At 70.5% G+C, this 56,179-nt stretch carries 52 protein-coding genes (1 of these 52 cut by a window edge); 38 read left to right on the forward strand and 14 right to left on the reverse strand.

The window, feature by feature from the left end:
- Nucleotides 1–20 precede the first annotated feature (20 nt).
- The 3 genes from U874_RS0108790 to U874_RS0108800 form a co-directional block, all read right to left on the reverse strand.
- Nucleotides 21–1,040, reverse strand: a complete 1,020-nt coding sequence (locus U874_RS0108790) for a cation diffusion facilitator family transporter (RefSeq protein WP_232755897.1) — start codon at nt 1,038–1,040, stop codon at nt 21–23.
- A gap of 1 nt (nt 1,041) precedes the next feature.
- Nucleotides 1,042–3,288 (reverse strand): cation-translocating P-type ATPase, encoded by a 2,247-nt coding sequence (locus tag U874_RS0108795; protein ID WP_051582860.1) that lies wholly within the window; start codon nt 3,286–3,288, stop codon nt 1,042–1,044.
- 189 nt (nt 3,289–3,477) lie between these two features.
- Complete coding sequence (locus tag U874_RS0108800; RefSeq protein ID WP_025134172.1) at nt 3,478–3,696, reverse strand: heavy-metal-associated domain-containing protein; 219 nt, start codon at nt 3,694–3,696, stop codon at nt 3,478–3,480.
- A 162-nt stretch (nt 3,697–3,858) separates the two neighbouring features.
- On the opposite strand from U874_RS0108800, the gene U874_RS15130 reads away from it, so the two are divergent.
- The gene (locus U874_RS15130) at nt 3,859–5,118 is read left to right on the forward strand and encodes a glycosyltransferase (RefSeq protein WP_369802350.1); all 1,260 of its coding nucleotides are present in this window, start codon (nt 3,859–3,861) and stop codon (nt 5,116–5,118) included.
- Here the strand turns inward: U874_RS15130 and U874_RS0108815 are convergent.
- Nucleotides 5,085–5,843: a GntR family transcriptional regulator gene (locus U874_RS0108815; RefSeq protein WP_025134175.1), complete on the reverse strand. Its 759-nt coding sequence runs from the start codon at nt 5,841–5,843 to the stop codon at nt 5,085–5,087. The two genes, U874_RS15130 and U874_RS0108815, sit on opposite strands and share 34 nt — an antisense overlap.
- A 167-nt stretch (nt 5,844–6,010) precedes the next feature.
- Here U874_RS0108815 and iolC point away from each other — a divergent pair, with 167 nt between their 5' ends.
- The 8 genes from iolC (at nt 6,011) to U874_RS0108855 (ending at nt 15,496) form a co-directional block, all read left to right on the forward strand.
- Nucleotides 6,011–6,967 (forward strand): 5-dehydro-2-deoxygluconokinase, encoded by a 957-nt coding sequence (gene iolC / locus U874_RS0108820; protein ID WP_025134176.1) that lies wholly within the window; start codon nt 6,011–6,013, stop codon nt 6,965–6,967.
- Between the two features lies 1 nt (nt 6,968).
- Nucleotides 6,969–7,853, forward strand: coding sequence for a class I fructose-bisphosphate aldolase (locus U874_RS0108825; protein ID WP_025134177.1), 885 nt, complete (start codon nt 6,969–6,971; stop codon nt 7,851–7,853).
- A gap of 37 nt (nt 7,854–7,890) precedes the next feature.
- Nucleotides 7,891–9,405 (forward strand): CoA-acylating methylmalonate-semialdehyde dehydrogenase, encoded by a 1,515-nt coding sequence (locus tag U874_RS0108830; protein ID WP_025134178.1) that lies wholly within the window; start codon nt 7,891–7,893, stop codon nt 9,403–9,405.
- A 30-nt stretch (nt 9,406–9,435) separates the two neighbouring features.
- Entirely contained in the window at nt 9,436–10,401 is a 966-nt protein-coding gene (gene iolB / locus U874_RS0108835) for a 5-deoxy-glucuronate isomerase (RefSeq protein ID WP_025134179.1), read from the forward strand.
- On the forward strand, nt 10,398–12,323 hold the full coding sequence (gene iolD, locus U874_RS0108840; protein WP_025134180.1) for a 3D-(3,5/4)-trihydroxycyclohexane-1,2-dione acylhydrolase (decyclizing): 1,926 nt from the start codon (nt 10,398–10,400) through the stop codon (nt 12,321–12,323). Before iolB ends, iolD (U874_RS0108840) begins: the two co-directional genes overlap by 4 nt.
- 137 nt (nt 12,324–12,460) lie before the next feature.
- Nucleotides 12,461–13,387: a sugar phosphate isomerase/epimerase gene (locus U874_RS0108845; RefSeq protein WP_025134181.1), complete on the forward strand. Its 927-nt coding sequence runs from the start codon at nt 12,461–12,463 to the stop codon at nt 13,385–13,387.
- 112 nt (nt 13,388–13,499) lie between these two features.
- Entirely contained in the window at nt 13,500–14,516 is a 1,017-nt protein-coding gene (locus U874_RS0108850; RefSeq protein ID WP_025134182.1) for a Gfo/Idh/MocA family protein, read from the forward strand.
- Between the two features lie 110 nt (nt 14,517–14,626).
- Nucleotides 14,627–15,496, forward strand: coding sequence for a sugar phosphate isomerase/epimerase family protein (locus U874_RS0108855; RefSeq protein ID WP_025134183.1), 870 nt, complete (start codon nt 14,627–14,629; stop codon nt 15,494–15,496).
- Between the two features lie 33 nt (nt 15,497–15,529).
- Here the strand turns inward: U874_RS0108855 and U874_RS0108860 are convergent, their stop codons facing one another.
- Nucleotides 15,530–16,315, reverse strand: a complete 786-nt coding sequence (locus U874_RS0108860; protein WP_025134184.1) for a sulfite exporter TauE/SafE family protein — start codon at nt 16,313–16,315, stop codon at nt 15,530–15,532.
- Nucleotides 16,316–16,417: 102 nt separating this feature from the next.
- Between U874_RS0108860 and U874_RS0108865 the strand changes: the two genes are divergently transcribed.
- On the forward strand, nt 16,418–17,851 hold the full coding sequence (locus U874_RS0108865; protein ID WP_029988065.1) for a sugar porter family MFS transporter: 1,434 nt from the start codon (nt 16,418–16,420) through the stop codon (nt 17,849–17,851).
- An 82-nt stretch (nt 17,852–17,933) separates the two neighbouring features.
- Here the strand turns inward: U874_RS0108865 and U874_RS0108870 are convergent, their stop codons facing one another.
- Complete coding sequence (locus U874_RS0108870) at nt 17,934–18,941, reverse strand: sugar phosphate isomerase/epimerase (RefSeq protein WP_025134185.1); 1,008 nt, start codon at nt 18,939–18,941, stop codon at nt 17,934–17,936.
- Between the two features lie 3 nt (nt 18,942–18,944).
- On the reverse strand, nt 18,945–20,147 hold the full coding sequence (locus U874_RS0108875; protein WP_025134186.1) for a Gfo/Idh/MocA family protein: 1,203 nt from the start codon (nt 20,145–20,147) through the stop codon (nt 18,945–18,947).
- A 133-nt stretch (nt 20,148–20,280) separates the two neighbouring features.
- Here U874_RS0108875 and U874_RS0108880 point away from each other — a divergent pair, with 133 nt between their 5' ends.
- From U874_RS0108880 to U874_RS0108955, 16 genes are all read left to right on the forward strand, one after another.
- The gene (locus tag U874_RS0108880) at nt 20,281–21,264 is read left to right on the forward strand and encodes a LacI family DNA-binding transcriptional regulator (RefSeq protein WP_025134187.1); all 984 of its coding nucleotides are present in this window, start codon (nt 20,281–20,283) and stop codon (nt 21,262–21,264) included.
- 241 nt (nt 21,265–21,505) lie between these two features.
- Nucleotides 21,506–22,513: an inositol 2-dehydrogenase gene (gene iolG / locus U874_RS0108885; protein ID WP_025134188.1), complete on the forward strand. Its 1,008-nt coding sequence runs from the start codon at nt 21,506–21,508 to the stop codon at nt 22,511–22,513.
- A gap of 43 nt (nt 22,514–22,556) precedes the next feature.
- Nucleotides 22,557–23,303 (forward strand): TIM barrel protein, encoded by a 747-nt coding sequence (locus U874_RS0108890; RefSeq protein ID WP_232755899.1) that lies wholly within the window; start codon nt 22,557–22,559, stop codon nt 23,301–23,303.
- 42 nt (nt 23,304–23,345) lie between these two features.
- Nucleotides 23,346–24,386, forward strand: coding sequence for a LacI family DNA-binding transcriptional regulator (locus U874_RS0108895; protein WP_025134190.1), 1,041 nt, complete (start codon nt 23,346–23,348; stop codon nt 24,384–24,386).
- Nucleotides 24,387–24,531: 145 nt separating this feature from the next.
- Entirely contained in the window at nt 24,532–25,962 is a 1,431-nt protein-coding gene (locus U874_RS0108900; protein ID WP_025134191.1) for an aldehyde dehydrogenase family protein, read from the forward strand.
- Nucleotides 25,963–26,077: 115 nt separating this feature from the next.
- A complete protein-coding gene (gene iolD, locus U874_RS0108905) occupies nt 26,078–27,979 on the forward strand; it encodes a 3D-(3,5/4)-trihydroxycyclohexane-1,2-dione acylhydrolase (decyclizing) (RefSeq protein WP_232755900.1) in 1,902 nt (633 codons plus the stop codon).
- The gene (locus tag U874_RS0108910; RefSeq protein ID WP_051582861.1) at nt 27,976–28,785 is read left to right on the forward strand and encodes an HpcH/HpaI aldolase/citrate lyase family protein; all 810 of its coding nucleotides are present in this window, start codon (nt 27,976–27,978) and stop codon (nt 28,783–28,785) included. Before iolD (U874_RS0108905) ends, U874_RS0108910 begins: the two co-directional genes overlap by 4 nt.
- Nucleotides 28,782–29,723 (forward strand): NAD(P)-dependent oxidoreductase, encoded by a 942-nt coding sequence (locus U874_RS0108915; RefSeq protein WP_025134194.1) that lies wholly within the window; start codon nt 28,782–28,784, stop codon nt 29,721–29,723. The genes U874_RS0108910 and U874_RS0108915 overlap by 4 nt, the downstream gene beginning before the upstream one ends.
- Before the next feature lie 79 nt (nt 29,724–29,802).
- Nucleotides 29,803–30,798: a sugar ABC transporter substrate-binding protein gene (locus tag U874_RS0108920; RefSeq protein WP_025134195.1), complete on the forward strand. Its 996-nt coding sequence runs from the start codon at nt 29,803–29,805 to the stop codon at nt 30,796–30,798.
- Between the two features lie 22 nt (nt 30,799–30,820).
- A complete protein-coding gene (locus U874_RS0108925) occupies nt 30,821–31,867 on the forward strand; it encodes an ABC transporter permease (protein WP_029988071.1) in 1,047 nt (348 codons plus the stop codon).
- A complete protein-coding gene (locus U874_RS0108930; protein WP_025134199.1) occupies nt 31,864–32,775 on the forward strand; it encodes an ATP-binding cassette domain-containing protein in 912 nt (303 codons plus the stop codon). The genes U874_RS0108925 and U874_RS0108930 overlap by 4 nt, the downstream gene beginning before the upstream one ends.
- Before the next feature lie 100 nt (nt 32,776–32,875).
- A complete protein-coding gene (locus U874_RS0108935; RefSeq protein WP_025134200.1) occupies nt 32,876–34,153 on the forward strand; it encodes an MFS transporter in 1,278 nt (425 codons plus the stop codon).
- Nucleotides 34,154–34,260: 107 nt separating this feature from the next.
- Nucleotides 34,261–35,484 (forward strand): Gfo/Idh/MocA family protein, encoded by a 1,224-nt coding sequence (locus U874_RS0108940; RefSeq protein WP_025134201.1) that lies wholly within the window; start codon nt 34,261–34,263, stop codon nt 35,482–35,484.
- Between the two features lie 95 nt (nt 35,485–35,579).
- Nucleotides 35,580–36,449, forward strand: a complete 870-nt coding sequence (locus tag U874_RS0108945) for a sugar phosphate isomerase/epimerase (protein ID WP_025134202.1) — start codon at nt 35,580–35,582, stop codon at nt 36,447–36,449.
- On the forward strand, nt 36,446–37,447 hold the full coding sequence (locus tag U874_RS0108950) for a Gfo/Idh/MocA family protein (protein WP_025134203.1): 1,002 nt from the start codon (nt 36,446–36,448) through the stop codon (nt 37,445–37,447). Before U874_RS0108945 ends, U874_RS0108950 begins: the two co-directional genes overlap by 4 nt.
- A gap of 67 nt (nt 37,448–37,514) precedes the next feature.
- A complete protein-coding gene (locus U874_RS0108955) occupies nt 37,515–38,315 on the forward strand; it encodes an SDR family oxidoreductase (RefSeq protein WP_025134204.1) in 801 nt (266 codons plus the stop codon).
- A gap of 41 nt (nt 38,316–38,356) precedes the next feature.
- On the opposite strand, the gene U874_RS0108960 is transcribed toward U874_RS0108955, so the two are convergent.
- Complete coding sequence (locus tag U874_RS0108960; RefSeq protein ID WP_025134205.1) at nt 38,357–39,754, reverse strand: amidase; 1,398 nt, start codon at nt 39,752–39,754, stop codon at nt 38,357–38,359.
- 9 nt (nt 39,755–39,763) lie between these two features.
- Entirely contained in the window at nt 39,764–40,279 is a 516-nt protein-coding gene (locus U874_RS0108965) for a hypothetical protein (RefSeq protein ID WP_157834244.1), read from the reverse strand.
- A 182-nt stretch (nt 40,280–40,461) separates the two neighbouring features.
- On the opposite strand from U874_RS0108965, the gene U874_RS0108970 reads away from it, so the two are divergent.
- The 5 genes from U874_RS0108970 to U874_RS0108990 are packed head-to-tail and all read left to right on the forward strand — an operon-like array spanning nt 40,462 to nt 44,654.
- Nucleotides 40,462–41,649, forward strand: a complete 1,188-nt coding sequence (locus U874_RS0108970) for a metal ABC transporter substrate-binding protein (protein WP_025134207.1) — start codon at nt 40,462–40,464, stop codon at nt 41,647–41,649.
- On the forward strand, nt 41,646–42,431 hold the full coding sequence (locus tag U874_RS0108975; protein ID WP_025134208.1) for a metal ABC transporter ATP-binding protein: 786 nt from the start codon (nt 41,646–41,648) through the stop codon (nt 42,429–42,431). The genes U874_RS0108970 and U874_RS0108975 overlap by 4 nt, the downstream gene beginning before the upstream one ends.
- Nucleotides 42,431–43,387, forward strand: coding sequence for a metal ABC transporter permease (locus tag U874_RS0108980; RefSeq protein ID WP_025134209.1), 957 nt, complete (start codon nt 42,431–42,433; stop codon nt 43,385–43,387). Before U874_RS0108975 ends, U874_RS0108980 begins: the two co-directional genes overlap by 1 nt.
- The gene (locus U874_RS0108985; protein ID WP_025134210.1) at nt 43,384–44,232 is read left to right on the forward strand and encodes a metal ABC transporter permease; all 849 of its coding nucleotides are present in this window, start codon (nt 43,384–43,386) and stop codon (nt 44,230–44,232) included. The genes U874_RS0108980 and U874_RS0108985 overlap by 4 nt, the downstream gene beginning before the upstream one ends.
- A gap of 20 nt (nt 44,233–44,252) precedes the next feature.
- The gene (locus tag U874_RS0108990) at nt 44,253–44,654 is read left to right on the forward strand and encodes a Fur family transcriptional regulator (protein WP_025134211.1); all 402 of its coding nucleotides are present in this window, start codon (nt 44,253–44,255) and stop codon (nt 44,652–44,654) included.
- Between the two features lie 118 nt (nt 44,655–44,772).
- Here U874_RS0108990 and U874_RS0108995 read toward each other — a convergent pair whose 3' ends face one another.
- Nucleotides 44,773–48,540, reverse strand: a complete 3,768-nt coding sequence (locus tag U874_RS0108995; protein WP_025134212.1) for an efflux RND transporter permease subunit — start codon at nt 48,538–48,540, stop codon at nt 44,773–44,775.
- A gap of 172 nt (nt 48,541–48,712) precedes the next feature.
- Complete coding sequence (locus U874_RS0109000) at nt 48,713–49,525, reverse strand: SGNH/GDSL hydrolase family protein (RefSeq protein ID WP_025134213.1); 813 nt, start codon at nt 49,523–49,525, stop codon at nt 48,713–48,715.
- A 56-nt stretch (nt 49,526–49,581) separates the two neighbouring features.
- On the opposite strand from U874_RS0109000, the gene U874_RS0109005 reads away from it, so the two are divergent.
- The 6 genes from U874_RS0109005 (at nt 49,582) to U874_RS0109030 (ending at nt 53,746) form a co-directional block, all read left to right on the forward strand.
- Nucleotides 49,582–50,211, forward strand: a complete 630-nt coding sequence (locus U874_RS0109005; protein ID WP_025134214.1) for a hypothetical protein — start codon at nt 49,582–49,584, stop codon at nt 50,209–50,211.
- A gap of 193 nt (nt 50,212–50,404) precedes the next feature.
- Nucleotides 50,405–50,641, forward strand: coding sequence for a 50S ribosomal protein L28 (gene rpmB, locus U874_RS0109010; protein ID WP_025134215.1), 237 nt, complete (start codon nt 50,405–50,407; stop codon nt 50,639–50,641).
- On the forward strand, nt 50,641–50,808 hold the full coding sequence (gene rpmG / locus U874_RS0109015; protein ID WP_025134216.1) for a 50S ribosomal protein L33: 168 nt from the start codon (nt 50,641–50,643) through the stop codon (nt 50,806–50,808). The genes rpmB and rpmG overlap by 1 nt, the downstream gene beginning before the upstream one ends.
- Before the next feature lie 2 nt (nt 50,809–50,810).
- Nucleotides 50,811–51,116, forward strand: coding sequence for a 30S ribosomal protein S14 (rpsN, locus tag U874_RS0109020; RefSeq protein WP_025134217.1), 306 nt, complete (start codon nt 50,811–50,813; stop codon nt 51,114–51,116).
- Between the two features lie 227 nt (nt 51,117–51,343).
- Nucleotides 51,344–51,622, forward strand: a complete 279-nt coding sequence (locus U874_RS0109025; RefSeq protein WP_025134218.1) for an HU family DNA-binding protein — start codon at nt 51,344–51,346, stop codon at nt 51,620–51,622.
- Nucleotides 51,623–51,763: 141 nt separating this feature from the next.
- Nucleotides 51,764–53,746, forward strand: a complete 1,983-nt coding sequence (locus U874_RS0109030) for a cytochrome c oxidase assembly protein (RefSeq protein ID WP_036058049.1) — start codon at nt 51,764–51,766, stop codon at nt 53,744–53,746.
- A gap of 93 nt (nt 53,747–53,839) precedes the next feature.
- Here U874_RS0109030 and dcd read toward each other — a convergent pair whose 3' ends face one another.
- The gene (gene dcd, locus U874_RS0109035) at nt 53,840–54,445 is read right to left on the reverse strand and encodes a dCTP deaminase (RefSeq protein ID WP_025134220.1); all 606 of its coding nucleotides are present in this window, start codon (nt 54,443–54,445) and stop codon (nt 53,840–53,842) included.
- 143 nt (nt 54,446–54,588) lie between these two features.
- Between dcd and U874_RS0109040 the strand changes: the two genes are divergently transcribed.
- On the forward strand, nt 54,589–55,104 hold the full coding sequence (locus U874_RS0109040; RefSeq protein WP_025134221.1) for a VOC family protein: 516 nt from the start codon (nt 54,589–54,591) through the stop codon (nt 55,102–55,104).
- Nucleotides 55,105–55,150: 46 nt separating this feature from the next.
- On the opposite strand, the gene U874_RS0109045 is transcribed toward U874_RS0109040, so the two are convergent.
- Nucleotides 55,151–55,828, reverse strand: a complete 678-nt coding sequence (locus U874_RS0109045) for a GntR family transcriptional regulator (protein ID WP_025134222.1) — start codon at nt 55,826–55,828, stop codon at nt 55,151–55,153.
- A 91-nt stretch (nt 55,829–55,919) separates the two neighbouring features.
- On the reverse strand, nt 55,920–56,179 hold the end of the coding sequence (locus tag U874_RS0109050) for an SDR family NAD(P)-dependent oxidoreductase (protein WP_025134223.1). The gene runs 499 nt beyond the window's last position; only the last 260 of its 759 coding nucleotides appear in the window; its start codon lies beyond the right edge, outside the window; it ends in the stop codon at nt 55,920–55,922.

Consider the following 56,179-nt stretch of genomic DNA (forward strand, 5'->3'; position numbering starts at 1 on the left):
GATCCGGCACCGCCCGGGTGTTAGGGGTGCTGATCGTCCTCGCCGTGGGATTCTGGCTCGAGCTGCAGGGTGACGTGCTCGGTGTCGAAGTGCTCGTGCAGGCAGGCGCGCAGCTCGTCGAGGATGGCGTGGTAGCCGCGCTCGTTCCAGGCCGTGTCCGAGACGGTCACGTGCGCCGAGAAGGCCGGCACCCCCGAGGTGATCGTCCAGGCGTGCACGTCGTGCACTTCGGAGACCCCCGGCACCGCGAGCATGTGCTCGCGCGCCACATCGATGTCGAGATTCTTCGGGGAGGCCTCGAGGAGCACGTCGACGACGTCGCGGAGGAGACTGATCGCCCGCGGGAAGATGAGCACGGCGATGAGGATCGACGCGATCGGGTCGACCACGTTCCACCCCGTGAGCATGATCACGACGGCGGCGATCACGACGGCGACCGAGCCGAGCAGATCGCCGAGCACCTCGAGGTACGCGCCTCGCACGTTGATGCTCTCCTTCTGCCCCGACTGCAGGATGAGCAGCGACACGAGGTTCGCGATCCCGCCGACAGCCGCGGCGACGAGCATGGGCGTCGACTCGATCTCCACCTCGGAGCCGAAGCGGGAGAGCGCCTGCACGAAGATCACGACGGCGATGACGCCGAGCACGATGCCGTTCACGAGCGCCGCGAGCACCTCGACTCGGAGGTAGCCGAACGTGCGCTTGGAGGTGGCGGGCAGCCCCGCGATGAGGCTCGCGATCAGCGCGATCGTGACGCCCGTCGCGTCGGTGAGCATGTGCCCGGCGTCGGCGAGGAGGGCGAGCGAGTTCGAGACGAGCGCGCCGATCACCTGGATGACGAACACGCTGAGCGTGATCGACAGCACGATGATGAGGCGCTTGCGGTGCTTGCCCGTGGCGGTCGTCGCGCCCTGCAGGCCGTGGTCATGCCCGTGGCCGCCGCCGGCGTCGTCGTGATCGGGCCGCTCGGGGTGCCCGGCGCTGAAATCGGCGTCGCAGTCGGGGACGCGGGCCTGCTCGTCGCTCATGGTGGTGACCATATCAACCTCTCCTCGGGATGCTGCGGGCGGGGGTGCCGGTGATGCTGCGGAAGCGGCGCAGGCGCAGGCTGTTGCCCACCACGAACACGCTCGAAAACGCCATCGCGGCGCCGGCGATCATGGGGTTGAGTAAGCCGAGCGCGGCGAGCGGAATCGCGGCGACGTTGTAGGCGAACGCCCAGAACAGGTTGCCCTTGATCGTGCCCAGGGTGCGCCGGGAGAGCCGGATCGCGTCGGCAGCGCTCCGGAGATCACCGCGCACGAGCGTGATGTCCGCGGCCTCGATCGCGGCGTCCGTGCCCGTGCCCATCGCGAGCCCGAGATCGGCCTGCGCGAGCGCGGCGGCATCGTTCACGCCGTCGCCGACCATCGCGACCACGCGGCCCTCGGCCTGCAGCTGCTGGACCACGGCGACCTTGTCGCCCGGTAGCACTTCGGCGTGCACCTCGGAGATCCCCACGCTCGCGGCCACCTGCTCGGCCACGGTGCGGTTGTCGCCCGTGAGCAGGATCGGGGTGAGGCCGAGCTTCGCCAGCTCGCGGATCGCTTCGGCGCTCGTCGGCTTCACGGTGTCGGCGACGGCGATGATGCCGCGCGCGGCCCCGTCCCATGCGGCGAAGACCACTGTGTGCCCGGTGCCCTCGAGCCGCTCGCGCTCGGCGAGCAGTTCGGGTCCGGGAGCGACCCCCCAGTCGGCGAGCAGTGCGGCGCGGCCGACGATCACGGGGGTGCCGTCGACGGATCCGGTGACGCCGTGCCCCGCGGTGTTGCGGAACTCGGTGACCTCGGGGAGCGCGCCCACCTCGGCCGTCGCACCGCGGGCGATGGCCTGGGCGATGGGGTGCTCGGAGGCCGATTCGACCGCACCCACGCGGCGGAGCAGCTCGGCGCGATCGGTGCCCGCGGCGGGAACCGCCTCGGCGAGCGCCATGCGGCCGCTCGTGACCGTTCCGGTCTTGTCGAGCAGGATCGTGTCCACGCGGCGGGTGGACTCCAGGATCTCGGGCCCCTTGATGAGGATCCCGAGCTGGGCGCCGCGCCCCGTGCCGACGAGCAGCGCCGTGGGCGTCGCGAGGCCGAGCGCGCACGGGCAGGCGATGATGAGCACGGCGACGGCCGCGGTGAACGCGCTCGCGGCCCCGTGGCCGAGCGCGAGCCAGGTGATGAGCGTGCCGAGCGCGATGAGGATCACGATGGGCACGAAGATCCCGGAGACCCGGTCCGCGAGGCGCTGCACCTCGGCCTTGCCGGACTGCGCGTCCTCGACCATCTGCGCCATCTGCGCGAGCTGCGTGTCCGCGCCGACGCGGGTGGCGCGCACGACGATGCGGCCGCTCGTGGAGACGGTGCCTCCCGTGACGGGGTCGCCCGCGGTGGCCTCGACGGGAACGGATTCGCCCGTGAGGAGCGAGGCATCGATCGCGGTCGCGCCCTCGGTGATCACGCCGTCGGTCGCGAGCTTCTCTCCGGGGCGCACCACGAAGTGGTCGCCCACCCGGAGCTCCTCGACCGGGATCCGGGTCTCCGCGCCGTCGCGCAGCACGGCGACGTCCTTCGCGCCGAGTTCGAGCAGCGCACGCAGCGCCGACCCCGCCTGCCGCTTCGAGCGCTTCTCGAAGTAGCGGCCGGCGAGGAGGAACATGGTGACACCCGCGGCGACCTCCAGGTAGATGTTCCCGGCGCCGTCGTGCGGGCTGATCGTCAGCTCGAAGGCGTGGGTCATGCCCCGCTCGCCCGCGGTGCCGAGGAAGAGCGCGTACAGCGACCAGAGGAACGCGGCGAGCGTGCCCACCGACACGAGCGTGTCCATCGTTGCTGCGCCGTGCCGGAGGTTGATCCAGGCCGCGCGGTGGAAGGGCCAGGCCGCCCACACGATGACGGGCGCCGTGAGGGTCAGCACGGCCCACTGCCAGTAGTCGAACTGGAGCGCCGGGATCATCGAGATGAGGATCACGGGGACCGAGAGCCAGATCGAGCCGATGAGGCGCTGGCGCAGGCTCGTGAGCTCGGGATCCCGTGCCTCGTCCTGCTCCGCGCCCGCCGTCGGTGCGGCGCCGCGCGCCGCGAGGGGCGGCGGGATCTCGGCGGAGTAGCCGGTCTTCTCGATCTCGGCGATCAGGAGCTGCGGGTCATACCCCTCGGGGGTCTGCACGCGCGCCTTCTCGGTCGCGTAGTTGACGGTCGCCTCGACGCCGTCGAGGCGGTTGAGTTTGCGCTCGATGCGGTTCGCGCATGAGGCGCAGGTCATCCCGCCGATCTCGAGTTCATAGCTGGTCGTGCTCACGTGCCGACTGCTCCTTCCGTGCGGTGTTGCGGATCCTGCTGCCCGCTTGGCGTCTCGCGCCTCTCGCCTCATCCGCACACAGTGCCCCCGATTCTGGGATGGGGCAGTGGCTGGGTGAGGGCCCGGGCGGGGGAGCGGGGAGGGGGGAGGGGGTTAGGCGCGGGCGGCCGAGTAGCCGGCCTCGGTGACGGCGGCCTCGATCGCCGCGTCCGTGACGGTGCCGTCGGTCTCGACGCTCAGCGCGCCCGTCTTCGAGCTGACCTCGACGCCCGTGACGCCCGCAATGGCCTCGACCTCCTCGCGAACGGACATCTCGCAGTGGCCGCAGGTCATGCCGGTGACGGTGAACTGGGCGGTGGTGCTGGTGCTCATGGGGAACTCCTCGGGGTTGGTGACATCCCGAGACTATACCCCCCTAGGGTATCGCGCAAGCGTACGTAGCGGGTCGTCCTCGGTTCTTGGCTTTCCGGTTCGGGCTACGCTCGAAGCATGAATGCTGCAGGTCGAGCACCACAACTCCGTGTGGGCTTCGTGATGCTTCACACCTCGCCTCTTGACGACGCAGGCACAAAGGATGCTGGTGGCATGAATGTCGTCGTGCTGGCTCAGGCCCGGGCGCTCGCACACGCCGGTCACGCGATCAGAATCTTCACACGGCGGGCTGATCCGAGTGTCGCGGCGAGAGTCACCCTCTCGCCCGGACTCGATGTGATCCATCTTGATGCGGGGCCCGCGCGGCTGCTTGCGAAGTCGGAACACGAACGTGTGATGACGGAATTTAGCGAGCGCCTCTCGGCTGAGCTTGCCGACGACCCGGTAGACGTGCTTCACGCGGAGCATTGGTTCTCTGGGATTGCGGCTCTCCCTGTGGCTCGGCGGTGGGGCATTCCGCTCGTGCAGACATTCCATTCAATTGCCGTTCCGGAGGGCTCGGGGGAGCCGGGCGAGCGGCCAGAGTCACCGGGCCGTCTCGCGGGTGAGCGGCGTCTCGCGCGCGAGGCAGATGTGCTCATCGCAGTCAGTGCAGCTGAGCGGGGGACGATACTCACGGATTTGGGAGGTGCGCCGGATCGGGTGCGCGTGGTGGAGCTTGGCGTCGACGCCGAGCTGTTTCGTCCGCGTCGCCCGGAAGAGCGCTTCGACGAGGCTGAAGCGCTCGCGCGCGGTGGTCGAGCCGAGGTGATCATGGTCGGGCGCCTGCACCCGCTCAAGGCATTTGGCCTTGCACTGGACGCGCTCGCTGTGATTCCCGAGGCCAGGCGTCCGATGCTGAGGATCATCGGCGCTCCGCCACCCGACGGGGGCGCGTATGCGCGCGGATTGCGTGATCAGGCCGCGCGCCTCGGGGTGCGTGATCGAGTGAGATTTGAGGGTGCTCTGTCGCGCGCGGAGCTCGCCGCCCGTATTCGAGGTGCAACGCTGATGCTCGTACCGTCTCATGCCGAGACGTTTGGTCTTGTGGCGCTTGAAGCCGCGGCCTCAGGCGTGCCGGTAGTCGCCCGTGCGGCCGGGGGGCTCCGTGAAGCGGTTCACGATGGCAAGACCGGAGTACTCGTGACCGGCGATGATCCACAGGTGTGGGCCGCGGCAGTGCTGTCGCTACTCGACGACCCGGTCCTTCTGGCGGCTCTGGGCCAGGCGGCTCGGGAGCACGCGCTCGGAAAGAGCTGGGGGGCGTCTGCGGCGGGCCTGCTGGCCGAGTATCGAGCGGTGCTCGAGCGGCGGAGCGGTGTGGGCGCGCAGGCAACCGTTGCGGGGCTCTACCGTGAGACGAGCGTCGTCTCGAACGAGTAGAGGTCTGGGCGGTAGCAGTGGTGTCCGGCTTCGACCACCCTGCCGCCCTGGTCGAACGCCACGCGATCCATGGTGAGGAGCGGTCCGCCCTTCGGCACGTCGAGCAATTCGTGCTCATCGCCTTGGGCTCGCCTCGCGCCGATAGTCTGGTTCGCCACCTTGATCGTGATGCCGCGCGCCCGGAGGATCTCGTACAGCCCGTGCTCGGTGAGTGCCTCGGCGGTGATGTCCGAGAACTCCGGAGGGAGCAGGTTCTCGAGAATCGCAACCGGCGCACTGTCGGTGCCGCGCAGGCGCCGGATTCTGGTGATCTCGGCACCGAGCGGAACCCGCAACAGCTGTGCGGTCTCGTCGTCGGCGGGAATGTGCTCGAGCGAGAGGACGCGAGTGGTGGGGGTGTGCCCCACCCTGGTGAGGTCTTCGTGCAGACTCGTGAGCTCGACGGGGCGGCTCACGCGCGCCTGCACCACCTGAGTGCCGATGCCGCGGCGACGCACGAGCAGCCCCTTGTCGACAAGCTCCTGGATTGCGCGGCGCACGGTTGGGCGAGAGAGCGAGAGGCGCTCGCCGATCGCGATCTCGTTCTCAAGCCGGGCCCCCGCCGGAATGGTGCCCTCGCGGATGGCGCGTTCGAGGCGGGAGGAGATCTGGAAGTACAGGGGCACCGGGCCCGAGCGGTCGAGGTCGGCGAAGACCTCGTCGGGCCAGACGGCGTCGGTGCTCATGGGTTCTCCTCGCGGGTTGGCTGAGTATCAACGACCACGATGTCGTTATGTACGGACAATATTACCCCGGGGTGCCCAGGTCTGGCGTTGCGCATCATTCGTGCTATTGTTAGGACAAATGCAGCGACGCGTTCGATGTCGCTACTGACGGGAAGAGGCGGTATCGAATGTCGGAGGCACGGCGTCCGGATGACGTACTGGTAATGGGGCGGCTCGGCGTCGACATTTACCCGCTACAGAGTGGTGTCACGCTCGAAGAGGTGAGCAGCTTTGGCAAGTACCTTGGCGGCAGCGCCGCAAACGTTGCGGTCGCCGCAGCACGCTACGGCCGCGCGAGCGCACTCATCTCACGGGTCGGGAATGACCCGTTCGGGCGCTACCTGCTCGCGGAGCTCGCCAGGCTGGGGGTCGATCCCCGCGAGGTGCGCGTGGATCCGCAGTACCTCACTCCCCTCACGTTCTGTGAGATCTTCCCGCCAGACGACTTCCCGCTCTACTTCTACCGCGAGCCCAAGGCTCCGGATCTCGAGATTACGGCGGGCGACCTCGACGCTGAGGCGATCAGCGCGGCGCGCATCCTGTGGCTCACGGTCACCGGGTTCAGCCAGGAGCCGAGTCGCGCCGCACACCACGCCGCGCTCGCCGCGCGCGGGCGTCGCACGCACACGATTCTCGACCTCGACTACCGGCCGATGTTCTGGGACGACCCGGCCGAGGCGAGCACCCAGGTGGGGCGTGCGCTCGACCACGTCTCGGTCGCCGTCGGCAACCGCGAGGAGTGCGAAGTGGCGGTCGGTGAGACCGACCCGGACCGGGCCGCCGATGCGCTGCTCGAGCGCGGTGTCGAGCTCGCGGTCGTGAAGCAGGGGCCCAAGGGCGTGCTCGCGAAGACCCGCGCTGAACGGGTCGAGGTAGCCCCCCACTTCGTCGACGTCGTCAACGGGCTCGGCTCGGGCGACGCGTTCGGCGGCGCACTGTGCCACGGGCTGCTCGAGGGCTGGGACCTCGAACGCATCTTCCGCTTCGCCAACGTCGCCGGAGCGATCGTCGCCACTCGCCTGGAGTGCTCGACGGCGATGCCGGACGCGGCGGAGGTCAACGACATCCTCGCTCAGGGAGCCTGACATGACACTTGATTTCGACCGCCTGCGCGAGCTTCGCGCGACCGATCCGGCCGGGGTGTCGCGTGCGCTCGCCGACCGCCGCCGCCGCGACGTGATTCGGGGCGACGGGCGCCTGTTCATCATCGCCGCCGACCACCCAGCCCGTGGTGCGATCGCTGTGGGACAGAACCCGACGGCCATGGCAAACCGCTACGACCTGCTTGAGCGCATGGCCCTCGCGCTTTCGCGCCCTGGCGTCGACGGTGTGCTCGGCACCCCTGACATTGTCGACGACCTCGCGGCGCTCGGCCTGCTCGACGACAAGATCATCGTCGGATCGATGAACCGCGGCGGACTGCGTGGGGCCTCGTTCGAGCTCGACGACCGCTACACGGCGTACGACGTGCCTGCGATGGTGCGGCAGGGCATCGACTTCGCGAAGACCCTGATCCGAGTGGATCTTCAGGACGATGGCACCGCGGCGACCCTCGAAGCGACCGCCCGCGCAGTCGACCAGGCCGCCGCCGCAGGCCTCCCGATCATGCTTGAGCCGTTCATGAGCGCGCGCGTAGGGGGCAAGGTCAGCAACGATCTCTCGGCGAACGCAGTGATCCTGTCGACCGCGATCGCCTCCGGGCTTGGCAACTCGAGCGCGCACACGTGGATGAAACTGCCGGTGGTGCCAGAGATGGAGCGCGTCATGGAGGCGACCACAATGCCGACCCTGCTGCTCGGTGGCGACAACGGCGACGCCCCCGATGTCATGTACGCCGCGTGGGAGCGCGCCCTTGCGCTGCCCGGGGTGCGCGGCCTCACGGTGGGCCGCACCCTGCTGTACCCGAGCGACGGCGATGTCGCCGCGGCCGTCGACACGGCCGCGCGTCTCGTGCACCGCGATCTCCCATAAGCCCCACCGCCGTACCGACACGCACGAAGAGGACCCCATGAGCACTGACACTCTCCCCGTCATCCCCCACTGGATCGACGGCGCACGGACTGAGTCGACCAGCGGCCGCACGGCCCCGGTGTATAACCCGGCGACGGGCGAGCTGCGCGCGCACGTCGCGCTCGCGAGTGCCGAGGAGATCGCCGCGGCGATCGCCTCGGCCCAGCGAGGCTTCGAAACCTGGAGCGCGTTCTCGATTGCGAAGCGTCAGACGGTCATCTTCGCGTTCCGTGAGCTGCTGAATGCGCGCAAGGGCGAACTCGCCGACATCATCACCGCAGAGCACGGCAAGGTGCGTTCTGACGCGCTGGGCGAGATCCTGCGCGGCCAGGAGGTGGTGGAGCTCGCGACCGGGTTCCCGCACCTGATCAAGGGCGCCTTCTCGGAGAACGCCTCGACCGGGATTGACGTCTACTCGATCAAGCAGCCAATCGGCGTCGCCGGGATCATCTCCCCGTTCAACTTCCCCGCGATGGTGCCGATGTGGTTCTTCCCCATCGCCATCGCCGCCGGGAATGCGGTCATCGTCAAGCCGAGCGAGAAGGACCCGTCTGCCGCGCTCTGGCTCGCCGAGCTGTGGGCTGAGGCAGGTCTCCCCGCCGGCGTCTTCACCGTGCTCAACGGCGATAAGCTCGCCGTTGACGGGCTGCTCACCGATCCCGTCGTGCAGTCGATCTCATTCGTCGGCTCAACTCCGATTGCGCAGTACATCTACGAAACCGCGTCACAGCACGGCAAGCGCGTGCAGGCCCTCGGCGGCGCGAAGAACCACATGCTCGTGCTGCCGGACGCGGACCTCGACCTCGTCGCGGACCAGGCGATCAATGCCGGATACGGCGCCGCCGGTGAGCGCTGCATGGCGATCTCCGTGGTGCTCGCAGTCGAACCCGTGGCCGATGAGCTGATCGTGAAGATCCAGGAGCGCATCGCGCGGCTGAAGATCGGCAACGGTGCCGCCGCGCCCGAGCCAGACATGGGTCCCCTCATCACCGCCGCGCACCGTGAGAAGGTGTCCTCATACGTCGACATCGCGGAGGCGGACGGGGCGACGATCGTGGTCGACGGCCGTGACTTCCTTGTCGACGGCGCCGAGGACGGCTTCTTCTTCGGGCCCACGCTGATCGACCGGATCCCCACCACCTCGCGCGCGTACACCGAGGAGATCTTCGGGCCCGTGCTCGAGATCGTCCGCGTCGCCTCCTTCGACGAGGGCGTCGCCCTCATCAACTCCGGCCAGTTCGGCAACGGCACCGCGATCTTCACCAACGACGGCGGGGCGGCCCGTCGCTTCCAGCACGAGATCCAGGTCGGCATGATCGGCATCAACGTGCCGATCCCAGTTCCCGTCGCGTACCACTCCTTCGGCGGCTGGAAGGCCTCGCTGTTCGGTGACGCGAAGGCGTATGGCGTGCACGGCTTCGAGTTCTTCACCCGCGAGAAGGCGATCACCAGCCGCTGGCTCGACCCGGCGACGCACGGGGGAATTAACCTCGGCTTCCCGCAGAACGACTAGTACGACACCGGACGACAGAGGATGGGTACCATGACGGATCAGGCAGAGCGCTGGTTCCACCGCCGCGGTGAGCTCGCCGCTGACGGGTGGGAGACCGTGGTCGACGAGCACACGCCCGGCTGGGCCCACACCGGGCTCCGTGTGGGCCGGCTCGCCGCGGGCGAGTCGCTCACGCTCTCGGACACCGGCGTTGAACGCTTGATCGTGCCGCTCGCTGGCGCGTTCACCGTGCGGTACGCGAGCGCGGGTGAGGCTGCACAGACGGTCACCGAGCTTGCCGGCCGGGCGTCGGTGTTCGACGGCCCCAGCGACGTGCTCTATCTCGGGGCAGACACCACGGGCACCGTCACCGCTCGCTCGGCCGGCGAGAGCCGCTTCCTCGTCGCCACCTCGCCCACCGACACGGTGCGACCCAGCCGACACATGCCGGTGAGCGAGGTGCCCGTCGAGCTGCGCGGCGCTGGCGCTTCGAGCCGCCAGGTGCACAACTTCGGCCGGCAGGAGTCGCTCGACGCCGCGCGGTTTATCGTCGTCGAGGTGATCACTCCGGCTGAGAACTGGTCCTCGTACCCGCCGCACAAGCACGATGAGCACCTTCCCGGCCACGAGTCGGAGCTCGAGGAGATCTACTACTTCGAGATCGCGCCCACCCGCGATGCCCCGACCGGGGTCAGCCCCGAGCACGCGTTCGGCATGTTCAGCACCTACTCCTCACCCGCCGGGCAGATCGACATCGACGCCCGCGTGTTCACGGGCGACGTCGCGCTTGTTCCGCACGGCTACCACGGTCCGGCCGTCGCGGCGCCCGGCTACGACATGTACTACCTCAACGTGATGGCTGGGCCGGATCCGGAGCGCAGCTGGCTCATCAGCGATGATCCCGCGCACGGCTGGGTGCGCGAGACGTGGGACGGGCAGGAGCTCGACCCGCGGCTCCCGTTCACCGCCCCCACCTCGCCCGTCGTTCCCGCCGCAGACTCGGAGGACCCCCGATGACCACCCGCCGTATGACGGTCAGCCAGGCGCTGATCGAATTCCTCGCACACCAGTGGACGGTCGACCGCGACGGCGCCGGTGCTGAGATCCGCGAACGCACCGTGCCAGGGACCTTCGGGATCTTCGGGCACGGCAATGTCGCCGGAATCGGCCAGGCGCTGAAACAGCTCAACGCGCACGATCCCGATCTGATGCCCTACTACCAGGCGCGCAACGAGCAGGCGATGGTGCACCAGGCGGTCGGCTACGCCCGCATGCACCGACGCCGCGGCACCTACGCTGCTGCGGCGTCGGTGGGGCCCGGCGCGACGAACCTGCTCACCGGCGCGGCGCTCGCCACCACGAACCGGCTCCCCGCGCTGCTGTTGCCCAGCGACACATTCGCGACCCGGGTCGCCGACCCGGTGCTGCAGCAGTTGGAGCAGCCGCACGACATCGGGCTCACCGTCAACGATGCATTCCGCCCCGTCTCGAAGTTCTTCGACCGCGTGCAGCGTCCCGAGCAGCTGTTCTCGGTCGCGCTCGCCGCGATGCGGGTGCTGACGGATCCGGCCGAGACTGGCGCCGTGACGATCGCGCTGCCCGAAGATGTGCAGGCCGAGGCGCTCGACGTTCCCGCCGAGTTCCTGCAGCCGCGCGAGTGGCGGATCCGCCGTCCCCGGCCCGAGCGTGACGCATTCGCCGTGGCGCTCGCCGCCATCCGCGCTGCGAAGCGCCCGATCATCGTCGCGGGCGGCGGCGTGCTCTACTCTGAGGCCGAGGCCCAGCTGCGCACGTTCGTCGAGGCGACCGGCATCCCGGTCGGCACCTCGCAGGCTGGCGGCGGCGTGCTCGACTGGGACCACCCGCAGAACCTTGGTGGGATCGGGGCGACCGGCACGCTCGCGGCGAACCGCATCGCCGCGGAGGCCGACCTCGTCATCGGGATTGGCACCCGCTACAGTGACTTCACCACCGCGTCGCGCACCGTGTTCCAGCACCCAGGGGTGCGCTTCGTGAACATCAACGTCGCCGCGTTCGACGCGTTCAAGCACGGCACACAGCTTGCCGTTGTGGCCGATGCGCGAGAGGCGCTCACAGAACTGCTTGAGGTCGCCGGGGAGCTGCGCGTCGACGCCGCGTACGCCGAGCGCATCGGCCGCGAGAAGGCGGCGTGGGACGCGACCGTCGACGCTGCCCTCGCCCCCACGGGTCTCCCGCTGCCCGGGCAGTCCGAGATCATCGGCGCCGTGCAGCGCTCCTCCGAGCCCGCCGACGTGATCGTCCAGGCTGCCGGGTCTCTGCCGGGGGACCTGCACAAACTGTGGCGAGTGCGTGATCCGCTCGGGTACCACGTCGAGTACGCATACTCGTGCATGGGGTACGAGATCGCGGGCGGGCTCGGCGCGAAGCGCGGGCTTGTGGCCGCAGGCGACGATCGCGACGTGATCGTGATGGTGGGCGACGGGTCGTACCTGATGCTCAATACCGAGCTCGTCACCGCTGTTGCCGAGGGCATCAAGCTCATCGTCGTGCTGATCCAGAACCACGGCTACGCCTCGATCGGGCATCTTTCCGAGACTGTCGGCTCCGAGCGCTTCGGCACCTGGTACCGGGAGTACGACCCTGAGGCACGCAACTTCCAGGGGGAGCAGGTGCTGCCCGTCGACCTCGCGATGAACGCCCGCAGTTACGGCATGGACGTCATCGAGGTGGAGCCGGGCCCGGACTCGATCGCCGAGCTCGAGGCGGCAGTGGCCGCGGCGAAGGCGTCAAAGCGGGCAACGTTCATCCACATCAATAGCGACCCGCTGCGCTACGCCCCCGACGGCTCGGGATGGTGGGACGTGCCCGTCGCGGAGGTCTCGACGCTCGACTCGACGCAGCGCGCGCGCACCGAGTACGAGGGTCAGCGTGCCGCACAGCGTCCGCTGCTCGGGTAGGGAGCCCACTCGAGCGCGAGGCTGCTCGCGGAGTGGAGACCGATCCCTATTAATGCCATAATGTCCTATCAAAGTGAGTTCGTGTGGCCGTCGGCCACACGCTGCCCCGCACGCCCTGAACCAATGGAGTTGACGCCGTGAACACACCAACTGCCGAGCCAGCCGGCCTCCGCATCGGCACCGCTCCAGACTCCTGGGGCGTGTGGTTCCCCGACGATCCGGCGCAGGTGCCCTGGCAGCGTTTCCTCGACGAGGTGGTGCAGGCGGGGTATGAGTGGATCGAGCTGGGGCCGTACGGCTACCTGCCCACCGACCCTTCGCAGCTCGCGGACGAGCTCGGGTCGCGCGGCCTGAAGCTCTCGGCGGGAACCGTGTTCACCGGGTTTCACAAGGGTGAAGACGAGTGGCAGCGTGCCTGGGATCAGGCGCTCAACGTCGCGGGTCTCGCGTCGCAGCTGGGCGCCGAGCACCTCGTGGTCATCCCCGACCTGTGGCGCAGTGACGCGACGAGCGAGCAACTCGAGGCGCGCACCCTTACCGACGCGCAGTGGAGCAAGCTCGGGGCGGGTCACGACCGGCTCGGCAAGGCACTGTTCGAGGAGTTCGGGATGCGGCAGCAGTTTCACTCGCACGCCGATAGCCATGTCGGAACAACCCGGGAGGTGGTCCGCTTCCTCGACGAGACCGACCCGCGCTACACGAACCTGTGCCTCGACACGGGCCACTTCGCCTATTACGGCGGCGACAACCTCAAGCTCATCGCGGAGCGCCCCGACCGGATCGGCTACGTGCACCTCAAGCAGGTCGACCCGACGCTGCTGTTCGACGTGCTCAAGAACGATCAGCCATTCGCAGAGGCCGTCGCCGATGGGATCATGATCGAGCCGCCGCACGGGATCCCGGATCTCGCCCCGATCATCGAGGCGGTTGCAGGGATCGACCCGAACATCTTCGCCATCGTCGAGCAGGACATGTACGGCTGCGACGTGGACGTCCCGTTCCCGATCGCGCAGCGCACGCGCGAGCATATTTTCAGCTGTACGCACCTCGCGCGGATCTCCTAGCCGAGCGCGCCCCATCGGCGCGGATTCCGTGCTGGCTCCACACCACCACGACACTCTCGCCCGGAAGCGGCGCCGAAGTCGCGGGCCCGAACACTGATTGAAGGACACGCACATGACTGAAGAACTCCGCGTCGCCGTCGTCGGCGCTGGCATGATGGGCGCCGACCACATTCGGCGCATCACCGAACGGATCAGCGGCGCCCGCGTCGCGGCGATTGTTGAGCCCGACGCCGGGCGAGCCGCCGCCGCGGCCGAGCGGGCCCCTGGAGCGCTCGCGTTCGCGGGCCTCGAGGAGGCGATTGCGGCTGACGCCATCGACGCGGTGCTCATCGCGACTCCCGGCCAGTTCCACGCGCCCGTGCTGCGCCCCGCGCTCGAGGCGGGCCTGCCGATCCTGTGCGAGAAGCCGCTCACCCAGGACTCGGCGTCGTCGCTTGAGATCCTCGAGCTCGAGCAGCGGCTTGACCGGCCGCACATCCAGGTCGGGTTCATGCGCCGGTTCGACGCCGAGTACCAGCAGCTCCGAGAGGTGATCGCGTCTGGCGAATCCGGTGAGCTGCTCATGGTGCGCGCCGTGCACCGTAACCCCTCGGTGCCGGAAAGCTACACGCAGCAGATGCTCATCACCGATTCGGTGGTGCACGAATTTGACGTGGTGCCTTGGCTCGCCGGATCGCGCGTTGTCAGCGTCGAGGTGAAGTTCCCGCGCCGTAACTCGCTCGCGCCCGAGCGCCTGCGCGAGCCGATTCTCGTGATCATGGAGCTCGAGAACGGCGTGCTCGTCGATGTCGAGATGAACGTGAGCGTGCAGTTTGGGTACCAGGTGAGTACCGAGGCGGTCCTCGAGCGCGGCATCGCCCGCATCGGACAGCCGTCGGGAATGCAGCGCTGGGAGGCCGGTCAGTTCCTGGTGAAGGAACACGAGTCGTTCACCACGCGCTTCGCCGCCGCCTACGACGCGCAGATTCAGCGCTGGGTCGACGCGGTGCGCCGCGGCGAGCTCGTTGATGGCCCGAACGCCTTCGACGGGTACCTCGTCGCGCTGTCGTGCGAGGCCGGGGTGCGCGCGCTCACCACGCCTGGTGCGCAGCCGGTCGCGGCGGTCGAGCGCCCCGCGTTCTACGCGTAGACTCTGCCGCCCGGCTCCGTTCGCCCTCGCCGCCAACACCGCCGTACCGCCCTACTGCCCATCGCCCGCCGCGGCCGCCACGCGCGGCGGCAAGACCGCTCAGGAGCCCCATGGTCCGCATCGCCCTCGACCCGACGCCGTACAACGACACGGTTGCACTGACCGACTTCCCAGATCTCGCAGCCCGACTCGGCTACGAGTACCTGCAGCTCACCCCGAATCCCGATTTCGGACGCCACTTCCACTACCCGAAGCTCGACGACGCGCTGGTGGCGACGCTGAAGCGGCGGGCGCGCGACGCGGGCGTGACGATCACCTCGCTGCTGCCGGTGCAGCGCTTCTCCTGGCCGGAGGAGCCGCAGCGTGCGGCCGCAGTGCGGAACATGACGCGCTACATCGAACTCGCGGCCGAACTCGGGGTGCCCGTGGTGAACACCGAGTTCTCGGGGCGTCCCGAGCGCGAGGAGGACTCGGAGGCGAGCTTCTACCGCTCAATGGCCGAGCTGATCCCCGTGCTCGAACGCGAGGGCGTCACCCTCAACATCGATCCGCACCCCGACGACTTCGTCGAGGACGGGCTCGAGGCGTGGCGCGTCATCCGCGGACTCAATACGACCCGGGTTGGTTTCGTGTATGTCGCCGCGCACAGCTTCCACATGGGGGATCGCGCCGCGACGCTGCTCCCCGAGATCGGAGACCGGCTCGGCGCGGTGTACGCCTCCGACACGTTTGACCACACGCGCTCGAACGCGCTCCGCTACATCACCAACCCGCCCGGCAATGCGGTGCGCGTGCACCAGCACCTCGCGATCGGCGACGGTGACGTGGATTGGGAGGAGCTGTTTGGCGCCCTGCGGGCGACCGGTTACCTTGACCGGGAGGACGCGCTCATCGTGTCGAACGTGTTTGCCGAGGACGAGCGCGCCGACGAGATCTCGCGGTTCCAGCTGACCCGAATCCGGGAACTGATCGCCGGCTAGCCCGGGGCTCTGCGTGCCGAGCCGGGCGGCGGGCTACGACACCAGGAGGTAGGCGGCGCCCAGGACGGTGCAGCTGATGACCGCCCAGTCGAAGGCCCGCTGCTTGATGCGCGACGCAATCCACCGCCCGAGCAGGGCGCCGAGCACGACACCGGGGGCGAGGACGAGATCGAGCAGAAGGAGTTCTGGGGTGATCAGGCCGAGGCCGATCGAGATCGGCAGCTTGGTGAGATTGATGACGGCGAAGAACCAGGCTGCAGTGCCGAGAAATGCGTGCACGGGGAAGCGCGCGGCGAGGAAATACATCGACATCACGGGCCCGCCAGCGTTCGCGACCATCGTCGTGAAGCCGCCGAGTGTGCCGTAGCTCGCAGATGCGAGGCGCCCGGCGCCCGGCGTAGTCGAGGCGTCTGATGCAGCGGCTGTCCCGGTCGCGCGGGCCGCGGCCGTGCGGCCCCGCTGCCACAGGGTGACCGCGACCACGAGGAGCAGAATCACGCCGATCACGCGGCGGACCCAGGCGTCGTCCGCGACCGCGAGAAAGAGTGCGCCGAGTGCCAACCCGGCGATCACCGCCGGGACGAGCCGCAGCAGGGTGGGCCAGTGGGCGTACTTGCGGTAGCTCAACAGCGCGAATGCATCGCCGAGGAGCAGCAGGATCAGGAGCGCCCCGGTCGAGTTCCGGGCGGGGAGGATGGCGGCGAACGCCGCGATCGCGAGCGTGTTGATCCCGGGGATCGCCGTTTTCGAAAGGCCGACGAGTGCGGCGGCGGCGGCCAGCAGCAGCCACGCGGCCGGAGCGAGATCGGGGAGCGTCATGGGGTCACCCTAGCGGATCGCTCGATTTGTACAAATGTCACAACATAGTAGACTCGTTGGAGCGCTCCGTAGACGCGGGGCCCACGCGACGAGGGAGTCCACATGCCGACAGGCACCGCTCAACCCGGACACGCGGCGCTGCCGCCGCTGACTGACGGGCCGCACCGGAGACGGCTGGGGCTCGTCGCGCTCATCGCGACGTTTGGCGGGCTGCTCTTCGGCTACGACACCGGTGTCATCAACGGCGCGCTGCGGCCCATGGCCGCGGAGCTCGGGCTCACTCCGCTCACCGAGGGCGTGGTCACCAGTTCCCTCGTATTCGCCGCCGCGTTCGGCGCGATGGTGGGCGGCCGGCTCTCCGACGGCTGGGGGCGGCGCAAGACGATTATCTTGCTCGCGGTCCTGTTCTTCGTCGGTACGGCCGCCGTGGTCTTGGCGCCCGGTCTCGCGCTGCTCGTCTGCGGGCGAGTGCTCCTCGGTCTCGCGGTCGGCGGCGCTTCCACGGTCGTCCCCGTCTTCCTTGCCGAGCTCGCCCCGTACGAGATCCGCGGCTCGATCGCCGGCCGCAACGAGCTCATGATCGTCGTGGGACAGCTTGCGGCTTTCGTCGTCAACGCCATCATCGGGAACACGCTCGGCCACCTCGATGGGGTGTGGCGCATCATGTTCGCGATCTCGGCGTTGCCGGCGATCGCGCTCTTCATCGGCATGCTGCGGATGCCGGAGTCCCCCCGCTGGCTGGTGCAGCGCGGGCGTACCGCCGACGCGCGGCGGGTGCTCGCGACGATCCGCAGCCAGGATCGCGCGGACGCCGAACTCGCCGAACTCGCGACGAGCATTGACAGCGAGCAGCACCAGCGCGTGCTCGGTTGGCGCGCAGTGCTCACCAACAAGAACCTCGTGCGTATCCTGCTCATCGGCATCGGCGTGGGCATCGCCCAGCAGCTCACCGGCATCAACTCGATCATGTACTTCGGGCAGACCGTGCTCATCGAGTCGGGCTTCGATGAGAGTGCCGCGCTGATCGCGAACGTCGCCCCCGGGATCATCGCCGTCATCGGAGCGCTCATCGCCCTGTCGATGATGGACCGGGTGGACCGCCGCAAGACGTTCATCATCGGCTTCACGCTCACCACGCTGAGTCACCTGCTCATCGGGCTCGCCTCGACGCTGCTTCCCGTCGGCTCGCCCGCGCGGCCATGGGTGATCCTGCTGCTCGTTGTGGTGTTCGTTGGATCGATGCAGACCTTCCTCAACGTCGCCGTTTGGGTCTATCTCTCCGAGATCTTCCCGCTGCACATGCGCGGCTTCGGCATGGGGGTCTCGGTGTTCATGCTCTGGGTCACGAACGGCATCCTGTCTCTCTACTTCCTGTCGCTCGTCGACGCAGTGGGGATTACCGGAACGTTCTTCCTGTTCGCGGCCGTCGGCGCGCTCGCGCTGTTCTTCGTGTGGCGCTTCGTCCCCGAAACGCGCGGGCGCACGCTCGAAGCGCTCGAGGAGGACGTGACCACCGGGGCGATCTACACGCGGTAGGCCGCGCGGAGGCCGTGGGCGGCCGGGGCATCTGCTCCTGCGCGAGTTCTGGCTTCCTGCGCGAACGAGGCGCGCTCGGGGGCTACGCCGGGTTCGTCAGCGCGGCGTTCGCCCGCGTGAGCACGTCTGCGGCGACCTCGAGTCCCTCGATCCTGCCGAGCGACACGTCCTCGTGCTCGATGTTCACCCACATGTTCGGGTCGACGTCGCGCAGGGCGCGGAGGAACTCCGTCCAGAACGCGGTGTCATGGCCACGGCCGAGGGCGACGAAGTCCCAGGCAGAGTTCTGGGGCCACTCGTTCGCCCACTCGTCGCCTCCCAGGTTGGTGCGGGGTTCGGTGGAGTCGAGGCGACGGAACGAGTTGTCGAGTACCCCGTTCAGGCGCGCCCACTCGGGGTTGATCCGCACGTCCTTCGCCGCAGCGTGGAACACGAGGTCGCCGAGGTGGCGCACGACTGCGACGGGGTCCATCTGCTGCCAGAACAGGTGTGACGCGTCGAGCTCGACGCCGACGTGGGTTGCGCCGGTGCGGTCGATCAGCTGGTGCACGTCTGCGGAGTTGAACACAAGGTTCTGCGGGTGGAGTTCGAGTGCGACCTTCACGCCGTGTTCTGCGGCGAAGCGATCGGTCTCGCGCCAGAACCGCGCCGCGATGTCCCACTGGTAGTCGAGCACGTCGAGTGCCGCAGAGTTCCAAGCGTTGACCACCCAGTTGACCACGGTCGCGCCGGGCTCCCCGCCCGGGAGACCTGACATGGTGACCACCCGGTTCTGCCCGAGGCGCTCGGCGAGCCGGATCGAGCGCCGTACGTCGGCGGCGTGTGCGTCTCCGATGACCGGCTTCGGGTGGAGCGGATTCCCGTTGCAGTTGAGCCCAGCGATCTGCACCCCGGTCCCCTCGAACTGGCCGAGGAAATCGTCGCGAGCAGAGTCCGACTCGAGCACCTCGTCGAGCGTCGGAAGGTGTGTGGCAGGAAGGAAGCCGCCGGTGTTCAGCTCGAGGCCCGTGAGGCCGAGCTGCGCGACCACCTCGATTGCTTCGGGGAGTGTGCGGTCGTGCAGGATCGCGTTGTAGACGCCGAGTTTCATGGTTCAGAGCTCCTGGTGGGTGACGGGGACGGTGGCGCCGCCCTGGGCGGCGGACTGGGCAACGGCTGCGAGGAACTCGATGTTGTGCACCCCGTCGGCGAAACTGCGGCAGCGCGGCAGCGACTCCGCAGTCGGGATCCCGGCGACCTCCTCGATGAACGCCCGCGCCTGGTGCACGAACAGGTCGTTCTGGCCGATCCCTACGCCCGGGGCGTCCATTGCCCAGCCGCCGGCGTAGTGCGGGTGGGCCGGGCCGAGCGCAACCGTGCGATACCCCGCGAGATCGTCCTGTTCGTCGTGGAGCATGACCTGCACCTGTGCCGGGTTCGTCTGCGACCAGCGGGCTGCGCCGCGTGAGCCGAACACCTCGAGCGTGAGGCTGTTCGGGTGCCCGGCCGCGACGCGCGACACCTCGAGGGTGCCGACGCAACGGGCAAAGCTCGCGTTGAACGTGGCGTAGTCGTCGTTGGTGACGGGCGCGCGCTCCTCGCTGACGTTGCCGCGGGTGTGGCCGACGACCTGCCCGAGCGGCTTGGGTCGCTCGGTGATCGAGGTGTGGAAGCGCCCACCTGAGACTTCGGCAACCGGGCCGCACAGGTACTCGGCCAGGTAGCTCAGGTGGCTGCCCACGTCACCCAGCGCACCGGATCCCGCGGGGCCCTGGTAGCGCCAACTAATCGGCGCGTCGGGCCGGCAGCCGTAGTCGGTCCAGTAGCGCCCCGAGAAGTGGAGCAGTTCGCCGAGGCGGCCGTCGTCGACGAGCGTGCGGATGAACTCAATGCCCGGGGCGCGGAGGTAGCTGAAGCCGACCCGGGCGATGAGGCCGCGCTCGGCCGCGGCACCCGCCGCTGTGGCCATCGCGCGCGCGTCCTCGAGTGAGTCGCTGAGCGGCTTCTCGCACAGCACGTGCTTGCCCGCGGCGAGGAGGCCCTCGACGATCTCGCGGTGCAGCGAGTTCGCGACGACGACGCTGACGATGTCGATCGTGGGGTCTGCGGCGACCGCGCGCCAGTCGGTGTCGAAGCGCGAGAACCCGTAGCGAGCCGCGGTCTCGCGCGCGAGAGGCTCGTACGCATCGGCGATTGAGACGAGGTGGATCTCGGGGAGGACGGGGTGGTACAACGTGGTGGCCGCGCGGTAGGCGGCGGCGTGCGCCTTGCCAGCCATTCCTGCGCCGATGACGGCAACGCCGAGCGAAGATGACACGGGAGCTCCTTTGCGATGGGTGAAGCGTGCCACTGTTGGAGCGCTCCAATACGGGTAAAGTTAATGACGAAACATTGATCTGTCAATATGGCGTGAGCGCGTAAGCGCGGGACGAGACCGAGCGGAGGAAGCGATGGGCAAGCGCCCCACCATCTACGACGTGGCAGCGCGCGCGGGTGTCTCGAAGTCGCTCGTGTCGCTTGTGCTGCAGGACTCGCCGCGGGTGAGCCCCGATAAGCGTGAGGCAGTGCTGAGCGCAGTCGAGGCACTCGGATACACCCCGAGTCGCCTCGCGGCGGGCCTCGCGGGATCGCGCACCCGCAGCGTTGGCGTCGTGATCGACGAGTTTGAAAACCTGTGGTTCGCGCCGGTGCTCGCCGGGCTTCGGGCCGCGCTCGCGGACGAGCGCTACAGCCTCAGTGTCGCCGACGCAGAGCTCAACTCGCACCTCGATCTCGACCCGCTCGAGGCGTTCCGCGCGTTGCGCGTCGACGGGGTGATCCTCGCGGGAGAGGCGTCCGCCGCGGCACTGACACGGCTCGGCGTCCCGGTTGTGGTGCTCGGCACTCGCGCGGTCGAGGTGCCGGGGATCCCCATCGTCGCCAGTGATGAGCTCGCCGGTGGTCGGCTCGCCACCGCGCACCTCGCAGAGCTGGGGCACTCCGACATTGCCTGCGTGAGTGCGCCCGGCGCCTCGGCAGCGGCGCGCGAGGCCGGGTACGCGGAGGAGATGCGCGAGCGCGGGCTGACGCCGCGGATCGTTCGTGCCGCGCACACGAGCGAGTCTGCCGCCGGCCACGCCGCGGCAGCGCTGCTCGGGGAGGCAGAGCGGCCCAGTGCGGTGTTCGCAGTCAATGACCCGATGGCGCTGGGTGTGATCGGGGTCGCAGCGCAGCGCGGGTTCGTCGTGCCGCGCGATCTCTCGGTGGTCGGTTACGACAACTCCCCGCTCGCGGCGTACGAACTCGTCTCGCTGACCTCGGTGAGCGGGGACCCTCGCGAACTCGGCGAGGTCGCCGGGCGCGAGCTGCTCGCCCTCCTGGGGGGTGGTCAGGCCGCGCCGGCGACGCTTGTGCCGCCCAGCCTGGTGCAGCGCCGCTCGACCGCACGGCGCTGAGCCCGCGGCGCGGGTGGCGCCCCCGGAACTGAGTGCGCACGGTCGCTGTGCCGCCCTGCGCGGACCCGTCACCCGCTGAGCCGGCGAAAAACTCGTCCGGGAGGCTCGGTGCTGGGGTGATTCTCGTGTACTTTAGAGCATAATGTCCTGACAAATATCGAAGTCGATGTGCCGGTCGCGCCCGTCGCCCGCATCGCCGTTGGGACGCGAACCGTCGACCCAGAGATCACGAGGACCCGCAATGACGCAGAACCCTGTTCGCTTCGGACTGATCGGGACCGGCCGCATTGGCCAAGTCCACGCCGCCAGCATCGCTGCCGCGCCAGAGGCGGAACTCGCCTGGGTGGCCGACCCGTTCATTGACGGTGCTCGCAGCGTCGCGGAGCGCTTCGGGGGCGCTGTGACCGCGAGCCCCGAGGAGCTCATCGCCTCGGGGCAGATCGACGCCGTGCTCATCGCCTCGCCCACCCCGACCCACGTTGACCTGATCGAGGCATCGGTCCGGGCCGGGCTGCCCGTGCTGTGCGAGAAGCCGATCGACCTGGACATTGCGCGCGTGGACGCGTTGCGCCCCCTGGTGGCCGAGAGCGGTGTGCCCGTGGCGCTTGGCTTCAATCGTCGGTTTGATCCAAACCATGCCGCCGCCCAGGCGCGCGTCGCCGCCGGCGAGATCGGCGCGCTCGAGCAGCTCATCATCATCAGCCGCGACCCGGCGGCCCCGCCGGCCGCGTACATCGGTGTCTCGGGTGGGATCTTCCGTGACATGACCATCCACGATTTCGACATGGCGCGCTTCTTTGCCCCCGACATCGTCTCGGTGAGTGCGACTGGAACGCGCGCATTTGATCCCGGTGCTCGCGAGCATGGAGATTTCGACACCGCGGTGACGACGCTCACCACGGCATCTGGCGGGGTGATCACGATCGTCAACTCCCGACACAGCGCGGTCGGTTACGACCAGCGCATCGAGGCGTTCGGAACGCAGGGCCTGCTGCAGGTCGGCAACGTGCAGACCAACACGGTGACGCTGTCCACGGCCGCCGCGGTGGAGGCGCGACCTGCCTACCCCGAGTTCTTCCTCGAGCGCTATGCCGAGGCGTATTCGGCCGAGCTGCGCGAGTTCGTGAAGCTCGTGCGGGGCGAGGCGTCGACCAGTCCGACGTTCGAGGATGGCCGTGCGGCCCTGGTCCTCGCCGATGCGGCACAGCGCTCCGCCACCGAAGGCGTTGTCGTCAAGGTCGAGCTGTAGGCGGGTGCCGCTCATGGGGTACCGACTCGCTGCCTGTGCGGAGATGCTGTTCACCGATCTGCCCATTGCGGAGCGCGTGCGCCGTATTCACGAGCGCGGCTTCCTGGTGGAGATCTGGGACTGGAGTACGAAAGACCTTCCGGCGCTCGCGGCAACCGGCGCCGAGTTCTCGTCGATGACGGGCTACCTGCGCGGCGACCTCACGAGCGACGCCGGGCGGGCCGCGCTGCTGGCGACGGCGCGCGAGTCGCTGCGCGCCGCCGAGATCATCGACGTGCCGCGCCTCAACCTGCACGGCACCGGCTTGGGGGAGGGCGGGATCCCGGTGATCCCGCGTGAATCCGTGAGCGGCGAGGACTGGATTCGCGCTGCAGCGACGCTGCGAGAGCTCGCCGATCTCGGCGCGGCAGCCGGGCGCACTTTCGTGCTCGAGAACCTCAACCTTGCCGTGGATCACCCGGGAACTCCGTTCGCACGGGCGGCAGACACCCTCGCGCTCGTGCGCGGGGTGGACCACCCGAGCCTGCGGCTCAATCTCGATCTCTACCACGCACAGATCGGCGAGGGAAACCTGATCGCCCTGGTACGCGAGGCACTGCCGTGGATCGGTGAGATTCAGGTCGCCGACGTGCCTGGGCGCTGCGAGCCCGGTACCGGGGAGATTCGCTACGAGGCGGTCGCTGCGGTGCTCCGCGAGCTCGGGTACACGGGCGTGATCGGCATGGAGGCGTGGGCGAGCGGAGATCCCGAGGCCGCGCTCGACGCGTTCGCAGCGGCCTTCGCCGACTGAACTCCGGCGCACCGTAAGATGAGACGGGCGTAAGGAGGAGCAATGTCGGATCAGGCTGCAGTCACGCCGAGTGCGACCTCCCGCCCGCCAACGATTCGAGACGTCGCTCGCGTCGCGGGGGTATCGAAGTCGCTCGTGTCGCTCGTGTTCAATGGCGCCGAGAACGTGAGTGAGGAGCGGCGGCGGCGCGTTGAAGCCGCGGCCGCGCAGCTCGGATACCGGCCCAACCTCGTCGCCCAGTCGCTGTCCTCCGGGCGCCGCGACATCGTCGCGATCCTCGTCTCGAACCTGCACAACCCGCTCTTCGCCGAGATCGTGGGTGCCGCGAAAGCGCGGCTTGCCGAGGCGGGGAAGCGCACGATGATCGTGAGCGCGCAGGTCGACGACGGCGCGGGCGGAACGATGCTGGATCGCGACAACCTCGATGTGCTTCGCGATCTGCGCCCGTCTGGCCTCATCACCGTCGGCACTATCCCAGAGTTCGCCGAGCTGGCCGAGCTTACCGCTGCGATGCCCACCGTCGTGGCGAGTGCGATCGATGCGACAGCGGATGTCGTCGCGACCGTGCGCACCGACGATCTGGCCGGGCTCGACCTCGTCGTCGCGCACCTCGCCGAGCAGGGGCTGCGGCGGATCGCGTTCATCGGCGGCGACGGCGGCACCGTGTCGGCGTCGCGCGAGGCCGCGTTCCGGGCAGCGCTGGTCCGTCACGGGCTCGGCAGCGGCTGGGTTGAGCGCGCCGATTTCACGGAGGCCGGCGCGCGCCGCGCCGTCAAGCGGATGCTCACCGAGCAGCGGCTTCCCGAGGCGATCGTCGCGGTGAATGACCTCACCGCGATAGGCGTGATCACGGCGCTCGAGTCGGCCAGCGTGTTCGTGCCGGGCGACTGTCGAGTGACCGGATACGACGACACGAGCCTCGCCGCGATCCCGCGAATCTCCCTGACGAGTGTCGACCCGGACAACCGCCGCATCGGGCGCGAGGCAGCTGAGGCGCTCCTCGCCGGCAGACCGCGTCCGGCGGGCGAGGTGCTGATTCCACCGCGGCTCGTGGTGCGGGCGTCGTCGGTGCCCGCCGCCTAGATCTGACTGCCCGCGCCGCCCTCACCGGCCAGGAGCTGCCCGGTGGAACCCGGCCTCCGCGAACCTGACCCCGCTCGGGGTTGACCTCCTTGGGCGCCTGTGTCTATGATTTGGACCGGTCCAAAATGTGAAACGGAGGCGTCGAATGAAGAAGTTCGGCCTGATGATCGGCGGCGAGTGGCGCGAGAGCGCTGACGGGGTCCGCAGTCAGATTCGCTCCCCGTTTGACGGCAGCGTGGTCGGCGACGTCGCCGAGGCCACCGTCGCTGACGTGGAACTCGCTCTCGCGGCGGCCGAGCGGGGCGCCGCGCGCTGGCGCCGCACTCCCGGTCACGAGCGCGCCGCAATTCTCAATCGCGCCGCGGATCTCGCCGATGCCCGCGCGGAGGAGCTCGCCGCGCTTATCTCGGCCGAGAACGGCAAGCCGCTCGCTGAGGCGCTCGGCGAGGCGCGTCGCTCTGGCGCGATCCTGCGGCTCGCCGCGCACGAGGGGACGCAACTGTACGGCGATAGCCTGCCGCTCGACGCGAACCCGGGAACCGGACACGACAAGATTGGTTTCACGCTGCGCCAGCCCGTGGGCATCGTCGTCGCCATCACCCCGTTCAACTACCCCGCGTTGCTGGTGCTCCATAAGGTTGGCCCGGCCCTGGCCGCCGGCAACGCGGTCATTCTGAAGCCGGCGAGCGCGACCCCGCTCACCGCCCTCGCCCTCGCAGCGATCTGCGTGGAGGCGGGCATCCCCGAGGGGGTGATCTCGGTCATCACCGGCCCGGGAGGCGCGCTCGGCGACGCGCTCGTCGCCGACCCGCGCGTGCGGAAGGTGTCGTTTACCGGCTCCACCGCGGTGGGGGAGCGCATCGTGGCGCGCGCCGGGATCACGAAGCTCTCGCTCGAGCTGGGTGCCTCGTCGCCGACGCTCGTGCTGCCCGGCGCAGACATCGAGCAGGCCGCGGCCGCCGTGGCAGCCGGCGGCTACGCCAACGGCGGGCAGGTGTGCATCTCGGTGCAGCGCGTGATTGTGCACCGCGACATCGAGGCCGACTTCCTTGCCGCGCTCCGCCCGCGAGTCGAGGCGCTCCGCATGGGCGACCCGATGGCCGAGGGCACCACGCTCGGTCCGCTCATCTCCGAGCGCGAGGCCGAGCGCGTCGCTGCGAGTATCGCGCGGGCCGTCGCCGAGGGGGCGCAGCTCCTCACGGGCGGCGAGCGCGACGGTGCGTTCGTGTCGCCCGCCATCGTGACCGGGGTCGACACCCGACAGGCGATCGCGCAGGACGAGTTGTTCGGCCCAGCCGTGGCTGTGACGCGGGTGGCCGACTTCGACGCGGCGCTCGCGGCCGCGAACGGCACGCCGTACGGTCTAGCGGCCGGAGTGTTCGGAGGAACGCTGGCCGAGGGAATCCGCGCTATGCGTGAGATCGACGCCGGCAGCATCCACCTGGGCTGGACCCCGCTCTGGCGTGCCGACCTGATGCCCTACGGCGGTGTGAAGGCGAGCGGCTACGGCAAGGAGGGTGTGCGCTCAGCGGTCGAGGAGATGAGCGAGGTCAAGACCGTCGTGCTGCACAGCTGAGGCCGCGAAGCGCGCGTCATCCGCGAGATAACAACCGAACACGCAAGGGAGCGTATCGATCATGGTTCTGGGAACCTCAGGCAGTACCGTCAGGCTCACCGTTGGGCAGGCAATCGTGCGGTACATCGCCGCGCAGTACTCGGTCGCCGACGCGACGCGGGAGCGATTCGTCCCGGCGGCACTCGGCATTTTCGGTCACGGCAACGTTGCCGGGCTCGGGCAGGCGCTCGCCGAGCACGCCGACACCCTGCCATTCGTGCAGGGCCGCAACGAGCAGGCCCTCGGGCATATGGCGACGGGTTTCGCGAAGGCTTCGCGCCGCCGACGCACCCTCGCGGTGACCGCATCTGTGGGCCCCGGCGCGACGAACCTCGTGACCGCGGCGGCGCTGGCGACGGTGAACCGGCTCCCGCTGCTGCTGCTGCTCGGCGATACCTACGCGACGCGCCGTCAGGGCCCCGTGCTGCAGCAGCTCGACCTGCCCGGCACCCCCGATGTCACCGCGAACGATGCGTTCAGGCCGGTCTCCCGGTTCTTCGACCGGATCACCCGCCCCGAGCAGCTACTGACGGCGCTGCCGCAGGCGTTCCGGGTGCTCGCGAACCCGGAGGAGACGGGAGCGGTCGTGCTCGCGCTGCCGCAGGATGTGCAATCGCACGCCTACGACTTCCCGGCAGAGCTCTTCGAACCGCGGGACTGGGTGATCCGGCGCCGCGTGCCGGCCGCCGACGAACTCGCGGGGGTCGCCGCGCTGATCCTGGCAGCGCAGCGGCCGCTGGTGATCGCCGGTGGCGGGGTGATCTACGCCGACGCGCAGGAGCAGCTCACCGCGCTCGGGCGGCAGACGCTGATTCCGATCAGCGAAACGTTCGCCGGGAAGGGCGCGGTGACGGAGGACGGGCCGTGGAGCGTGTTCGGCGTGGGCCTCGAGGGCGCGCCGACGACGAACCGGCTCGCCGAGCGCGCGGACTTGATCGTTCACATCGGCACCCGGCTCACTGACTTCGCCACCGCCTCCCAATCGCTCTTCACGAACCCCGCGGTGCGTTTCGCGTCGATCAACGTGGTGGAGCACGACGCGGTGAAGCAGGGGGCCACTGCGGTGCTCGCGGACGCGCAGCTCGCGCTCACGGCGCTCGCCGCCGAGCTCGGCGACTATCGTGTGCCGGCCGAGTGGGCCGAGGAGGTGGCGGCCGCCCGCGCGGCCTGGCTGCCGGTGCGCGCCGCCGCGCTCGATCCCGACACTCGGTTCCCGCGCGAGACGCAGCCGGAGCTCCCGGTCACCGACGCCGTGCTGACCCAGGGCCAGCTGATTGGGCTCATGCAGGAGCACGCGCGCCGGGGCGACACCATCGTCGCCGCCGCGGGCGGCCCACCCGGTGATCTGCAGAAGGTGTGGGACGCGACAGACGGGCGCCACGCGCACCTCGAGTTCGGGTTCTCATGCATGGGCTACGAGCTGCCCGCGGCGATGGGGACGCGACTCGCGGATCCGGACCCGAGCCATCGGGTGACCGCGTTCATCGGCGACGGGACGTTCGTGATGATGCCGACCGAGATCGTCACGGCCGCGCAGGAGGGCATCCCGTTCACGGTGGTGATCTCTGAGAATCACGGATACCAGGTGATTCGGCGCCTGCAGATGTGGCGCACCGGCGAGCACTTCGGCAACGAGTTCCGCTACCGCGACGGCGAGGCGCCAACCGGCCTCGCCGCCGGGAGCGCGGGCGGTCTGGACGGCGATTACCTGCGGATCGATCTTGGGCAGATCGCCGCGGGACTCGGTGCGCTGGTGCGGCGGCCGACCACCGCTGCGGAGGTGCGCGCCGCACTCGATGAGACGCGCGACGCGGGTGGCCCCGTGGTCATCGTGGTGCCCACGATCCCGCACGCCGACCTGCCGTCCTCAGAGGTCTGGTGGGATGTCTCGCCTGCCGAGGTGTCCGCACGCGTCGATACCTCCGAGAAGCTCGTGGAGTACAGCGTCGGGCGCGCTCAGCAGCGGTGGCACGGATGAGCGGCGCGACCCCGACCACCCCGGCGCCCGGGCCGCTCGCTCCCGGACGTGCGCTGCGCGCACGATTCCTCGCGGGCGAGGCGACGATCGGCACGTTCATCGGCCTCGGCTCCGTCGCGGCGGCGGAGGTATGTGCGGCAGCCGGGCTCGACTGGGTGCTCGTCGACCTGGAGCACGGGGGTGGCAGCGAAGCGCAGCTTGGTGCCATCGTGGCGGCGGCCGGGGCCTACGGTACCGCGACCCTCGTGCGCGTGGAGCAGCCCGAGCGCATCAGGATCGGCCGGGCCCTCGATGCCGGGGCCGCCGGTCTGATGTTCCCGCGCATCTCAAGCGCGGCGGAGGCTGCCGAGGCGCGCCGTCACCAGCTCTACCCGCCGGCGGGTGACCGTGGCGTTGCGAGCTACAACCGCGCCGCGCGCTGGACGCTTGACACCGGGGCCCTGGATCGCGCGAACGAACAATCAGTCGGGATCGTGCAGATCGAGACGCGTGAAGCGGTCGACGACGTGACCGCGATCGCGGCGACCCCGGGCGTTGACGTGCTCTTTGTGGGCCCCCAGGACCTCAGCTACGCGCTCGATGTGCCGCGCCAGTTCGATCACCCGCGCTTCGAAGCGGCGCTCGACGCGGTGTTGGCCGCGTGCCGCGACGCCGGCAAGGTCGCCGGGATCCTCGCGAACGACCGGGCCGGCATCGAGCGCTATCGTGAGCGTGGTTTCGGCTTCCTCGCGGTCGGATCGGACGCGACCCTGCTCGCGGCGACGGTTCGCGGGGCGATTCCGGACGGTCTCGGGGTGCGCCGGTGAGCGCCACGGGAGGCGCCGCTCGGGTCCACCCGCCGGTCGTCATCGGGCTCGGGCCCGTTGACCCGGCGCTCGTGACACCGCACCTGCCGCCGGGGACCGTGTTTGTGGCGGACCCCGCGGCCAGTGACTTCGCTGTCGCAGAGGGCGCGATTGTGCGCGCGGCGTTCGATGTCGACGCGGAGCTTCTCGACCGCATGCCGCTGTTGCGGATCCTTGCGCGCACGGGCGTCGGAGTGGAACGTGTGGACGTCGCCGCGGCCGCCGAGCGCGGGATCGAGGTCGCGGTCACCCCCGGGAGCAACAGCCGCGCGGTCGCCGAGGGGGCGTTCGCGCTCCTCACGGCGCTCGTGAAGCGGGTGCCCGAGTCGCATGCGTTCGTGGGCGGTGGCGGCTGGGGGCGGGATCCTGTCCCCACGCCGGGCGACCTGTTCGGCCGCACGCTCGCGGTGCTGGGCTTCGGGCGAATCGGTCGCATCGTTGCGGGCTTCGGCGCTGCGTTCGGGATGCAGGTACTGGTGCACGATCCGTTTGTGCGGTCGGAGGAGTACGAGAACGTTGCGCTCGATGACGCGGTGCGTCGCGCCGATGCGCTCACGCTCCATCTTCCGGGTGGCGGCGGGGAACTCCTCCCGATCGAACTGCTCCGGCGAGCTCGCCCGGGGCTTGTGCTCGTCAATTGCGCGCGAGCCGACCTCGTGTCGACGGAGACGATCAGCGCTGCGCTCGCAGCCGGGGTGCTCGCGGGCGTTGGGCTCGACGTGTTTGCGCACGAGCCCGTCGCGAGCCATCCGCTCGCCGGCGACCCTCGGGTGCTGCTGAGCCCCCACACGAGCGGACTCTCAGAGGGCGCGATGCGCGAGACGTTCCGAATGGCGGCGGAGGCGGTGGCCGAGACGCTCGGCGGTCGTTATCCAACTTTTACCCGAATGGGTGCCTGACGGGGGAAGTTGCGGTACTGTTACACCAAGCGAACAGCTTTGTAACGACATTAGTTCAATAACACGATGGAGTGAGACTATGTTGAAATCACGGAAGAGCCGTATGGCGAAGTTCGGGCTTGCGGGCCTCGCGGCGACGGGCGCACTGCTGCTCGCCGCCTGTGGCAGTCCGGCGGGAGCCGGCGGTGCAGCGAGCGGCGACGGCGAGTCCGGTGGCGCCAAGACCGAGGAGCTCAAGGTCGCGCTGATCACTCACGCGGCACCGGGCGACACGTTCTGGGACACGATCCGCGCCGGTGCTGAGAACGCGGCGGAACTGAACAACATCAACCTGCTCTACACTTCCGACCCGGACGGCGCCCGCCAGGCCCAGCTGGTGCAGCAGGCCGTGGACCAGGGAGTTGACGGCATCGTGGTCACGCTGGCGAAGGCAGACGCGATGTCCGGTGAGGTCAAGAAGGCCACCGAGGCGGGCATCCCGGTGTTCAGCATCAACGCCGGTGAGAACGACTTCAAGGACATGGGTGTGCTCGCGCACTTCGGGCAGAACGAGTTCATCGCTGGCCAGGCCGCGGGAGAGCAGTTCAACGAGGCCGGGAAGACGAAGGCGATCTGCGTGATCCAGGAGCAGGGCCATGTCGGCCTCGAAGCGCGCTGTGAGGGCCTCGCCGACACGTTCGAGGGCAGCTCGGAGGTGCTGTACGTCCAGGGCACGGACATGACGAACGTTGCGTCCACCATCACGTCGAAGCTCCAGACCAATAAGGACATCGACGCGGTGCTGACGCTCGGCGCCCCGTTCGCGATGACCGCGGTCGACGCCATCACCGACGCCGGCAGCAGCGCGACGCTCGCCACGACCGACCTGAACCCGGATGTGTACGAGGCGATCAAGGACGGCACCATGCTCTTCGGCATCGACCAGCAGCCGTTCATGCAGGGCTACCAGTCGGTTGAGGCGGTTCGCCTCTTCTCTGAGGGCGGCTACGTCCTCGGCGGCGGCCAGGCAGTGCTCACCGGACCCGCAGTGGTGAACGCCGCCAACGCCGAGAGCGTTGCCGCGCAGTTCAAGTAATGCTGCAAGAGAGTTGAAACCTATGTCTACAGCCACAGCGCCGAAGTTCGACGAGCGCATCGCCACCGGCAATTTCTTCACGCGCTTCTTCTCGAAGCCCGAAGCCGGAGCCAGCGCGGCGGCACTCGCCCTCGCGGTTATGTTCGCGGTGGTCGCGCCGCAGTTCACCCGGCCCGATTCGATCGCCACGATCCTCTACGGTGCCTCCACCGTCGGGATCATGGCGGTGGGTGTATCCCTGTTGATGATCGGCGGCGAGGTCGACCTGTCGGCCGGTGTCGGCGTCATCTCGGCGGCGCTGTCATCGTCCCTGTTCATGTACTGGTTCGGCGGCAACGTCTGGGTGGGGGCGATCATCGGCCTGGTGTTCTCGCTCCTGGTGGGCCTGCTCAACGGCTGGCTGTTGACGAAAACCAAACTCTCAAGCTTCATCATCACCCTGGCCACCTTCTTCATGTTGACCGGCCTCAACCTGGGTGTGACGCGATTGATCACGGGCGGGGTCGCCGCGCCGTCCGTCGCGAACTGGCCCGGCTTCGAATCAGCCGCCGCCGTGTTCGCCTCGGACATCCCGATCTTCGGGGTGAAGGTGAAGATCACGGTCTTCTACTGGATCCTGCTCGTGGCAATCGCGACCTGGGTGCTCAAGCGCACCCGCATCGGCAACTGGATCTTTGCGAGCGGCGGCGCCCCCGACGCGGCGCGCGCGGTAGGTGTGCCCGTCGTGCGCACCAAGATCGGGCTCTACATGGGCGTGAGCTTCTGCGCCTGGCTGCTCGGCATGCATCAGCTGTTTGCATTCAAGACGGTGCAATCGGGTGAGGGCATCGGCAACGAGTTCCTCTACATCATTGCGGCCGTCGTGGGCGGCTGCCTCATGACCGGCGGCTATGGCAGCGCGATCGGCGGCGCGATCGGCGCGCTGATCTACGGGATGGCGCTCAAGGGCGTCGTGTACGCCGAGTGGAACCCGGACTGGCTCAAGTTCTTCCTCGGGGCGATGCTCCTGGGGGCGACCGTGCTCAACTTCACGCTGCAGCGCCGCGCAGCGCAGGGAGGGAAAAAGTGAACGCCACAACAGCACCGGCCACGCCGCTCGTTGAGCTGCGCGATGCCGAGAAGCGTTACGGCAACATCATCGCGCTGCGCGACGTGAGTCTGAAGGTCAGTGCGGGCGAGGTGATGTGCGTGCTCGGCGACAACGGTGCCGGGAAGTCGACGCTCATCAAGATCATCGCCGGCCTGCATCAGCACACCGGCGGGGAGTTTCTGATCGAGGGTGAGCCGGTGAAGCTCGGATCGCCGCGCGAAGCGCTCAATCGTGGAATCGCCACGGTCTACCAGGACCTCGCCGTGGCACCGCTCATGCCGGTGTGGCGCAACTTCTTCCTCGGCTCCGAGCAAACAAAGGGGTGGGGGCCGTTCAAGCGCCTCGACATCGAGTTCATGCGATCGACGGCGAAGAAGGAGCTGCTCGACATGGGCATCGACTTGCGCGACGTCGACCAGCCCATCGGGACGCTCTCCGGCGGAGAACGGCAGTGCGTGGCGATCGCGCGCGCGGTCTACTTCGGCGCGAAGGTGCTCATCCTCGATGAGCCGACCGCGGCGCTCGGCGTGAAGCAGTCGGGTGTGGTGCTCCGCTACATCATCCAGGCACGGGACCGGGGGCTTGGCGTGGTCTTCATTACTCACAACCCGCACCACGCGTACCCGGTGGGCGACCGCTTTCTCCTGCTCAAGCGCGGCCAGAGCATCGGCTACCACGAGAAGGAAGACATCACGCTCGAGGAGCTGACTGGGCTGATGGCGGGCGGTGCCGAGCTGGAGCAGCTGGTGCACGAGCTGCGCCAGGTGGGCACGAGCACTGACACAGTGCGCGCGATCCGCGACGAGATCCAGGATGATTCCGCCGCTGGCGTGGGCCGGGTGTCCGTCACGGAAGCGGTGCGCGTCGTGCCGCCGGAAGAGCTCTAGGCGTACCCGCGAGAGGGGGCGTCGCCGCAGTGCGGGACGCCCCCTGTTGTGTGTCCCGCTCCCACCACGACCGGCCGCGTCAGCGGGGAGAGGGGTCGCAATGCACGAGCAGGATCATCGTCGGGGGCGGCGGCTCCCGCGCCTGCCGCGACCGTGGGCGCTCATCGCCGCGCTCGCCTGCGGGGGATTCGGAATCGGGGTCAGCGAGTTTCTCGTCATGGGCCTGCTTCCGCAGATCGCGGAGGATCTCCTCCCCGCACTGGCGGCGACACGCCCAGATGCTGCGCTCGCAGCGAGCGGCGGGCTCGCCTCGGCGTACGCGCTCGGCGTCGTTGTGGGCATGGTCGTCACGCCGGCGCTGCTGCGCCGCTTGAGCGAGCGAGGGACGCTGATCGCGTGCGCGGGCAGCATGCTCGTGTGGACGATCGCCACGGCCCTCGCGCCCACGCTCGGCAGCGCCCTCGTGCTGCGCTTCCTTGCGGCGCTCACCCACGCGAGCTACATCGGTGTCGCGGCACTCGCCGCAGCGCACCTGCTCGGTGGTCGCAGCTACGGGCGCGGCTCGGCGCTCATCCACGGCGGACTCGCCGCAGCGAACTTGCTGGGTGTACCGGCGCTGACGGCCCTCGGCGCCGCGCTCGACTGGCGGCTTGTGCTTGCCGGGTGCGCGGTGTTCTTCGCGGTGCCATTGCTGGCGCTGCTGCTGCGCCAGCCGCCGACGGCCCCGACCGGCACCGTCGCGCCCGGGGGAGCGAACCTCACCGGGCGCCTCATCGCGCTCGTCCTCGCGGCGATCGCGGTGGCGGGCGGCGGCTTCGCAATCGTGACCTTCGTGGCCCCGGTCACGGCGTGGGCGCAGGGGGTGGGTGGCTGGCTCACGCCACCGCTCGCGATGCTCACGCCACCGCTCGCGATGCTCACGTTCGGCCTGGGGATGAACCTGGGCAATCTGGTTGCCGGTTGGAGCGCCGACCGCTGGCCGCGCGCCGCGTTCATCGGGGCGGCCGCAACCGGCGCGCTCGGGGCCGGCATCATGCTCGTGCCCGGTCTCGGAGCCGTGGGCGCGGCGCTCGGTGTGACGTTCGTCGGGGCGATGCTCGGTGGCGGAAGTCCTGCTGTCCAGGTCTTGTTCCTCCGAGAGCTCCCGCGGTGGCCCCGCCTCGCCGCCGCGCTGCCGTCCGGGGCGGCGAACCTCGGGAGTTTTCTCGGGTCGCTCATCGGCGGTGCAGCGCTCGCGCTCAGTGGCGCCGCCGCGGTGCCGGGTGCCGCGCTCGTGCTCGTCGCGATCGGGGCCGTGTGCTTCATTGCGCTGCGCAGCCCCGGCCCGCGCGGTGAGTCGGGGGCCACGCGATCACCGAGAATCGAGCCCCGAGGTTGACAGTGGTGGGCCCGCGTTCATACACTTTGGACCGGTCCATATCCAGCGTCGCGCGACCATCGCCGGCGTGGCACCGTGCCAGGCACCCCGAGCGAAAGCGAAGCAGCATGCAGACCACCGAAGACGGCACCGTAGAGATCGGCGTCGGGCTCATCAGCGTCGGCTGGATGGGGCAGCTCCACAGCCGCGCCTACGCGAACCTGCGCTACGCCTACCCGGACCTGCGCGTGCGCCCCAGGCTGGTGCACGCCGCCGACCCGGTTCAGGCGCGCGCGGAGGAAGCGGTCTCGGTGCTCGGGTACGAGCGTGCCTCGGCCGACTACCAGGCGGTGCTCGACGACCCGGAGGTCGACGTCGTGTCGATCTGCGCCCCGAACTTCTTGCACGCCGAGATCGGGATCGCCGCGGCGAGAGCCGGCAAGCACTTCTGGATCGAGAAGCCGGTCGGCCGCGGCGAGGCCGAGACCCGCGCCGTCGCTGAGGCAGCGGCCGAGGCCGGCGTCGTCTCGTCGATCGGGTTCAACTACCGCCACGCTCCCGCCATCGAGTACCTGCGCGAATTGGTCGCCGACGGCACGCTGGGCCGCATCACCAACGTGCGCGGCCAGATGTTCGCGGACTACTCGGCTGACCCTCGCGGCGCACTCTCCTGGCGCTTCGTGCGCGGCCTCGCGGGCTCCGGCGTGCTGGGCGACCTCATGGGCCACCTGGTCGATCTCGTGCAGTACACCCTGGGCCCCATCGCCGAGGTGAACGCGGTCACCTCCACGGTCTACACGGAACGCCCGGAGCTGCCGATGGGCACGGGAACCCACTTCGCTGTGGTCGAGGATGGCGAGATGAAGCCCGTCGAAAACGAGGACTACGCCGGCATGCTCGTGCGGCTCGCCGACGGTGCGGTCGCGGCGGGAGCGGTCGGCACCCTCGAGGCATCGCGGGTGGCCGTGGGGCCCCGCGCGAGCTATGGGATCGAGGTCTATGGCACGGCGGGTTCGGCGCGCTGGGATTTCGAGCGTCTCAACGAACTACACGTCGCCGGCGGCCGCGACACCGAGTACCCCGGCTACACCCGGGTCATGGCGTACCCCGGAATGGGGGACTTCGGCCGGTTCCAGCCCGGTGCCGGGACTTCGATGGGGTACGACGACCTCAAGGTCATCGAGGCGAAGAAGTTCGTGCAAGCGGTGCTCGGCCGCGAGCTGCGCAATTCAAACATCCAGGACGCACTCTCAGCGGCGCAGGTCATCTCCGCCGCTGAGCGCTCGGCAGCCGGCCGTGGCTGGGAGCCCAGTGCCTCGCTGACGGGCACCACCGCTGCGACGCGCGACTAGCCGTCCTGCGGTTCCGAGTTCGGACCCAGGCCCGGTCTCGGGCCCAGATCACCAACACCTCAGACACTCCATACCAGCATTCAGAAGGAGCCACCATGACCGCACGAATCGCCGCCGCACCTATCAGCTGGGGCGTCATCGAGGTTCCACACTGGGGGGTGCAGCTCGACCGTGAGCGCGTCCTCTCCGAGATGACCGGTCTGGGAGTCAGCGCCACCGAGTTTGGGCCGGGGGGCTTCCTCCCCGACGCCCCGGCTGAACGGGCGCACGTGCTCGCCAGTGCCGGGCTGCGGGCCGTCGGCGGCTTCTTCCCGATCGTGCTGCATGACGCGGCGCGGGACCCGCTGCCCGCGATCGAGCGCGAGCTCGAAGCGTACGTCGCCGCGGGCGCAGACACTCTCGTCCTTTCGGCAGTGACCGGTCGCGACGGCTACGACGGCGTGGGCGAGCTCAGCGAGGCCGAGTGGGGCACGCTGCTCGCCAACCTCGACCGCGCGCTTGACGCCGCGGCTGCCGTGGGGGTGGTGGCGACGCTCCACCCGCACCTCGGCACGGTGGTCGAGGCTCCCGCCGCGGTCGAGCGCGTCATCGCCGGGTCGCGGATCGGTCTCTGCCTCGATGCGGGGCACTTCACCCTCGGTGGGGGCGATCCCCTGCAACTCGTAGACGATCACGCCGACCGCATCGTCCACGCGCACCTCAAGGATGTGAGCCTCGCGGTAGCCGCCCGGGTCAGAACAGGCGAACTCAGCTACCGTGACGGGGTGCAGCAGGGCATGTACTGTGCGCTCGGCGAGGGAGACGCGCGAATCGCGGAGATCGTGGCGGCCCTCCGTGGCGCGGGCTACGACGGCTGGTACGTGATCGAGCAGGACACGGTGATCGAGTCAGAGGCCGACGCGGTGCGGGCGCTTGAGAACGCCAGGCGCAGCATCGAGTTCATCCGTGCGGCGGTCGCGCCGTGAGCGCCCCGCTGCGGATCGGGCTCCTCGGCGCCTCGCGGATCGCGGAGCTCGCGATCACCGCGGCGAGCCACGACACGGGAGACACCCGTGCGGCCGTCGCAGCGCGCGACCCGGAGCGCGCCCGCGCGTATGCGGCCGCGCACGGCTTCGACGGGATCCATGATGACTACGAGGCGCTGATCGCCGACGAGTCCATCGACCTGCTGTACATCGGTCTGCCGAACGGGCTGCACGCTGAATGGACGGTGCGCGCGCTGCGTGCCGGTCGCTCGGTGCTCGTTGAGAAGCCGTTCGCGGCGAACCTCGCCGAGTTTGATGCGGTCGCCGCCGAGCTCGAGCGTGCGCCGGGCTGGGCCTGGGAGGCGTTCCACTACGCGGACCATCCGCTCACGACCCGGCTCCTCGACATCGTGCGCTCGGGGGAGATCGGCGAGCTGCGCGAGGTGCGCGTCGCAATGCTGATGCCGTCCCCCGCTGCGGCCGATCCGCGCTGGAGCTTTGATCTCGCCGGCGGCGCCATGATGGACCTCGGGTGCTACGCGGTTCACGCGCTGCTCGCACTGGGTGACGCGCTGGGGCTGCCCGTAACGCTCGTTTCGGCGGCGGGAGTGGGCTACGACCCGGACCCGCGGCTGGACGCCGCGGTGGCCGCGGAGCTCAGCGTCGGCACCGCGTCCGCGTCGCTCAGCGTGAGCATGGAGAGTCCCGCGTGGGACTTCAGCCTCCGGGTGATCGGCGACCGAGGCGAGGTGACCGCCCCCAACTTCGTGAAGCCGCAGGAGGACGACCGCCTGCTCGTCACCGCTGATGGGGTCGCGCGCGAGGAGTGCACGGGCACCGAGTCCTCGTACGCGCACCAGCTTCGTCGCATCCGCGCGGCGCTGCGCTCGGGTGAGCGATCCGCCACCGAGCTTGAGCGCTCTCGCCGCACCATGGCGCTGATCGACGCCATTCTCGAACAGAGCGGATTCCCGTTGCGCCCGGGACGCCTGGCCTAGGACCCAGACCCAAGCCGCGGACTCGCGCGGCCGCACCTCACCCCCCCCGACGCAAAGGAGCACCGCAATGCAGCAACTGCTGAACCAGAAGACACTTCTCGTGACCGGTGGGACGCAGGGCCTCGGCCTGGCGATCGCCGAGGCCGCGGCGAGAGAGGGGGCCGTCGGGGTCGCGATCGTTGGCCGGAACGCGGCCAAGGCGGAGGCGGCGCTCGCTGCGATCCGCGGTGCGGGCGCGGCGACGCCGGGGTTCGAAGCCGCGGCGATCATCGCCGACCTGTCCGAGCCGGGCGAGGCGGAGCGCGCCGTCGCCGAGACCATCGACCGCTTCGGTCGCATCGACAGCCTCGTGAACGCCGCCGGGGCCACGAGCCGCGGCACCCTGCTCGATACGAGCCGGGAACTGCTGCAGGAGCACCTCACCCTCAACCTCGTCGTGCCGTTCATGACGATGCAGGGCGCGGTGGCCGACATGCGCGAGCGCGGGGCGCCCGGCACGATCCTCAACATCATCAGCATGTCGATGCACGGTGGTCAGCCGTACCTTGCGCCATACACCGCCTCGAAGGCCGGGCTCGCCGGCCTCACAAAGAACGCGGCGTTCGCCCACCGCTTCGACCGGATCCGAATCAACGGGCTCAACATCGGCTGGACCGCGACCCCGGGGGAAGCGGTCACCCAGAAGACGTTCCACGGGGCGGCCGACGACTGGCTCGCCGCCGCGGAGGCCGCGCAGCCGATGGGCAAGCTCGGACAGCCGGACGAAATCGCTGACGCCGTGGTGTTTCTGCTCAGCGAACGCAGCGGCGTGGTCACCGGATCAATCATCGACTGGGATCAGAACGTTCCCGGCGCCTACGATCAGTAGCTGCGCTGCTCGCGATCCCGCGCCCATGCCTGCGCTCCCGCTCAGCTCGCCGTGAGCTGCTCCGCAATCTGCAGCAGGGTCTCCTCCGAGCCCGCGCGCCCGATCAGCTGCACGCCGAACGAGTGCCCGGCGGGCGTTCGGAGGATCGGGATCGCGATCGCCGGGAGGCCCGCGACGTTGACCATCGAGGTGAAGGGCGCCCACTCGCACTGCAGGCGGTAGTCGTCGTCCGGGTGGAGCTCGGTGAACGCGCCGATGCGGGGCGGGAGCATGGCGAGGCCCGGTGTGAGCACGGCGTCGTAGGCGCCCCACTGCTCCCGCGCGTCCGCGGCGAACGCGCGCAGGCGCCGCCCCGCGCTCAGGTGTTCCTCGTGCGCACGCGCGAGCGCCCGGTCGCGGAAGAGGCGGGTGAGCGGCATGAGCCGCTCGTCCGCGCCGCGGGGGAGCTTGAGCAGCGAGAGGCCCGCCGTCCACCCCGTGCCGAAGGCGTGCGGATAGCGCGGGTCGTAGCGAATCTCGGCCTCCTCGACGCGGTGGCCGAGGCCGGCCAGGAGCTCGGCGGCGCGCGTGTGCGCACTTCGCGCCTCGGGGGCGAGTGGGACGGGGTGCGCCGACTCGAAGGGGGACGCGGCCGAGACGCCGATGCGCAGGCCCCGCAGCTCGGCCGCCCGCGCCACGGCGGCTACGGCGGGCTCGCCCGGCGCCCCGCGGAGCGCGTCGAAGAGGAGGGCCGCGTCGGCGGCGGTGCGCGCGAGCGGGCCGCTCACGGTGAGCCGGGGTGCGCCGAACTCATCGAGCGGGCCCCGCGCGAGATCGCTCGCGACGGCGCCGAGCCCGGGTTTCAGGCCGATCAGGCCGCAGGCGAGGGCCGGGATCCGGATCGAGCCGCCCCCGTCGCTGCCGGGCGCGACCGGGAGGATCCCCGCCGCCACCGCGGCGGCCGAGCCGCCCGAGGAGCCGCCCGCCGTGCGCTCGGGATCACGCGGGTTGCGCGCCGGGGGCGCGATGCGGTTCTCCGAGTAGCCGGTGAGGCCGAACTCGGGCACCTGCGTCTTGCCGAGCGCGAGCGCGCCCGCTGTTCGGAGCACGGCGACGCCAGGGCTGTCCTGCCGGGCCGGGCTCACCGGGAGCGCGGCGCTGCCGTGCGTTGTGGGGTGCCCCGCGACGTCCGTGAGGTCCTTGTGCGCGAGCGGCATCCCGTGCAGGCGGGGGAGCGCCTCCCGTTCGTCCCGCGGGGTGCGCGCGAACCGTTCGTCAGCGGCGGACGCCTCGGCGAGCGCCTGCTCGGCGGCCACCGACACGAACGCCCCGAGCGCCGCGCTCGCGTCGATCCGGGCGAGGACGGCGGTCGTAGCCTCCCGGGCCGAGAGCTCGCCCGTGCGCAGCGCGGCGCGGAGCGCGAGGGCGGAGACGGGCAGATCGGGTGCGGGGAAGCTCACCCCTCCACCCTACGCGCGGGGTGATGCCGGGGCGCCGGGGGCGAGGGTCGTGGCCCAGTACGCGTCGGCCTCGGCCTCGGAGGCGAAGAAGCGCAGCTTGTGGCGGTACTCGTGGTCGACGCCGGGCGTGCGCTGCACCCAGAGCGCGTAGTGCCATGCGTCGCCGGCGCTCCAGCTGCCGCAGTGCATCTCGGGGTCGCTCGCCGCGACGTTCGCGCAGATCACACCGCCGCCGTCGCGGTCGACGATGCCGGCCTGCAGGACGCCGTCGGCGGTCTCCGCGACGTAGAAGAAGCCGCCGTCGGGGGTGCGGTCGAGGAGTGTGATCGACTCGGGCACCGCCGGGGCGGGGTCGGTGTCGCCGAGCTGCTGCTCGATGAGGTGCTCGCGCGCGGTCTCCCACTCGTCGGGCTGCGCCGACCAGCTGCCGCTCGCGAAGAGGGGGAACAGCGCGGCGAGCGCCGCGGCCCCCGCGATCGCGGCGGCCATGACCAGGGCGGGGGCGACGCGACGCTGGGAGCTCATGCGTTCAGCATAGGGCGGCGGGGCCGTGCTCCCGGGTACCTAGGCGTCAGGCCCCAGCGCGCTGCCGCCCGGCGCGCACGGTCCCGCCGCGTCGCACTCCAGGTCCCACCGACCCGCGCGCTGTTGCGAATGGTTCTCACCAGGCGTTATAGTGATAGCCGTTCTCATTTAGAAAGATCCTCATGACGCTTCACTCCCGCGGCGCTCGCCGCGCACCCCAGCACCTCCTGCGCTCAGGCGCCGCGCTCGCCGCAGTCGCCGCGCTGGCCCTCACCGGCTGTTCCGCCGAGCACGGCGGCAGCGCGGGCGCCGACGGGGACGCGCTCCGCGTCGTCGCGACCACCACGCAGCTCACCGACTTCGCACGCGAGATCGGCGGCGACGACATCGCGCTCACCGGGCTGCTCGCCCCGGGCGGCTCGGCGCACCACTTCGACCCGACGCCCGCGGACCTCCTCGCGCTCAGCGAGGCGGACGTGCTCATCGTGAACGGCGCGGGGCTCGAGACGTTCATCGACGACGCCATCGACGCGTCCGGGTTCACGGGCGAGGTCATCACGGCGAGCGACGGGATCGACCTCGATGAGGCGACCGCGATCACGGCCGAGGGTGAGGCGGAGGCGGCGGGGGAGGCCGCGGCGGCCGATGCCGACCACGATCACGCGGACGAGGAGCACGCGGACCACGACCACGCGAGCGAGGGCGATGCCCACGGCGCCGAGGATCACGCGGACCACGACCACGCGGACCACGACCACGCGGGCGAGAGCGCCGCCGAGCACGACCACGATCACGGCCCCACGAACCCGCACCTGTGGACCTCCCCGCGCTACGCCGCGGACATGGCCGCCCACATCGGCGAGGAGCTCGCCCGGATCGACTCGGCGCACGCCGCCGACTACCAGAGCCGCAGCGCCGCGTACGGCGAGCAGCTCGACGCGCTCGACGTGTGGGCCGCCGCCCAGTTCGCGGCCGTGCCGGCGGCCGAGCGGGTGCTCGTCACGGGGCACGACTCGCTCCGCTACTACCTGCACAACTACGACATCGGCTTCGCCGGGTCGATCCTGCCGAGCTTCGAGGACAACGCCGAGCCGAGCGCCGCCGACATCGACGCGCTCGTGGCCCGCATCACCGAGCTCGGTGTGCCCGCCGTGTTCGTCGAGTCCTCGATGAGCCCGAAGCTCGCCCGCACGATCGCGAAGGAAGCGGGGGTCACCGTGGTCGACGCGGAGTCGCTCTACGCCGACTCGCTCGGGGCGCCCGGTAGCGGCGCGGACACCTATCTCACGGCGACCGTGCACAACACGCGGGTGATCCTGGAGGCGTGGGGCGCGGAGGCGGCCCCGCTGCCCAGTACGCTGCAGTCATGACCGCCGCGCTCGCCCTCGACCAGGCCGCGTTCGGGTACGCGGGCACCACTCGCGTGGAAGGGCTCACGCTCGAACTCCCCGAGGGCGCCGCGCTCGCGCTGATCGGCCCGAACGGATCGGGCAAGTCGACGCTGCTGCGCGGGATCCTGGGCCTCGCCGAGCGCACGGCCGGATCCGCCCGAGTGCTCGGCACCACCCCGGACCGCGCGCGGCGCAGCGTTGGCTCGCTGCCGCAGGCGGACACCCGCGACACGACGCTTCCCGTGACGCTCCGCCAGGTCGTCACGATGGGGCTCTACCGCTCGCGCGGCGCCCTCCGCCCGATCGGCTCCGCGGGCCGGGCCGCCGTGAGCGAGGCGCTCGCCCGCGTCGGCCTCGCCGACTTCGCGCAGCGCCGCTTCGGCGAGCTCTCGGGCGGGCAGCAGCAGCGCGGGATCCTGGCGCGGGCCCTCGTCTCGGATCCGCGCCTGCTGCTCCTCGACGAGCCCTTCAACGGCCTCGACCGCGAGAACCGCGAGGTGCTGCTCGCCCTCGTCGCCGAGCTCCGCGCAGAGGGCCGCACGATCATCGTCTCGACGCACGACCTCGAGATCGCCCGCGAGGCCTGCTCGCACGTGCTGCTGCTCGCGAGCGGCCACGAGCCGAACCAGCCGGGCCACCCCGCGGGCTACGGCCCGCTCGCGGAGGCGCTCACCCTCGACGCCGTGCAGCACGCCTTCCACGACGCGACCGTCGAGCTCGACCACCACACCGTCACGACGACGCGGGAGACCGGGGAGTGATGGAGACGCTCCTCGCGCCGGGCCTCCTGGCCCCGGGTTTCCTCGCGCACAGCCCCGTCGAGGTCTTCGCGCTGCCCTTCATGTGGCGCGCGCTCGTCACGGTCGTGATCCTCGCCGTCGCCGCGGGCATCGTGGGCCTCTTCATCAGCTTCCGCGAGCTCGAGTTCGTGAGCGACGGCCTCGTGCACGCGGTGTTCCCCGGCCTCGTCATCGGCGCAGCGCTCGGCGGCACAGCCGGCGTGCTCCCCGGCGCCGTCGTCGCGGCGGTGCTCGCCGCGGTGCTCTTCACGGTGCTCGAGCACCGCGGAGGCGTGAGCGCCGATGCGGCGATCGCCGTCGTGCTCACGGGGCTCTTCAGCCTCGGCATCGTGCTCGTCTCGCGCCAGGAGGGCTACGTCTCCCAGCTGCAGGAACTGCTCTTCGGCCGGCTGCTCACGGTCACCGAAGCCCAGCTCGCGCAGATCCTCGTGGTGGCGCTCGCCGCGATCGCGGTCGTGGTGCTCACGTGGCGCGCGCAGCTCTTCCGCGCCTTCGACGCCGCGGGCGCGGAGGCCGCGGGCTTCCGGCCCCTCGCCGCGGACATCGCGCTCGGCGTCGCCGTCGCGCTCCTCGTCGTCGCCGGCGTGCAGGCGCTCGGCGTGCTCATGGTGCTCGCGCTCCTCATGATCCCCATGGCGACCGCTCGCCTCATCACCCGCGGCTTCGCGCTGCTGATCCCGCTCGCGATCCTCGTGCCCCTGGTCGCCGGGGTCGCGGGGCTTTGGCTGTCGTTCGAGTGGTCGGTGGGGGCCGGCGCGACGGTGTCGCCCGGCGCGCTCGTCGTGCTCCTCCTCGTGGGCGGCTACGGCATCGCCGCGCTCGTGCGCCTGGCCCGGAGCCGGGCGGCGGCGCGGCGGATCCCGCGCGAGACCGCCCAGCCCGCCGGGCGCGAGCAGGACCGGGCGGTGCGCGCATGAGCTACTTCGCCCTCGCCGCGGTCGAGCTCGTGCTCCTCGGCCTTCTCTCCGGGCTCGCGGGCACGCTCGTCGTGCTGCGCCGCCGCTCCTTCTTCGCGGTCGCGCTGAGCCACGCGACCTTCCCGGGCGGCGTCGTGTTCGCGATCGCCGGCTGGAACCTCCTCCTCGGCCAGGCGCTCTTCGCGCTGCTCCTCGTGCTCCTCATGACCCTCCTCGGGCGGATCCCGGGGCAGGGCAGGCAGGTCACGAGCGGCGTCGTGCTCTCCTTCGGCTTCGCGCTCGGCACGCTCCTCGCGAGCCTGAACCCGGGGCTCGGGATCCCGGTCGAGGCGCTCCTCGTCGGCTCCCCGCTCAGCGTCGCCCCGAGCGATGTGATCGCCACCTCGGCCGTGCTCGTCGCGGTGCTCGCGGCCCTCGCGCTCACGGGGCGCCGGATCCTCTTCCACACCTTCGACCCCGTCGGCTTTACGGCGGCGGGGTTCCGCGCCTGGCCCATCGAGCTCGCCGTCACCGGCGTGATCGCGGCGTCGGTTGTCGTCGCGATGCCCGCCGTTGGCGCGATCCTCGGCGTCGCCGTGATCATCGGCCCCGCGGCCGCCGCGCAGGCGCTCACCGACCGGATCACGTGGATCCCACCGCTCGCCTCCGCGATCGGGGTCGCGGGCGGCCTCGGCGGTCTGTGGCTCTCCCGGGAGCTCGGGATCGCTGCGGGCGGGGCCGTCGGCCTCACGATCACCGCGCTCTTCCTCCTCGCCGTCATGGTGCGCGGGATCCGCCGCTCCGGCTCCGCCCGGCGGCGCCGCGCCGACCGCGCGGGCGGGAAGTTCGCTACGGTGGGGGCGTGACCGGAACGGAGAATCGCGACATGCAGCCGAAACGCAACACCTGGCAGCGTGAGGCCGTGCGCGCGACGCTCGCCGAGGCCCACGGATTCGTGAGCGCCCAGCAGCTGCACCAGTCGCTCCGCGACGGCGGCTCAACGATCGGGCTCGCCACGGTCTACCGCAACCTCGCGGGGCTCGTGGAGACGGGCGAGGCCGACTCGCTGCAGTCGCCCGAGGGGGAGAACCTGTTCCGCTCGTGCGCCACGCAGGGGCACCACCACCACCTCATCTGCCGCAGCTGCGGAGACACCCGCGAGCTCTCCGCGACGGTCGTCGAGGAGTGGACGCAGCGGGTGGGCGCCGAGCACGGCTTCTCGGAGATCGAGCACGTCGTCGACCTGTTCGGGCTCTGCGCGCGCTGCCGGGCGGCGCGCTCGGCCTAGGCGCCGCACGCGCCGGGGTGCGCCGAACGCACCGGGACGCCCCGAACGCACCGGGGCCGGGTGCCGCGGGGATCTCCCGCCGCACCCGGCCCCGGTCGCGTTTCGCCGCTCCTCGCCGCTACTCGCCGGTCTCGGTGAACTCGGTCGGCTCGTCGGGACGGCGCCCGCGTCGGGTGCCGCGCGCCGCCCGGCGCTCGGCCTTCGCCTCGCGCTTCGCGGCCTTCGCCTCGGCCCGGGCCGCCCGCTTCTCGGAGGCGATCGACTCCTGCGCGGCGCGCGCCTCATCGGCGTCGTCGGCGCGGCTGCTCGGCTCGATCCCGGCGGCGAGGGCGAGGCGGCGCTCCCGGCGCTCGGCGCGCTTCGCGAGCTTCTTCTCGCGGCGGCGCTCGATGAGCGTGTAGAGGATCGGCACGAGGATCAGCGTGAGCAGCGTCGAGGAGACGAGCCCGCCGATCACGACGATCGCGAGCGGCTTCGAGATGAAGACGCCGCCGCCCGTGAGCCCGAGCGACATCGGGATCAGCGCGAAGATCGTCGCCGCGGCCGTCATGAGGATCGGGCGCAGCCGCAGGCGGGTGCCGTGCTCGACGGCCTCCTCGAGGCTCGCCCCGGCCTCGCGCAGGCGGTTCACGAGGTCCATGAGCACGATCGCGTTCGTCACCACGATGCCGATCAGCATGAGCAGGCCGATGAGGGCCGGCAGGCCGAGCGGGGTGCCCGTGATGAGGAGGCCGAGGATCGCGCCGGTCGCCGCGAACGGGATCGAGATGAGCAGCACGAGCGGTCCGCGGAAGCTGCGGAACGTGGCCACCATCACGAGCAGCACGAGCATGATCGCCCCGAGCATGGCCGCGCCGAGCTGGGTGAACGCCTCGTCCTGCTCCGCGCTCACGCCGCCGAGCTCGAAGCTCACGCCGGCCGGCAGCTCGGTGTCGGCGATGGCGCGGTCGATCGCGGCGGTGGCCGCGTCGAGCTGCCCCTTCTTCGGCTCGACGGTGAGGCTCACCTGGCGCTCGCCGTCCGCGCGCGTGATCACCGGGGCCGTGAGCTCCTCGCTCACGGTCGCGATCGCGCTGAGGGGCAGCGAGGTGCCGGTGACCTCGGTCGCGGCCTTCTGCTCGGCCTCGGCCGCCTGCTGCTCGGCGAGCTGGGTCGCCGCCTGGGCGCGCGCCTCGCGGAGGCTGACGAGCTGCTGATCGAGTCCCTCGATGCCGCCCTGCGCTCCGGCGATCGCGCCCTGGAGGGCGGCGAGCTGCTCGGCGCGCTCCTGCTGCGCCCGGATCTCCGCCTCCTCGGAGGGGGTGCGGGGGTCCTCGGGGATCACGGGCAGCGCGCTCAGCTGCGCGAGCTGCGCGTTCAGCTCACCGAGCTGCGCGACGAGCTCGCCGCGCTGGGCCGCGGCCTCGGCGATCTGGCTGTTCAGCTCGGAATCCGCCTTGACGCGGGCGTTCTCGGCCTCGGTCTCCGCCTTCGCCTGGAGGGCGTCGGCCGCGGCCTTCTGGGCCTGCGCCGTCTGCTGCGGGGTGACGGGCAGCTGGAGTTCGCCGAGCTGGGCGGCGGTGCGCTCCGCACCCGGGGTGCGCACGACGATATCGCGATCGCGGCCCTCGAGCATGATCTGCCCCACGCGCTGGCCCTCGAGGGCCTCCTGCACGGCGCGGGCCACGGACGCGGGGTCGAAGCCGAGCTGCGCGGCCTTCGCCTCGTCGAGCACGACGCGGACGACGGGCTGCTCACCCGCGAGCTCGCTCCGCACGGAGCGCACGCCGCGCTCGCCCGAGAGCTGCTTCTCGAGCAGCTCGCTCGCCTCGCGGAGCGCGACGGGGTCGTTGCCCCGGATCTGCAGCGCGATGCCGGAGCCGCCGGAACCGCCGACGAAGGCGTCCTGCGTGAGCACCTGCACCTCGCCCGCGTCCTGCAGCGCGTCGACGGCGGCCTGGGCCTCGTCGCTCACGCGGTCGACGTCCGCGTCCTCGGCGAGCTGCACGTCGTAGGTGATCGACGTGGGCGAGCCGGCCGTGCCGACCGGGATCGTCGTTGTGACGTCGCGCACGCCGGAGATCTTCCCGAGCGCCGCCTCGACGGGCTCGGCGGCGGCGACGAGGTCGCCGTCCTCCGTGGTGGGCGGCGTCTGCACGAGCTGCAGGCTCTCGTTCCCGGAGGAGCCGAGGAAGTCGGTCGGGATGAGGCTGCTCATGCCGAGCGTGCCCACGAGGATCAGCACCGAGGAGACGAGCGTGATCACGGGGTGCCGTCGCGTCGCGCCCAGCACGGGCATGATCGCGCGCTGCAGGCGATCCGGCGCCGTGTGGATCTCGTCGAGGTCGGAGTGCTGCTCGGCCTCGGCGACGACGGCGGTGTCCGCGGTGGCTGCGTCGGCGGTGCCTGCCGCGTCTACCGTGCCTGCTGCCGCCGCGCGGCGCTCCTGGCCGCGCATGAACCAGAAGGCGAGCACGGGCACGATCGTGAGCGCCACGAGCAGCGAGGCGAGCAGCGCGATCGTCACGGTGATGGCGAACGGGCGGAACATCTGCCCCGCCATGCCGGACACGAAGGCGATCGGCAGGAACACGGCCACGGTGGTGAGCGTCGACGCGGTGATCGCGCCGGCGACCTGCTTCACCGAGGCCACGACGCCCTCGATCGTGAGCGGGCCGGATCCGCGGCGGCGCGAGATGTTCTCGATGACCACGATCGAGTCGTCGACCACGCGGCCGATGGCGATCGTGAGCGCGCCGAGCGTCAGGATGTTCAGGGTGTTGCCGCTCCACCAGAGGCCCACGAGCGTGATGAGCAGGGAGAGCGGGATCGAGACCGCGGCGATCAGCGTCGAGCGCCACGAGCCGAGGAACGCGAGGATCACGAGCACGGCGAAGAGGAGGCCGAGCCCGCCCTCGACCGAGAGATCGTGGATCGACTGCTCGATGTACGGTGCCTGGTCGAAGATCGTGACGAACTCGGCGTGGAGGCCCGGCGCGAGCCGTTCGAGTTCGGCGTTCACCCCGTGCGAGATCTCGACGACGTTCGCGCCCTGCCCGGGCGAGACCTGCAGCGTGAGCGCGGGCTTCCCGTTGACGCGCGAGATCGACTCGGCGGGCACGGTCTCCGAGTGCACGTCGGCGAAGTCGTCGAGCCGCACCACGCGATCCTCCGCCGTGATCGGCAGCGCCGCGATCTCCTCGACCGAGCTGAGCGCCGTGCCGACGGTGACGGACAGCGGGCCGTCGGGCGACTCCGCCTGGCCGGCGGGGAGCGCGGCGCCGTGCGACTCGAGCACGGGACCGATCGCCGCGGGGTCGACCTTCAGGCGGGCCACATCGGCGGGCCGCAGGTCGATCATCACCCGCTGCTCCTCGCGCCCGGACAGCGTCACCTTCTGCACGCCATCGACGCCCTGCAGCGCCGGCACGACGGACTGCGCGAGCGCGTCACCGAATTTCGCCGGATCGGTGTCCGAGCCGGCGCTCAGCACCATCGCGGGCATGTCGTCGGCCCCGCCCGAGAACACGGACACCTCGGTGCCCTGCGGGAAGGCGGGCTTCAGCGCGTCGGCGGCGGCGCGGATCTTCGCGAGCGTCTCGTCGTCGCTGCCGAACGGCCACTCCACCATGATGTCCGCGGAGCCGCTCGACGTCGTGGACGAGACCTTCGTCACTCCGGGGACGGCGCTCAGCGCTTGCTCGGTCGGCTCCGTGACCGTGCGCGCGAGCTCCTCGGGGGCGAGCCCGGGCGTCTGCACCGAGACGAACGCCATCGGAACCTGCATGGACGGCATGAGCTCCTGCTTGAGCGCGCTCATGGAGAACACGCCGAGCACGGCCACCGCGAGGGTGGTGAGCCCGACGATCAGCCGGTTTCTCAGGCTGGTGCGGGTGAGGAAGGACATGGGGCCTTTCGGGGTGCGGCCTCCGGGCGGCGCAGGCCGCCCGCGCGACCCGTGCGCGGGCCGAGCTCGGCCGCACGAGGCAGGGCAGAACGGTCGAGAATTCCACTCTGTCGGTCCCCGCGGGCCCCCCGCATCGTCCCCTGGTACGACGCGGGTGGTCCCCCGGGATGAATTACGGCGCGGCGGGGGTGGAGCCCGGGTCGGCCGTGGCGCGCGGGTGCACCCACACCCAGTCCGCGAACTTCGCCGTGCGGCCGTCGCCGCTCGACCGCCCCGTGAGCCGGCGCTGGATCCACGGCACCACGTGCTCGCGGGTGTAGCGCAGCTGCTCGCGCGTGGTGGGCGCGCCCACGGGGGCGGCGTCGAGCACCCACTCGCCCGGGGCCGGGTGGCCGAGCGCGCGCAGCACGTTCGCCGCGACGCGGTGGTGGCCGATGGGCGCGAGGTGCAGGCGGTCGGTCGACCAGTACTGCCGTCCCGCGAGCTCCGCGTCGTTCCAGTTGTCCGCGAAGCGGATCCCGAGCCGCGCAGCGATCGCGCCAGCGGCGGCCGTCAGCTCGTCGCCCTTCTGGCGCACGCGCCCGCCGCCCGGCAGCCCGCCCGTCGGGTTCGCCCCGGCGAGGAGGAGCGGCTCGATCCCCGCGTCCTGGATGCGGCGGAGCGCCTGCTCGGTCTCCTGCGCGATCCGCGCGAGATCGGTTCCCGGGCGGAGCATGTCGTTGCCGCCGCCGTTGAAGCTCAGGAGCGTGGGCGCGAGCGCGATCGCCGGCTCGAGCTGCTCGCGCACGATGGGGCCGAGCAGGCGGCCGCGGATCGCGAGGTTCGCGTACTGCACGGGCCGGCCGCTCGCGTCGGCGAGGCCCTGCGCCACGAGGTCGGCCCAGCCGCGCACCGAGCCGTCCGGCTGCTCGTCGCCCACGCCCTCCGTGAAACTGTCGCCGATCGCGACGTAGCGGATCGCTGCCTGCTCCTCGTGCTCGCTCACGCCTCCACCCTACGCCCGCGGGGCGGATCCGCAGCGGAGCGTGCGAGGATGGGGCGATGGAGTGGTCGGGGCAGCGTGTGTTCGGAATCGGGGCGGGCGCCCTTCTCGGCGCCATGCTCGGCGTGATCCTCCTGTCTGCGGCGCGCGGCACGCCGCTCGCCGTGATCGCCGCGGGCCTCGTGCTGCTCGTGCTCGTCGTGAACCTCGTCGTCTCCGAGCGCATGGTGAGCCGCGTGATCACCCGCGCGGCGCAGCGCGCCCAGCTCATCTCCGCCGGCTACGCGCCCGGCGAGCCCGCCCCGGCGCGCGTGCACCGTGTGTTCGGCCGCGGGGTCGGCCAGGTCGCCACGATGGTGTGGCCGGGCGCGCAGGAGCCCGCGCGCCTCGCGATCCTCCACGTGCTGCCGCAGCACGCGCCGCCGCGGAGCGTGTACGCGCTCCTGCCGCTGCGCTACGGCATCGAGCGCGGCGCCGCGGCCGCGGTCGTGCTCGATCCCAGCCATCCCGACATCGCGATCCTCGACGACCGGGTGCCCGCGGATACGCTGCACGCGATCGCCGCGGATCCCCGCTGGGCCACGGTCCGCGTGCCCTCCATGTTCGTGCGCCAGGGCGGCCCGGAGACGATCGCCGCGAGCGTCGCGGGGCTGCTCCTCGTGCTGCTCGCGGGGGCACTGCTCGGCTAGGCGTGCGACACGCCCGGCTTGCGTTGATCCCGGCGATCGCGTAAGCTTTCCCCTTGGCTGTGCGCCGTCCCAGTGCACAGACCGCGCGGGTGTGTTCGCCCGTGCTCGATTCCGGTCGAGCGCGAGAGGCGGCCCGTGCAGACAAGAAATCTTGGGTGAGGCCGTCCGGCCTCACGGTATGAGAGGAAACATCATGGCAGCAGTGTGCCAGGTGACCGGAGCCGTTCCCGGCTTCGGACACAACATTTCGCACTCGCACCGTCGCACCAAGCGTCGGTTCGATCCGAACATCCAGAAGAAGACCTACTTCGTGCCCTCGCTCGGCCGCAAGGTGACGCTCACCCTGTCGGTCAAGGGCATCAAGGTGATCGATGCCCGTGGCATCGAGGCTGTGGTTGCTGATCTGCAGAAGCGTGGGGTGAAGTTCTAATGGCGAAGGACAAGGACGTACGTCCGATCATCAAGCTCCGCTCGACGGCAGGGACCGGGTTCACGTACGTGACCAAGAAGAACCGCCGCAACACCCCCGACCGCCTCGTGCTCAAGAAGTACGACCCGGTGGTCCGCAAGCACGTTGATTTCCGAGAGGAGCGCTAAGCATGGCTAAGAAGAGCATGATCGCCAAGAACAAGCAGCGTCAGGCCATCGTTGCGCGCTACGCCGAGAAGCGTCTCGAGCTGAAGAAGGCCCTCGTGGACCCCAACGGGACCGACGAGAGCCGCGAGGCCGCTCGCGTGGGCCTGCAGAAGCTCCCCCGCAACGCTTCGCCCGTGCGCGTGCGCAGCCGCGACGTCATCGACGGCCGTCCCCGTGGCGTGCTGACGAAGTACGGCGTCTCGCGTGTGCGTTTCCGCGACATGGCGCACCGCGGCGAGCTGCCCGGCATCACCAAGTCGAGCTGGTAAGCACCGGTCCGCAACACTGAAGCGGGCGTGGATCCTGAGGGGTCCGCGCCCGCTTTTGTGTTCCCAGCGACACGCCGGACTGAGAAATCCCTCTCCAGATCCGCGGAAAGTCGCCGATCTGGGGTAGATTCGTAGCGATCAACCGATCGGACCCTCCAAATCGGTGGGACACCTGAACCAGATCAGGGGCTCGGCCACTAGGTGTCGTCGCCCTGGAAGGACACAACATGGCACTCAACAAGACCGAGCTTGTCGCTAAGATCGCCGCTGAGACCGGCCAGAGCCAGGCCGCCGTTTCCAGCGTGATCGACGGGCTGTTCGCCGCTGTCTCCGACACCGTCGCCGCGGGCGAGAAGGTGTCGATCCCCGGCTGGATCTCGTTCGAGACCGCGACCACCGCCGCACGCACCGGCCGCAACCCCCGCACCGGCGAGACCATCGACATCCCCGCTGGCAAGCGCGTCAAGGTGTCGGTCGGCTCGAAGCTCAAGGCTGCCGTGAAGTAATCACGCCTCCCGATCAGCACCCCCGCGGCCTCGCCGCGGGGGTGCTGTCGTTTGTCCGGAGCTGAGCCGCCCCGGCCCAGCCGTCGGGCGCTGATCTGGCTCACACCGGGGAGGACGTAGGCTAGATGCGTGCCTCGGTTTATGCGTGTTCTCGCCCCTGCCATCCTGCTCGCGGCGACCCTCGCGGCCCTGCTCGTCGGCCTCGCGATCGGCGGCGCCGCGGCGGAGCGCACCCTCGCCGATCCCGGCACCTTCATCCGCTTCGCGGTTCCCACGGCGCGCACCATCGTCAACGTCGCGATGGCGGGCCTCATCGGCTCCGTCGTGATGGCGGTGTGGGCGCTCGCGAGCGAGAAGGCCGAGACGCGGGTGGCCCTCGACCTCGCCGCGGGCTCGGCGGCCGTGCTCACGGTCGCGAGCGCGGCAACCCTCATCTTCACCTACGTCGACCTCTCGGGTCTCCCGTTCTCCGGCGACTCGACCTTCGGCGCCGGCCTCGCGCAGTTCGTCACCGAGATCGAGCTCGGCCAGCTGTGGCTGCTCGAGCTCCTCCTCGCCGCGGTCACCACGGTGCTCGCCTTCGCGATCCGCGGCCGCAAGCTCACCCTCCTCGTGCTCGTCGCCGCGCTCGTCACGGCGCTCCCGCTCGCGCAGCAGGGCCACGCGGCAGGCGCCTCGGGCCACGCGCAGGCCGTGAACTCGCTCCTCGTGCACCTCGTGGGCGCCGCCATCTGGCTGGGCGGCCTGCTCACCCTCATCTTCGTGGCGTTCGTTGTCGACCGGAAGCGGCTCTCGCTCCTCACCTCGCGCTACTCCACGCTCGCGCTCTTCGCCTTCATCGGCGTCTCGGCCTCGGGCGTCGTGAGCGCCTGGCTGCGCGTGGGCACGCTCGACGCATTGTTCGGCACGGGCTACGGCAAGCTCGTGCTGCTCAAGACGGCGGCGCTCGTCGCCCTCGGCATCTTCGGCGCGATCCAGCGCACGCGCCTCATCCCGCGGATCGCCGATTCGGATCGCGGCCGCGGCGCGTTCGCGTGGTTCGTCATCGCGGAGCTCGCGGTGATGGGCATCGCGAGCGGCGTGGCCGGCGCCCTCGGCCGCACCGCGACCCCGGTGTCGTTCGAGCCGCTGCGCGACGGCGGCAGCAAGGTGAGCCCCGCCGAGTGGCTCACGGGCGATCCGCTGCCGCCCGAGCTCACGCCCATGAGCTACCTCACCGAGTGGAAGTTCGACCTCGCCTGGGCGCTCGTGTGCGTGTTCGGCCTCGCGCTCTACCTCGGCGCGGTGATCCGACTCGCCCGCCGCGGCGACCGCTGGCCCATCGGCCGCACGATCCCCTGGATCCTCGGCATCGCGTTCCTCTTCTACACGACGAACGGCGCGCTCAACGCCTACGAGCAGTACCTCTTCAGCACGCACATGCTGGGCCACATGGCGCTCACGATGCTGATCCCGCTCCTGCTCGTGCTCGGCGCTCCCGTGACGCTCGCACTGCGGGCCACCGAGAAGCGCCACGACGGCTCGTGGGGCGGCCGCGAGTGGATCCTCTGGGCCGTGCAGACGCCGTACTCGAAGGTCATCACGCACCCCGCCGTCGCGGCCGTCGTCTTCGCCGGCTCGCTCTGGGTGTTCTACTTCACGCCCATCGCCCGCTGGGCGGCGTCCGAGCACCTCGGCCACCAGTGGATGATCATCCACTTCCTGATCTCCGGCTACCTCTTCAGCCTGTCGATGATCGGGATCGACCCCGTGCCCTACCGCTTCCCGTACCCGCTGCGACTCGTCACGCTCTTCGCGACGATGGCCTCGCACGCCTTCTTCGGCGTGACCATCATGACGGGCGACGCCCTCATGCTCGCCGACTGGTACGGCGCGATGGGCCGCACCTGGGGCGCGACGCCGCTCGAGGATCAGTCGACGGGCGGCGGGATCGCCTGGGGCATCGGCGAGCTGCCGACGCTCGCGCTCGCGCTCGTGGTCGCCGTGCAGTGGTCGCGCAGCGACGACAAGGAGCAGAAGCGCAAGGACCGCGCCGCCGATCGCTCGGGGGACGCCGAGCTCGTCGCCTACAACGAGATGCTCGCCGCGCAGGCGAAGCGCGACGGCCGGATCGCGCAGCGCTAGCCGCGCAGCGCTCGCCGGGCCAGGCAGCGCAGCGCTCGCCGCGCAGCGGGATCCGGCGCTGCGGCGTCCCGCGCCCGACGCGCCCTACGCGCCCTACGCGCCGGGGGCGCCCGCGTCGGTCGCGGTGACGTCGGCGCGGTGGAAGTTCAGGTGCGAGCGCGACGCGGTGGGCCCGCGCTGGCCAAGGTAGCGAGAGTACGTCGCCCCGGCGCCGTACGGGCGATCCGCGGGGGAGGACAGGCGGAAGAAGCAGAGCTGCCCGATCTTCATGCCGGGCCACAGGCGGATCGGCAGGGTGGCGACGTTCGACAGCTCGAGCGTCACGTGGCCCTCGAAGCCGGGGTCGATGAAGCCGGCCGTGGAGTGCGTGAGCAGGCCGAGGCGTCCGAGCGAGCTCTTGCCCTCGAGCCGAGCCGCGACGTCGTCGGGGAGGCCGACCTGCTCGTAGGTCGAGCCGAGCACGAACTCGCCGGGGTGGAGGATGAAGCCCTCCGCGGGATCGACCTCGATGAGGCGCGTCAGCTCGGGCTGCTCCTCGGCCGGATCGATCACGGCGTACTTGTGGTTGTCGAAGAGCCGGAAGTAGCGGTCGAGGCGCACGTCGACGCTCGAGGGCTGCACCATCGAGGCATCGCTCGGGGACAGCTGGATTCGGCCCGACGCGAGTTCGGCGTTGATGTCGTGGTCAGAAAGCAGCACGGGATCGATTCTACCCGGCGCGGGGGCGGCTCCGGGAGCCTGGGTGGGGCCGCGGGCGCGGCCGGTTCCTGCGGCTGGATACAATCGGAGGGTGGGGACGGGCCCGCCGCCCCGCGTGCCAGAGCCGGCGAGAGGATGGCGACATGGGCGTGCCCGGACTGCGCGGCGCAGACCACATCGGAGTGACCGTTCCCGACATGGCGGAGGCGCACGAGTTCTTCACCGAGATCCTCGGCTGCGCGCACGTCTACAGCCTGGGGCCGTTCTTGCCCGAGGGCAGCTGGATGAGCGAGCACCTGAACGTGGACGACGCGACGGTGATGCGCGAGATCCGCTTCTACCGCTGCGGCAATGGCACCAACTTCGAGGTGTTCGAGTACGAGGCGCCGGACGCCGCCGCCGTGCCGCCGCGCAACAGCGACGTGGGCGGGCACCACGTGGGCTTCTACGTCGACGACCTCGACGAGGCGGTGCGCTTCCTCGAGTCCCGCGGCGTGCGGGTGCTCGGCAGCCCGACCTCAAGCTCGGGCGCGAGCGCTGGGCAGCGCTGGGTGTACTTCCTGGCACCGTGGGGCATGCAGTTCGAGCTGGTCAGCTTCCCGGAGGGGAAAGCGTACGAGGCCGACGCCCCGGTGCGGCTCTGGGACACGCGCGCGTAACCGCCGCGCGGTGCGGCGGGATGCGCCGGGCGGTCTGCCGGCGGCCCTAGTCGGGGGAGCCGGCCTCCTGGAAGATCTCCGGGTGCTGCGCGAGGCTCAGGCGCGTGCGGCGGATGTGCGCGTGCACGATGCGCTCGGCCTCGTCGACGTCGCCGCGCTCGATCGCGAGCACGAGCAGCTCGTGCTCGAGGTGCACGGCGCGGTTCGTGTGCACGCCGTAGATCTCCGAGAACGCGCGTCGGTAGTGCTGCGTCGTGTTCCAGAGGCGCGCGACGAAGTCGCCGAGCATGCCCGTCTCGGCGCCCGAGTAGCTCAGGCTGTGGAAGTCGCGGTCGAGGCGCAGGAACTCCTCGATGCTGCTCGTCTCGCGCATCGCGTCGACGAGCTCGTGGAGCCGGGCGATCGCCGCGGCGTCGAGGCCAGGCACGCTCATGCGCACGAGGAGCGGCTCGACGCGCTCGCGGATCTGGTAGACCTCCTCGCACTCCTCGAGGCTCAGCTTCGCCACCCACGCGCCCGTGTTCGCGACGAGGGTGACGAGGCCCTCCGCCTCGAGCAGGCGCAGCGCGTCCCGCACGGGGAGGCGGCTCGCGCCGAAGCGTTCGGCGAGGTCCTCCTGGACGATGCGCTCCCCGGGGAGGATCTCGCCCGCGAGGATCATGCGGCGCAGGTCCGAGGCGACGCGCTCGCTGGCGCTGATCGAGCGTGCGGGTCGAGCCGTCATCGGTGGGCGCTCCAGGGGCTGTCTGCGAGGAGCCGGGTGCTCCTCAATGGATCGTAGCGTTTCTCCGCGCGGATGCGGCGCGTCGCGCGGCTCAGTACCAGTCGCCGCCGACGGTGAGCCCGCCGTCGGCGAGCAGGGTGTGCCCGGTGACGAACGAGGCGTCCGGGCCGGCGAGGAACTGCACGGCCGCGGCGATCTCGGCGGGCTCCGCGAATCGGCCCTGCGGGGTGCGGGCGAGGATCGTGGAAGGGTCGAGTTCGCCGCGCGCGATGAGCCGGTCGGTGAGCGCCGTGCGCACGTAGCCGGGAGCGATCGCGTTGACCCGCACCCCGCTCGCCGCCCACTCGACGG

It is taken from the genome of Leucobacter sp. PH1c (assembly GCF_000633415.1).
Lineage (GTDB): Bacteria > Actinomycetota > Actinomycetes > Actinomycetales > Microbacteriaceae > Leucobacter.

What these genes read in the sequence shown, in the direction of transcription:
- U874_RS0108940 (WP_025134201.1), top strand. Translation starts at nt 34,261, where the DNA reads ATGCAGACCACCGAAGACGGCACCGTAGAGATCGGCGTCGGGCTCATC.
- U874_RS0109045 (WP_025134222.1), bottom strand. Translation starts at nt 55,828, where the DNA reads ATGACGGCTCGACCCGCACGCTCGATCAGCGCCAGCGAGCGCGTCGCC.
- U874_RS0109040 (WP_025134221.1), top strand. Translation starts at nt 54,589, where the DNA reads ATGGGCGTGCCCGGACTGCGCGGCGCAGACCACATCGGAGTGACCGTT.
- U874_RS0109005 (WP_025134214.1), top strand. Translation starts at nt 49,582, where the DNA reads ATGGAGTGGTCGGGGCAGCGTGTGTTCGGAATCGGGGCGGGCGCCCTT.
- U874_RS0109030 (WP_036058049.1), top strand. Translation starts at nt 51,764, where the DNA reads ATGCGTGTTCTCGCCCCTGCCATCCTGCTCGCGGCGACCCTCGCGGCC.
- U874_RS0108825 (WP_025134177.1), top strand. Translation starts at nt 6,969, where the DNA reads ATGACACTTGATTTCGACCGCCTGCGCGAGCTTCGCGCGACCGATCCG.
- U874_RS0108790 (WP_232755897.1), bottom strand. Translation starts at nt 1,040, where the DNA reads ATGGTCACCACCATGAGCGACGAGCAGGCCCGCGTCCCCGACTGCGAC.
- U874_RS0108970 (WP_025134207.1), top strand. Translation starts at nt 40,462, where the DNA reads ATGACGCTTCACTCCCGCGGCGCTCGCCGCGCACCCCAGCACCTCCTG.
- U874_RS0109025 (WP_025134218.1), top strand. Translation starts at nt 51,344, where the DNA reads ATGGCACTCAACAAGACCGAGCTTGTCGCTAAGATCGCCGCTGAGACC.
- U874_RS15130 (WP_369802350.1), top strand. Translation starts at nt 3,859, where the DNA reads ATGCTTCACACCTCGCCTCTTGACGACGCAGGCACAAAGGATGCTGGT.
- iolC (WP_025134176.1), top strand. Translation starts at nt 6,011, where the DNA reads ATGTCGGAGGCACGGCGTCCGGATGACGTACTGGTAATGGGGCGGCTC.
- U874_RS0108985 (WP_025134210.1), top strand. Translation starts at nt 43,384, where the DNA reads ATGAGCTACTTCGCCCTCGCCGCGGTCGAGCTCGTGCTCCTCGGCCTT.
- U874_RS0108910 (WP_051582861.1), top strand. Translation starts at nt 27,976, where the DNA reads ATGAGCGGCGCGACCCCGACCACCCCGGCGCCCGGGCCGCTCGCTCCC.
- U874_RS0108945 (WP_025134202.1), top strand. Translation starts at nt 35,580, where the DNA reads ATGACCGCACGAATCGCCGCCGCACCTATCAGCTGGGGCGTCATCGAG.
- U874_RS0108865 (WP_029988065.1), top strand. Translation starts at nt 16,418, where the DNA reads ATGCCGACAGGCACCGCTCAACCCGGACACGCGGCGCTGCCGCCGCTG.
- U874_RS0108965 (WP_157834244.1), bottom strand. Translation starts at nt 40,279, where the DNA reads ATGAGCTCCCAGCGTCGCGTCGCCCCCGCCCTGGTCATGGCCGCCGCG.
- U874_RS0108880 (WP_025134187.1), top strand. Translation starts at nt 20,281, where the DNA reads ATGGGCAAGCGCCCCACCATCTACGACGTGGCAGCGCGCGCGGGTGTC.
- U874_RS0108955 (WP_025134204.1), top strand. Translation starts at nt 37,515, where the DNA reads ATGCAGCAACTGCTGAACCAGAAGACACTTCTCGTGACCGGTGGGACG.
- U874_RS0108990 (WP_025134211.1), top strand. Translation starts at nt 44,253, where the DNA reads ATGCAGCCGAAACGCAACACCTGGCAGCGTGAGGCCGTGCGCGCGACG.
- iolD (WP_025134180.1), top strand. Translation starts at nt 10,398, where the DNA reads ATGACCACCCGCCGTATGACGGTCAGCCAGGCGCTGATCGAATTCCTC.
- iolG (WP_025134188.1), top strand. Translation starts at nt 21,506, where the DNA reads ATGACGCAGAACCCTGTTCGCTTCGGACTGATCGGGACCGGCCGCATT.
- U874_RS0108870 (WP_025134185.1), bottom strand. Translation starts at nt 18,941, where the DNA reads ATGAAACTCGGCGTCTACAACGCGATCCTGCACGACCGCACACTCCCC.
- U874_RS0108975 (WP_025134208.1), top strand. Translation starts at nt 41,646, where the DNA reads ATGACCGCCGCGCTCGCCCTCGACCAGGCCGCGTTCGGGTACGCGGGC.
- U874_RS0108980 (WP_025134209.1), top strand. Translation starts at nt 42,431, where the DNA reads ATGGAGACGCTCCTCGCGCCGGGCCTCCTGGCCCCGGGTTTCCTCGCG.
- U874_RS0108935 (WP_025134200.1), top strand. Translation starts at nt 32,876, where the DNA reads ATGCACGAGCAGGATCATCGTCGGGGGCGGCGGCTCCCGCGCCTGCCG.
- U874_RS0108995 (WP_025134212.1), bottom strand. Translation starts at nt 48,540, where the DNA reads ATGTCCTTCCTCACCCGCACCAGCCTGAGAAACCGGCTGATCGTCGGG.
- U874_RS0108800 (WP_025134172.1), bottom strand. Translation starts at nt 3,696, where the DNA reads ATGAGCACCAGCACCACCGCCCAGTTCACCGTCACCGGCATGACCTGC.
- U874_RS0108900 (WP_025134191.1), top strand. Translation starts at nt 24,532, where the DNA reads ATGAAGAAGTTCGGCCTGATGATCGGCGGCGAGTGGCGCGAGAGCGCT.
- U874_RS0108895 (WP_025134190.1), top strand. Translation starts at nt 23,346, where the DNA reads ATGTCGGATCAGGCTGCAGTCACGCCGAGTGCGACCTCCCGCCCGCCA.
- U874_RS0108830 (WP_025134178.1), top strand. Translation starts at nt 7,891, where the DNA reads ATGAGCACTGACACTCTCCCCGTCATCCCCCACTGGATCGACGGCGCA.
- U874_RS0108860 (WP_025134184.1), bottom strand. Translation starts at nt 16,315, where the DNA reads ATGACGCTCCCCGATCTCGCTCCGGCCGCGTGGCTGCTGCTGGCCGCC.
- U874_RS0108925 (WP_029988071.1), top strand. Translation starts at nt 30,821, where the DNA reads ATGTCTACAGCCACAGCGCCGAAGTTCGACGAGCGCATCGCCACCGGC.
- rpmB (WP_025134215.1), top strand. Translation starts at nt 50,405, where the DNA reads ATGGCAGCAGTGTGCCAGGTGACCGGAGCCGTTCCCGGCTTCGGACAC.
- rpmG (WP_025134216.1), top strand. Translation starts at nt 50,641, where the DNA reads ATGGCGAAGGACAAGGACGTACGTCCGATCATCAAGCTCCGCTCGACG.
- U874_RS0108795 (WP_051582860.1), bottom strand. Translation starts at nt 3,288, where the DNA reads ATGACCTGCGCCTCATGCGCGAACCGCATCGAGCGCAAACTCAACCGC.
- iolB (WP_025134179.1), top strand. Translation starts at nt 9,436, where the DNA reads ATGACGGATCAGGCAGAGCGCTGGTTCCACCGCCGCGGTGAGCTCGCC.
- U874_RS0108890 (WP_232755899.1), top strand. Translation starts at nt 22,557, where the DNA reads ATGCTGTTCACCGATCTGCCCATTGCGGAGCGCGTGCGCCGTATTCAC.
- U874_RS0108920 (WP_025134195.1), top strand. Translation starts at nt 29,803, where the DNA reads ATGTTGAAATCACGGAAGAGCCGTATGGCGAAGTTCGGGCTTGCGGGC.
- U874_RS0108850 (WP_025134182.1), top strand. Translation starts at nt 13,500, where the DNA reads ATGACTGAAGAACTCCGCGTCGCCGTCGTCGGCGCTGGCATGATGGGC.
- U874_RS0108815 (WP_025134175.1), bottom strand. Translation starts at nt 5,843, where the DNA reads ATGAGCACCGACGCCGTCTGGCCCGACGAGGTCTTCGCCGACCTCGAC.
- U874_RS0108855 (WP_025134183.1), top strand. Translation starts at nt 14,627, where the DNA reads ATGGTCCGCATCGCCCTCGACCCGACGCCGTACAACGACACGGTTGCA.
- rpsN (WP_025134217.1), top strand. Translation starts at nt 50,811, where the DNA reads ATGGCTAAGAAGAGCATGATCGCCAAGAACAAGCAGCGTCAGGCCATC.